Origin of the sequence: Vagococcus allomyrinae (assembly GCF_017829975.1) — a bacterium.
Lineage (GTDB): Bacteria > Bacillota > Bacilli > Lactobacillales > Vagococcaceae > Vagococcus_D > Vagococcus_D allomyrinae.
This window is the reverse complement of the sequence record NZ_JAEEGA010000012.1, coordinates 1-57,671: the sequence shown is the minus strand read 5'-3', so window position 1 is coordinate 57,671 and position 57,671 is coordinate 1. Positions and strand designations below refer to the sequence as shown.

Below are 57,671 nucleotides of genomic sequence, written 5' to 3'. Positions count from 1 at the left end.
AGGGAAATGTCGTTACTGTTCTTCAAAAATAGGTGTAATCTCACCTATTTTTGAGTGTTTAACAGGGGTGCTATTTGTGATGTCAGTTGCGTTAATGCAACTGACACCAGAGATAATAGTGAGTATTACGTTGATATCATTGCTATTGATAGTTAGTGTCTCTGACATTAAGTATCAAATTATTCCGAATAAAGTTTTAGGACCTTTTATGTTATTGGGAATTATTGAACGCTTTTTCATTCCCCAAAATGAATACTGGTGGTATCCAATAGCCGGCCTTTTAGTTGGCTTTCTCCCACTGTTTATATTAACAGAAATAAAGGAAAAGGCCATGGGGGGAGGCGACATCAAATTATTTGCAATTATTGGGATATTTATTGGGCCATTTCAAGTAGTTGCTGTTTTGTTTGTGGCATCTGTTGTGGCTCTCATTTATTATTTAGGAATGATCTTGATGAGGCGACAAAGCTCAAAATTTATTCCGTTTGGTCCCTTTATCGGAATAGGGACTTTGTTAGTTTACCAATATTCAACTGGGCAATATGAGACCTTGATTGAATTATTATTTAGATGAGATAAAGGTAGGAGTAGTGATGATGAAAAAAAGAAGGCGTCGGGGCATCGGCATTGATATTGAAAAGAACGTGATTCGTTATTGCGTACAGAAAAATTCCAAATGGACCTATGGCGAGATCGTGAATAATGGTTCTTTTTTCAAAGGTGATAAGTTGAGAAATTCAGAGCAATTTGTGAATTGCTTAAAAGAAATCTATCGTAAAACGCATATGAAAAATGCTGAGATGATCATTGCGACACCAAATTCCAAGCTATTGATTAGACAGGTGCCTGTTCAACAGATGAAATCAGAAAAAGAAGTCCGTGAGTTTCTATTTTTTGAATTAGGTGAATCAATTCCTTTGCCTTTTGATCAGCCAATTTTTGACTTATTAGTTTACGATCATGGTGATACAAAAAAGTCAAAAAAGAAAAAGAAGCGCTCGCCGGATAAAGTGAAAAACATCTTAGTAAAAAAAAATCAAATGTTAATAGATGGTAATGTTTCTGTCGTGGTAACATCTGAACCTTTTTTGGAGAAGATTGGGGATACGATTAAAAAGAGTGGTGGTCAATTAATTGGTGTTGATGCTAGCTCACTGGCCTATGCGCGAGTGTTTCAAAAGCGCATCAACTGGTCACAAAACTTTACACTTGTAGAACTGAATGCAGGGACAGCGACCATCACTATTTTTGAAAAGTTTGTACCTGTTTATGTTCAGTACGAAAATTATAATCAAGTTAACTGGAAATATATTGAAAAGAATGAGTCTTCTAAAATGGAGTTTTCTAAGTCAGTCGAGTTAGAAGCGTTGGATGGGTTAGGGCTGACGATTCAACATGTTTCTGATTATTTTACAACGGAAATCTCTTCTGGTAAAACACTTTCGCAAATTTATTTAGTTGGCGGCCATCCTTTTTTGACTAAGGAGGCTGAGATTATCATCCAAGAGCGGAACGAGCTACCAGTTAAAGCCTTAGGGTCTCCCCTAAAAAATGGTCAAGAAGATATTCCTGAGCGTTATCTATTAGCAGCAGGACTATCTATGAAAGAGGTTTAGCATGAATATTAATTTGTTACCAGATAAATTTGTAAAAAATAAGGCATTTGACATTATTTTGATCGGGTCAGGGTTTACAGCAATTATGGTTGTTCTCATGTTGATATTTCTGTTTTTATTTTATCAATTAAATGTGACGAAATACACGAATCAAGTCAATAGTCAACTGATGGAAAAGGCGCTACTTGGGAAAAAAGTTAAAGAATTGCAACAATCTCAATTAGTTGATCTTCAAGGGGCGGTCTCTAATTTGAAACAGGAACAGAAGCTGGCCGCATCTGTAATGGCTAATTTTAGTGAGGTAGCTAAGAGTGTTGACGTGATTATGTTGTCTTATGAGTTGTTATTAGACGAGCCAGCTGAGCAAAACACTCAAGACGTATTGGCTGGTGATGGCTCGAAGTTACTTCCTAGTTTAACGATACGTGTTAGAGGCGATTTTTATACCGGTGGTGTCAGATTTAAGGAAGCTATAGAAAAGATTGAATGGGTGTACGATTGTAAGCCGGTATCGATTACGAAAGAAGCTGACTTCTCGGAGTCGGATTACATCGTACGTCTGAAAAAAGAGGAAGTTCCTATGATATCCAGAATGGAGAAGGCCCAAGATGACTAAAATTTCATTTTCCAAAAAACATATAATAATGTCTACTCTACTGGCCTTAGCAATAGTTGGTTTAACGTTGATTGTCTGGGGAATTTTGATTCAGCCTAAAGCGGCAAACGTTAATGAGTTAAAAAAACAAGTGGATATCCTCGGGAAGGACATTCATGGTGAACAGGAAAAGATAGTGAAATTGAAGGATTTGCCGGCTTTGTTGGAAACAACTATGGTAGCGGAAAGGCCAAAATTACCAAATGGCATGTCATTGGCTGAGTATTTTCAAGGGTTGGCTCAAAAAAATACGGTATCTCTTCAACATATGACTTTTGAGGATACCACTTTTTTTCCTGTAGATGAGGGAGCAGTTGATGATGAGAATCAGATTAGGTGCCTGACGATGAGTTTTGATGTTATTAGTGACTCTGAGCCTGGTTTATTGAGTTTTGTGGAACACTTAGAGAATGATGAGCGTTTTACAAAAGTCACACAGGTAACATACCGTCATAATCCGGATTCGGTTGGTGAAGGCAGTTTTGCTTATTCGGCCACGGTTAATCTGAATATGTACTATTTATCTAGCTATGAGACAGGGACTCCTTTGGCGGCTAACAATCAAGATGAGAACAAATAAATTGCAGGGAAAGTGGTGATCGAAATGAGTAGGAGAAGGCCTAGAAATGAGCGACATCAGGTTAATAGGCTAAAGCTTTTTGGGGGAATTGTCGGACTAGTTGCTGTAGTGATCATTGGCGTGACAATCTATCAAACGTTTTTTAGTAAGCTTGAGGCTTCGACTGTAATCAAAAAGGGAGATTTTCGTCTAACTGTAGATAATAGGTGGGATACATCGGCAAAAAAGAACTACGCTGATTTAAAGTGGGACGATGTACCTAACTTGAGCCAAGGAGGGTATCAGCTTTACCAATCTGAAGATCAAGGCGTGACATGGGAGAATCGATCGGTTAATTTTGGGAAGGAGGTACAAGTTTTAAATATTTATCCAGATAGTGATGCTTCCAATACCTTAAAAGGTTGGATGACTAATCCAAGTATTGGGCTCGGTTTGATCAAGGTCACCTCAATGTCTATGGCAACCTACAATAGTAATGTTAGAGGAGCATTGATTGATGGAAAAGGGGATTATAAGTATGATGTGCTGATGTTCGGAACTTGGGATTCAAATAACAGTCGAGATTTGAATGCCACAAGTCGTGAGGAAACGAAAAAATTTATGGATTCGGGTCGTGGTGTTTTATTCGGTCATGATACGATTTGGGCAAATCTCAAAAATTTTGATACGTTCAAAACCTATCTGGGAATTACAACCTATTCAACGGGGACTAACAATCCCTGGAAAAAGGAATTACGGATGGGAAGTAATAAGGTTAAAGTTACCAATAATGGTTATCTAATGAAATACCCCCATGAATTGGCTAATAGTTTGGAGTTATCTATACCTTATGCACATTCTGCCGCACAAATGTCTGGAGTTAATACTAATACAAAATGGTTGGAGTTTAAGGCACCTTTCGGGGTTACGAGTGTTGGCTCTGGTGGTAATTTAGTGAATGATGCTACTTATGGTACTAATAATCATTATTTGTTAACAAAAGACAATTTAGGGTTGATTCAAACAGGTCATTCAAACGGTCAGTCAACATCTGATGAAATGAAAATATTAGTAAATTCATTATACAATCTTGCTCAAGTTTCTTTGGATACATTTGCCAGTGATCAGACAGTTAAGGATGATAAAGGACCAGAAAAGCCAAAAACACCTGTTATTAGAGCTGGAAAAGACGGTTCATTAACTATTAAAACTGATGCAGTTGATCGAGGGAAAGTCTATCAATGGTATGTGGATGCAGATACCAAAAATAATGGTGTGAAAAAATCTGATACAGTACAGGAAACTATTCTTAGTAATATTGCTGGCTATTTTTATGAAATCACAGATTCACCTACTACTAATCTGAAGATGACTGTCGAAGGCTATAAAGATGAATTTGGTCGAATTGATCAATCTAAATTTGATGCTTATGTTGCGCCTGATGATGAGTCGCTGACATACACGACAGAAGTAAATTTTACCGTTCCTGGACAGAAGGGAGCGGATAAGTATTTACATCTTTTAGCTGTGGATCGTGCCAACAATGTTGGAGAGATTGACAGCCAGCCAATTGATGATCTGGTTCAATATGTTGATTTTGATATTGAGCGAACAAAGGATGAGGCGAAGATTGTTAACCTGACATTAGATCACTATATTGACAATAAAATGAAATCTTTGGAAGTTCATGTTCCTAAGCATGCTGAAATTAAATCTTTTAGTAGTTTATCGTTACCAACAGGTTGGTATTCATTTGAGAACAGTGAAACTGATACATCCCGTTCTTTTACATTTGCTATGGAAGGGTCAAATAACTTAGCCACGATTGAATCGTTTATCAAGGATTTAAGAGTAACGTTGAAAGAACCTGTAAATGAAGTAGGCAGCATAAGACTAATTTTCCACGAAAAAGTGTATACATCGTGGTCAGACGAAGAGGGAGTTCCTCATTACTACACCTTTCTTAATAAAACGTTGACTTGGCCTCAAGCTTATAATGAAGCGAAAAAATTGTCTTACAAAAATTTGACTGGTTATCTGGCAACTGTTACAACTCCTGAAGAACATGATTTTATTTACAATAATATTGCGAAAAAACCGGGGTGGTTAGGTGGCACTAGATTGACTAAAACATCAGATGCTAACTCTTTAGTGAATGATGAAAAGAGTATTCCAGAAACTCTTTATGATAGTAGTAAGGGGCATTGGTATTGGTCAAATGGTCCTGAGTCTGGAATTATGTATCTTAATAAAGCAACTTATGATGGCGGTGGGCGAGCGCCAGCTGGTATCTATGATGGTTGGGTCAGAAAAACTAATAGTGGGACAGCTAGTTCCAATGAACCAAACAATGTTGGAAATGCTGAAAACGCCATGATATTTGCATTTAAAAACAAGTGGTTTAACGATATTCCATTTAATCATGCTGGTAGTAGTAATCAAGGATATTATGTGGAGTTTTCGCAATATGGTAATCAAGTGGAGAAAGAAGAGTTAACGGATCTATCGTGGGAAGCAGCTATTCCGCAGAAAATTTCTTTGAAGGCCTATGATGAAAAAGGGGCACCGCTAGAAGCTGGCAATTTGATCTATGACCAAGTTTTAAGAATTGGCAATCAACAACGGGTGGAACCTAAGACGATTGCATTATATGAATTTGTTAAGGCGACTAACATAGATGGTTCCGATCGAGGGTTGGAATACATAATTGGTGAAACCTATCAGGAAGGTAAGTTAATTTATCGAAGGCGAGCGACTGCTCTTCATGTGAGGCAAATTATTTTGGAGCCAACGGCTAAAGTGGAGGTGCCAAAACAAGGGACGGTTCGAATTGAAAGTAGTCCAGCAAATAAAGTGACGAATAAAATTACCTCTGGTATTGATAGTGCAACTCTTAGTTACACGCCGGTAGAATTATTGCTTGAAGTAGAAGGGGAAGTTTTCAAAGTTATTCCATTAAATCTTGGGTTTTATGAAGTAGCTGGTTATGTTTTAACTACAAAGGAAGAACCACATCAGGAGAATGAAAGGAAACAGACAGTTCTCATAGATAGCAGTCTTAGTACGGAGTTTTGGCTGACAATTTATCTTAAGCCTAAGTTGGATAATGCTATTTATCTTTCAATGGTAAATGATCAGCTTCATGTTTATTATGCGAATGTGGAAGGCTTTACTGTATATATTGATGGTGAGAAGTATGAAGCTTTTAAGGTGAAAAACAGTCCTGTTGTGGAGACGACCATTTTGGATATTCCATTAAATCAGGCCCGTAATAAAATAACAGTAACCTATCAGGATGATAAAGGAAATACGAAAGAGGCCATTTGGAATAATAAACAAGGGTGGGATGTCGTGAAACCTGATCAAAATGAATAGCTTGATGGGAAAGAGTGAGTCTATAAGTGACCAAATCCTTAAGAGATAACATCTTGAGGCTTTGGTCACGCATAATGGCAAATTGAGTGACTAAAAAGGAGTATATCTATGTTGAATATTAATGATATTACGTTTAATGATCATATGATTTTGAAGGGTGGTAAGTTTATTTTGGTTCAATTATTACCTGCTTATAGTGATGTTGCCGGTGTAGGTAATGAAAGTGTCAGAATAGGCTCTAAAATGACTGTGGCTTTAACTGCTCATCAGTTAAAAAAAATTGAAGTGATAATTGAAGATATCGTAGTGTGTTCGCCATTTAATGATCTTCAGTTAGCAGAAGTCGTCTTCAGTGATTTCGAAGGGTCTTTTAAATTTGATAAGGATTCAAAAGAATACGTACTTCATGCAACGGCGAGTCGTTTTAAGTTAGTAAATGAGAGTCATTTATAAAATAGGATAAATGAAAGGTGGAAAGGTGTTATGAATAGAATTGGATATACTGCGAAAATAGGCTCAGTGGAAGAATTGTCGCTTCTTTACGGCGTTGGTAAATGTGAAGAGGTGATCCAATTAAGGGATTCTGAAAATGAATTTCGTGATTTCGAACGATTTTTAAAGGAATACAGGAGAAAACAAATTGTTTTGGTAAATTTTTCAAGTATGGGGCTTCAATTAACTCAAGTAACACAACTGCTCGAGTTAATTAAGGAGGAACAGATTAAGGTTCATTTTCTTCAAAAGGAGTTAGATTCTGATGAGCAATATTTATCTCTTTTGTATGAGTTGTCTATGAATGAGAAAGAAGTTGTAAGTCGGCGAACTCGCCGCGGCTTACGTGTTGCTCATGAAAAAGGTATTGTCGGTGGTCGACCAACCATTACTAAAAAAACAATTGAGAAAATTCAGTATATTCATTTGTCTCAAAAGAAAACAATTCGGGAAATTTCAAATGAGTGCGGTGTCTCCTTGGGGACTGTTCACAAGTATATCAATCAAATTGAACAGTAGTCAGGAGACCTAACAGAAAGGTGAGGTTAGAGGACAGACTAATTATGAAGATGAAGACACTTTCTTATGAAGAATTTAAACACATGAAGCAGGCAGTCATGGAGTTAAGCTGGGTATGGCGACGTTATCAGCAGAATGAACCTGATGGCTGGTATGAATTTAAATATCAACACGTTGTACGGGATTTTTTAAAAGTGGATGGAGAAGAAAAGTTATTGTCTCAAGCTAATCATAAACGTTTGACGAGGCGTGTGAAATTGCCTATTGGCACTTATCTAACGCTAAAAGAATTAGCAGATATTAGTTTGGAGTTGCAGGATGTTTTAGAACATCCTCCTTATGGCTCTATTATGGTGGAAAAAGACAAGAAGGATTTCCGTTCAAGCGGACAAGTGAAAAAGTAAAGGAATTTGATGGGAAATGGGATGACAATACAAGGGGGAATTAAATTATGACTAAATATGGGTATGTAAGAAAAGGATTTCCAACCAGTGAAAAAGATCAATTGACAGGTATTTTGTCTTATGGTTGTGATGAAGTGTTTCTGGAAGCTCATTCATTAATGGAATTTCGTGAATTAGATATATTGTTAAGCGTTCTAAAAATGGGCGACGTGTTAGTAGTAACTAATCTAAAAGTTTTTGGAAAAAAATTTCAAGGGTTGCGATCCCTAATAGATTTGTGTCGTGATAAACAAGTCCAATTAATCAGCCTCGAGGATCAATTGGATAGTAATAAAGCGTATGATTTTTTTGATTTACTTGATTTATTAGGCAGAATTGATTTTGCATGTAGGAGTGAACGGACGAAGCAACAAATTCAATTATCACGAGAAATTGGGCAAACGATTGGGCGTCCAGCTATCGACAAAAAGAAAATCGAACGAATTTATTATCTGTATCATGATAAAAAATGGGCAATGCGAAAAATAGCGACTGAGTGTGATGTTTCATTGGGAAGTGTGTATAAGTATATTCATCAAGAGGCGCCTTGTCAGAAAAAAGAATCGGTGGGATGACTAGACGATTATGGTGAAGGGGTGAGTCTGTGACCGTATACGGCTATATGAAAAGAGAAGTGCCATTTTCAACGGCTGAACAATTAAAGATTATGGGGGATTACAACTGTCAGGAGATTTTTATTGAAAAGTATGAATCGAGTATTCAAGATGAATTGGAGGCGCTTATTAACATATTAAGGGCGTCGGATGTGGTTGTAATAGTAAGTTTGAGTGCATTAGGTGAGGAAGTATCAGATATCATTCATATTTTTGAGCGGTTACGAGAGAAACGAGTTCAAATAGTTAGTTGGACTTCCCATTTACACTTGAATTATTATAGGCGATTGACAGGATTACTTTAGGAAAGAGGGGATGAAAATGTCTGAGATCGAGGTAAAAGCGATTGAGGAGTTGGACCAAATTATGACAGAGATGGTTACTCTATTTCAACGTGAGATTTCTGAAAAAAATCAAGCTTTGTTGGAGGCTGAAAAAAATTTATATCATCAGCAGTGGTTAACTATGGAAGCGAATGAGTATATTCAGCGATTGGAGAAACAGCTCGCTTAGAGAACTTGGTTTAATGCTATTGTTGTCAGATTAACAGGCGATTATTTAGTGGTGTTGAGCTAAACTTGCTGATGGAGAAGATTTTAATTATCAAATAAGAGGTTGAGATGTTAGCCTCAACCTCTACAATATTGTGAAGTAAAAAAGTGATTCTAATTCGATGTCTATTTTAATCTAATTATCACATCGGCTAGATAACTGTGACATTAATGGTAACAGAGACTGTGTTCCCATCAGAATCTGTAACAGTGTAAATAACAGGGTATGTTCCGTTACGATTTTCGTTTAAATCAGAGTAATCAACGTTAACTAATGAGGTAATGTCTCCATCTTCATGATCGATGGCTTTAACGCCTTCTAATTTGATTGGTTCAAAATCTTCTCCTTTGTTAATCGTCCGATTAGTAACTGTAAGTTCTGGTGCCCATGATTTAAGAACTTTTGTTGAGGTTTCATTAGATAGTAAGCTAAGAGCTGACAGGAAGTTAACGTTTGTTAAAGCGTTAATCGATGAATCTAGGCTAACATTAACAGCAGCTTTCGCTTTAACGAAACTGTCAATCTCTGCATCACGTTTAACGACAGCGTCATAGCTCAAAATTAACGTATCTAATGCTAAGGTTGTTGATGATGGATCAAGTTGACCCGTAATGCTAGTGCCATTATTGCTGACTGTGCCGACAGCCTTTCCTGATTTATCAGTTAGTTTAAGGTTGGTGATGTTTTCCAGGTTTCCATCTATGTTTTGATCAATTGTAAATGATTGATAGGCGACAGTTACTCCCGTGTAATTTTTGAATAGGTCGCTTGGTGTTAGTTGTAACTGGTAGGCTACTTTTCTCCCTTGGACAATTTCACCTTTATCAATTGAGGTTCCTTTGGCATCGACAGCCGTCAATTTAGCGCCAAAAAGCTCTTCAGATTTTGCGTAAGTAAAGGTGACTTCGTTAGTTTCGCCATAGTCGTAGTTGCCCGTAACTTTACCATCAACACCAATCAACGTGTACCCGTTGTCTTTAAGTGTCTTAGCCGCATCTTGACTTGGTGAAATGGTGTAATCTGCTTCAATTTCACCAATATTATCTTCACTTTCAACTAGTGTATTGCCAGCGGTGTCTACGTAGTGGGCAGGGACATTCTCAAGGCCAGGCATTCTTGACATTGACAATGCTTGTTGAGAATATTGCTCTCCTGTACTACCAGTGAATCCCCAGTGTACTTTTAGAGTGTCGTTAGCATCTTTGTAGCCAAAAGTTTTAGCCACTTCGTCCATATTGTTAAATGTGTAAGAGCTCTTGTAATGGTTTTTTGAGCCAGTGTCTAAGACAATATTTCCTTTGGCATCTTTTTTCACATCGTCTATTTCAAAAGATAAGGTCAGCGTGTCGACATTCCAATCTACTTCGAATTTTTTCCATTTGCCATTACTTAAAAATTCATTTGCTAAGACTGGTTTCAAACTTTGTTTGTTATCAACCAACTTACCAGTTACTGGATCTTTAATTTTTGTATCGTTATTAATTGGATAGACATCGGGTTTACCAAAGGCCATATGCCCCCAATTGTTGTTACTGGCATTTCTTCTAAGTGACTGGGCTAGAACGCCTACTTCTAAATCCATGGTTTGGGCTTGGTTTGGTTTATAGTTGTAATAAGTGTCAAATTCAATACTAAAGGCATTTTTCACATATTGTGAGCCACCGATTTGATTTCCCTCTCTATCTCCGGAATAAACGCCTAATCCTTGACCGACTTTTCCCATAACAGTTTTCCGTTCAGTATCATCAGCCATTCTTGGGTCATTTTGCAAAGTAAAGGTCATGCCATCGGCTGCTCTTGCTCCAGAGTTACCTAAGTATAGATAGGAGCCTAAATCAAAACTGTATTTCAAATTTAGTTTGTTTTTACTCCAGATCATCCCTGAATGTTTTTGCTTGGTAGGGGTTATTTGCAGTGTGTGGTTATCATCAAGATAAGCTACTCCATTTTGAGTATTGGAAACTGCTTCATGGAAGATCTCCGTTAGGTCAAGTCCTAATTCGGGAACTCCAGAGTTATTTTTTGTCGCTTGTGAAAGTAAGGGGCTAGCTTCGTCATTTTTAGCTAGCGCCATTGGTGCAGAGGCTAAAAACAAGGTAGACGCTGAAGCTAAAAACAACCATCTTTTTGTGGTCTTTTTCATAAATCAATTCTCCTCTTCTAGTTGTTTCTTTTGTATGATGGTTCTCTTGTATATGCTTTCTGCTTTTTATGACGTAATAATCAAACGACTTCGGGGTTAATTTATCTTAGAAAAAATAGAATTCATTTAAAAATATAAATGATCGATAAATGAACAATTGGTAAAATTATTTTATTAATGATTGAGGCGAAACTGTTATGGTTAGGTACAGAATCCCTCTGATTTGGGATGTTTTTTAAGGTTATTAGCTAGTGATTGTTTGATTAAAGTAGTTCTTCTGTTTTATTATTATTGTTTTATGAACAGAAGTTACTGAATAATGAGACCTCCTTTCGTCAGTTACTACCACAGATAAGCATAATACCCTTACAGTATAGCCGATTTTTTGTTATTATTAAAGCACTAAAAGTAGCAGTAGTATGGGAGAAATAGTTACTTTCATTATATTGTACATTATTTTATTATTTGTATTTTTATTAGCTTTTTATCAGTTGTTTATGAACTGGATAATTTCATTTGGGTTTTAGTTGAGTTTTGTTGATCATTTAATAACGAACTATATAGAAAAATAAGTTTGAAATACCTTTAAAGCTTCACGAAATGAGTCAGCAAAAATATCATTTCATGTTAAATATTTCCTTAATTATCAAATAAGTTTAACATTACAAAGGTTATTACTACTATTATTTCGAATAATATTGTATAATTTCGTTGTTAAATAAAATAACGTAAGGGGTATTTTCAATGAAATATGCAAAGATTGTGACATTAGCAGCTACTTTATTAGTTGTGGGAGGCGGTTTAGCCGCATGTAGTCCAGATAAAGGAACATCTGAAAGTTCGAGTGCTTCTTCATCAGAAGTAACTAATGCAAGTTCATCTACTACAGAAGCTGTAACTGGGGCATCTATTAGTGATAAGGCAGATGTCATTGAGAAAGCTCTAAGTGCAGATGGAAATTGGATTGTGGCAGTAACAGCAGATGTTACATTTGATAATGACTTAACAGTTGCTGGGGAGTTTCATAATAAAGGGGAAGACTCAGAAGATATCTACCGCAAATTAGCTTTATATGCTCAAGATGATAAGCGTGTTGTGACTGACGAGTATACCTTAACAGCACCAAAAGTGATTGTTGAATCAGAAAACTTTAACATTGTTCACGGAACTGTTAAAGGAGATATTGAAGTAAAAGCAAATGGTTTTGTTTTAGACGCTGCGAAAGTAGAAGGCAATATCGTGTTTGAAAAAGAAGAATACAAAACATCCGCTGTTCTTGATAAAGAAGGTGCCTCTGTTACTGGTGAAGTAACGGTTGCTGAATAGCTAACAAAAAAGGAGATCACTTGTTGATCTCTTTTTTCGTGAGATTGACTTAGTTTGACTATCTTGATAAATTAGTATTGTATCGTTTTCCCGGCATTGTCACTAAGTAAAATCTTCGACTTCCAATCATTCTAAAGCCTAAAGGACTAGCTTTTTTGATGATGCGGCATGGTTAATGGAGATAGAGGTAAAAAGAGTGACTTATGTAAGAAAGGAGGCAGTATGACTGATTGGTCTAACACAGCTATACCGGATTTATCTGGGAAAATAATTATTGTAACGGGAGCTAGTAGTGGGATTGGTTATGAAACGGCGCTGGCATTGGCAGAAAAAGGAGCCCACGTTATTCTTGCTGTTCGTAATATGGAGAAGGGGCAAAGGGCGGTTTCTGCCATTTATCAGGCTGTTCCAAGGGCATCTTTAGCGTTGATGATGTTGGATTTAAGCGATTTGGCCAGCATTAGAACCTTTGCTGAGCAAGTAAATCGTCAGTACGATCATTTGGATATTTTAATCAATAACGCAGGAATTATGATTCCGCCTCTTCAATTCACCAAAGATGGCTTTGAGTCTCAGTTTGGCTGCAATCATTTGGGACATTTTGCTTTGACTGGGTTGCTTTTGGATCGTTTAAAAGCCGCTCCCAGTTCTAGAGTGGTAACGGTCAGTAGTTTGGCAGCACATCATGGGAGGATTGATTTTGATAATTTGGATGGAAAAAGAGGATATAAAGCGATTGACTTTTATGGTCAAAGCAAACTGGCCAATATGCTATTTGCTCGTGAGTTAAATCAGAAACTGGCTGCGGATTACTGTGATACGATAAGTGTTACTTGCCATCCTGGATTTGCTCAATCTAATTTATTTTCTCGGGGCTCAGGTGGCAAAGCCAATCCACTGCTGCGATTTTTACAAAATAGGGTCAGCCAGCCTGCTAGCATGGGGGCTTTGCCAACTCTTTTTGCGGCGACTGAACCAGGTTTAAAGGGCGGTCAGTACATTGGCCCAGATGGTCCAAAGAAACGCAAAGGCTATCCAAAAGAAGATGACATTATTAATGAAATTTATGATGAAAAAGTTGCTGCAAAACTTTGGCAAATCTCTGAAGAATTAACCGGTGTCTCTTATTTAAGTTAACGTTTCTTAATCAAAACAAGTTAAGAGCATAGGGATAAGGGCGTCAACTGAGGTCGTTTGATCGCTAGAAAACTGAGAATAAACCATGACTAACGCCTTAGTACAGGCGTTTTTTTGCTGAGATTATGGTATACTAACTAAGAAATCCTTTTAAGTTAAGGATGCTGTGGGATGGAAAATGCAACGAGGAGTGTAAGAAAATGAGTATCGTAATTTTGGCTGAAAAACCTAGTCAGGCTTTGGCTTATGCGGGAGCTTTTCAAAGCTCGGTGAAAAAAGATGGGTATTTTGCCATAAAGGATGATCTGTTTCCAGAAGAAACCTTTATTACTTTTGGGTTTGGTCATTTAGTTGAGTTGGCTCCTCCTGGACATTATGAAGATAAGTGGGGCAAGTGGAATTTGGCAAATCTGCCTGTTTTTCCAGCTAAATATGACTTCGTTGTGCCAAAGGATAAGAAAAAGCAGTTTCGCATTGTGGCGGATTTATTAAAAGTAGCCACGACAATTATTGTTGCAACCGATAGTGATCGAGAAGGTGAAAATATTGCTTGGTCGATTATCATTAAAGCGAATGCGTATAAAAAAAATAAAAGCTATAAACGCCTTTGGATTAATAGTTTAGAGAAAGAGTCTATTCGTCAAGGGTTTGCTGAGTTAAAAGAGGGCTTGGATTATATTCCCTATTATCAAGAAGCCCGGGCTCGGCAAATTAGTGATTGGCTGATTGGCATGAATGGCAGTCCGCTTTATAGTTTGGCTTTACAGAAAAAAGGAATCCAAGGCGTTTTTTCATTGGGGCGGGTGCAAACCCCAACGCTTTATTTGATTTACAAACGTCAATTGGAAATAGAAAACTTTAAAAAGACTCCCTATTTTGAAGTTGAGAGTGATTTTAAAGCGGTTGAAGGGATTTATAAAGGACAACTGTCGCCTGCCAATAAGTTTAAAGACAGTGGCGAAGTGCTGAGTTTTTTAGCGAAAAATCAAGCAATTGTTGGTGTTCAGAATGGGCAGATTGTCAAGGTCGATAAAAGAGAAAAAAAGACTAATAGTCCTATGCTGTATTCCTTAAGTAGTTTGCAAAGTAAGGTCAATCAGCTTTATAAGGCTAGTGCCAGCAATACGTTAAAGGCGGTTCAAAGCTTGTATGAAGCTAAGCTGTTGACTTACCCGCGGACGGATACACCTTATATTACCAACAATGAATTTACTTATTTAAAAGATAAATTGCCGATGTACAAAACGTTTTTAGGGATTGACGATGAGACACCGCAAACTCAGCCTCGCAGACGTTATGTGGATGATAAAAAGGTTCAAGAACATCACGCGATTATTTTAACAAAACAAGTTCCTAGCAAAGAACGCTTTAACAAACTGCCTACTTTGCAGCAACAAATTTATCTGCTGATAGCCAAGACCACTGTGGCGATGTTTTTACCTGATTATCAATATTTGGAGACTGTGATTGAGACGAAGGTGGCTGGGCTTTTATTTAAGAGTAAGGGCCAAGTGCCAATTGTTCAAGGGTGGAAAGGGTTGTTTAGTAAAGAGGATAAGAAAGAGAAAAGCGTCTTACTGCCTCAGGTGGCAGTTGGTGAAGAGGTGTTGGCTAATATTAGGGTGGAGGAAAAAGAGACACAGCCACCTAAACCTTTTACTGAAGGAACTTTGATTACGGCCATGAAAACAGCTGGTAAGACGGTTGATGATGAAAAGGCCCAAGAGCTTCTGAAAGAGATTGAGGGAATTGGCACTGAGGCGACGAGAGCTTCGATCATCGAGACGATTAAAAATCGAGGTTATGTTGAGGCGCAAAAAAACAACTTACTTGTGACTGAAAAAGGTAAGGTGTTGTGTGTGGCCATCGAAAGTGAACCTTTGTTAGCAAGTGCTGAGATGACGGCCAAATGGGAAACCTATTTGAAAAAAATTGGTCGTAAAGAAGGCGATGCCGATGTTTTTCTGGCGAATATTCAAAAATTTATTAGCCACTTAATTGAGGCTGTTCCCAATCAGATTGACCAAGTCGATTTTTCTGCTTATGAGGTGAAGGAAGAGTATAAATCGAGAAAGTCGAAACGAACGGTTGTTGGTAAGTGTCCCAAATGTGGTGGTGGGATGGTGTCTAAAGGTGAGTTTTATGGTTGTAGCAGTTATCCTAAGTGCAAGTATACCTTAACGAATAATTTCCGCAAGAAAAAGCTGACGAAGAAAAATATCAAAGAGTTATTGGAAGGAAAGGAGACCTTAGTGACTGGGGTTAAGAAACCTGATAAATCGACTTATAACGCCATGGTTAAGGTGAATGATAAGGGCTACCTCGATGCCGTTTCTTTTTCGACTAATGTGGTGACAGCTGACTAATTAAATCAAGTGAATGAACCGTAAGGGGAGTTGCCAGTGGGGCGCTATCTTTAAGTTTTTTGGAATGGGAAGTCTTGTATGGTTATGCTTATTTATTTGTCGTGGTAGGTTACTTATTGTAATGAGTTTTTACCGGTCGTAAAAAAGCACAAGCTAACGTTGGTTAGTTGCTTGTGCTTTTTTTTGTGACATTAATCAGTCGACAGGTGTCTGATATCTTTTTCTAAGAATTCAATCGCTTTTTTTAATCGTGTTAAACCGTCTAATAATTTTGTGTGGGCACAGCCTAGATTTAAGCGTAAAAAGTGTTCGCCTGTTGTACCGTAGGTTGCTCCGGGCATAATGGCTACTTTGCCAATGGAAATCAAAGCTTGTTGGAGTTGGTCACTTGTATAGGGTAATTGACTGACATCTAACCATGCTAGGTAAGTGGCCTCACTATGCGTCAAGCTGATCGCTGGTAGCTGTTCTTTTAAGTAGTTTTCGACCAAGTTGAAACTGGTGTCGATATACTCGTTTAAGTCATCTACCCAATGGTGACACTCCGTGTAGGCGGCAACTGTGGCGTACATCCCGAAAATGCTGCTTGATGACAGACCATCTTTTTCTTTTAATTGCTGTAAGAATGTTTCCCTGACAGTTGGGTCGGGGATGATAACATACGAAAAGATTAGGCCTGGAATGTTGAAGGTCTTGCTGGCAGATGTGCAAATAGCTAGTTTAGTGGTACTTAGGTTGGTTAAAGGGATGTGCTGTTGCTCTTGGCGTAAGACATCCATGTGAATATCGTCTGAAATAAGGAAGACTTGATGTTTCTGGCACAGATCAATGATCTGTCGTAATTCTTCTTTACGCCACACTCGCCCAGTTGGATTATGGGGGCTGCAAAGTAGAAAGATGGTCGTTGTTGGAACAGCCAATTGAGTATCTAGTAGGTCAAAGTCAATTTCGTAGCGTCCATTTTCATAACGGAGTGGATTTTCAATCAGTTGTCGTTGATTGGCTTTGATTGTTTTAAAAAAAGCATCGTAAGCGGGCGTTTGAATTAAAACGCCGTCACCTTTTTGAGATTGGCTGTTGATCAGTTGGCTAATAGAATAAATAACTGATGGACTATAGACGAGCCAGTCACTGTTTAATTGGCTGTTAAAGCGGCTGTCATACCAATGCAGAACGGCGTTTTTAAAGGTTGGGTGATTCCAGCGGGTGTAACCAAAAATGTCATGCTCTAGGCGTTTTTTTAGACTGGTCGTAATTTCTTCTGGGACCCTAAAATCGGTATCGGAGACGGAAAAGGGTAAAAGCTCTTTTTCGCCAAAACGATCTTCGATGTAATCCCACTGGGTACAAAAGGTACCCAGTCGGTTAGTGATAGTATCAAAATTTGTTTTCAAGCTAATCCCTCCTTTATTCCATCATTCGTTCAATGGCATTTTTAACACTGGCTACTTGGCTGCCGATAATGACTTGAAGGTTGTGGTCATCGAGTTTTACCACACCTAAAGCCCCTAGTTGTTTAAGTTCGGCTTCTTGAATCAGACTCATATCGGAGACAACTAAGCGGAGGCGCGTGATGCAGTTGTCTAAGGAATCGATATTTGTTTTGCCACCAAGGGCGACTAAAATGGCTTCATTATCGTACTTGCCTTTTTTCTTAAAGTTAGCTTCATCGTCACTGACTTGGATGTCTTGTTTTTCACGTCCAGGTGTTTTGATGTTGAATTTTTTAATAGCAAAGGTAAAGACGCTGTAATAGATAGCAAACCAGATAGCACCGACAATTAGGACGAGATACCACTTGGTATCGGTACCTTGGAGGACCCCAAAAATAATAAAGTCCAGAATGCCCCCGTCTGTGTTCCCGATAGTGACTCCTAGTAAGGCCATAACCATAAAGCCGAGTCCTGTCATGATAGCGTGGAAGGCGTATAACAGTGGTGCAGCAAACAGGAATAAAAATTCAATAGGTTCTGTAATACCTGTTACAAACGTGGCGAAAACGCCTGATAATAATAAGCCTTTGATCATACGGCGATTTTCTGGACGTGCTGTGCGATACATGGCCAGTGCGGCAGCTGGTAAACCAAACATAAAGGTTGGCATCTTACCTTGTGATAAGAAAGCTGTAGCAGCGGGGCTAATCGGTTCGCCGCTTGATAGTTGGGCGTAAAAGATATTAAGAGCACCTGAGACTGTTTCGCCATCAACAATTTGGGTGCCACCTGCTTCAGTAAAGCGAATCATGGCCACGAGGATATGATGAAGGCCGAAAGGTAATAGAATGCGTTCGCCAGTTCCGAAAAGCATGGGACCAAAGACGCCTGATTTTTGAATCAATTGACCAATGCCGGTAATCGCAATGGCAAAGATTGGCCAGATTAAGGGAATAACCAAACCGGTAACGCCTAAAGTAATGGCGGAGATGATTGGCACAAAACGGGAGCCGCCAAAGAAAGCAAAGGCGTCAGGTAAAACGATGTCGTAAAACTTATTGTGAAGCAAGTAGACGATGATGCCGACAATAATGCCACCGAGAACCCCCATTTCAATGGTTTGAATCCCCATAACAAAACTTTGGCCGACTTCTTTTACTTGATCAGCGTCAACGATTCGATTGTTAAGGGTTAAATAAAAATTAATGGATAAGTTCATCACCACAAAGCCGACAAACCCCGAGAAAGCTGCGACTCCTTTTTCATAGCGGACAAGCCCTAGTGGAATTGCCATGGCGAACATGATTGGGAGATAGGTAAACGCGAAGCCACCGATGGTTGACATAAACTGGAAGGTTACTTGTAACCATTCCTGATTTAAAAAGGGTAAAACGTCAAGGGTTGTTGGTGAGGTAAAGGCACTGCCGATTCCTAAAAATAACCCCATGCAGGCTAATAATGCAATCGGTAACATAAACGTTTTGCCTAAGCCTTGAAAAAATTCCCAAAAAGACTGTTTCTTTTTCATTTTATTCCTCCAATTTTCTAGGAAAGTGTTTTCCTAAGTTGATACCCCAAGTGTACTCCTCTGATTTCGCTTTCACAATGAGGAGGAGGGATTAAGAATGAGGATACATTTTCTGTATGAGTTTACAAGGAATGGTTTTCAATGATGTAGGCATGGACGATGTATTCAAGTCCCAGACTTAAAGGCACCCGTGAGCTGAGATCAAGGTTATCTAGGTAACGAGTTTCGATGGTAACAGGGCAATTTAAGGTGGCACGTTGGGCCAAAGTGTTATGATTGTCACCGGTGATGGCTAGGATAGGCACTTGATTGTTGCTTAAAATGGTGGTGTATTCCATGATGTGGAGGGTTTCACCACTGTAGGATACGACGACGGCTAAGTCTTCAGGTGTCATGGCCTGGGCGACTGCTCGTAGTTCATCCCAATCTTCGCGAGCATTGCTAGGACGTCCGGCAAAGGTCAGTTTGCGAGCAGCTTCAACACAGTTGGTGTAGGAAGCACCAACGCCGATAAACTCAATGTTGCGGCTGTTTTGAATGAGTGTTAAGGCTTGGTTTAAGTCAAAGTGAGCCAATTGTTCAAGTGTTCCGCTAACTTCCCGCATCACGCGTTGGCTAGTTGAGTTAAGTGGGGGATCGACTGAAATCGCCACATTTGATTGGGCAGGTTTCTTTAACACGTACTGGGTCAACACGATTCGTAATTCTTGATAACCTGAATAACCCAGTGCTTTACACGTGCGACTGATGGTTGCGGTTGAGGCATAGATTTTTTTTGAGAGCTCGTCTAAGGTAGAGTCGACGACGTCAGTTGGATGCTCCATCATATATTCTAAGACTTGATTTTCTAAGCGGCTTAGTTGCTCTTTGCGTTGAATGAGTCGTTTGAAAAATAGTTCCATTGAGAATGCCTCCTGAATTATTATGGGATTATTGTTGAAAGAATGGGGGACCTTGAGAGCTGATTGAGTACTTTGTAATGATCAGGCTCTAGGTCGTCGTCTTCTTATAGTTTACCATAGTCTTAGGAAGGATTTGCCAAGAGTTTAGATATGTAAGTGAAGCTGGAGAGCAGAAAAAAACTAACCCGCTTTCAATATTCGAGCGGGTTAGTTAGGTGGCTGTGGCTTAGATAAAAACCTGTTTGAGAAAGTCAAGGGTTAATTCGGCGGTTGAGTCAACGCGACTGTCTGCTAGTTTCATGGAAGTTGCTTCGCCTACTCCAACGGAAAACATATTAGCGGCATTAATACTCTGAATGCCGGCTTCAGAATCTTCAATCCCGATTAATTCATTGGGAGTGAGGCCGAGAACTTGCGCAGATTGGCTAAAAATTTCTGGATCAGGCTTTCCTGAAGTTAAACTGTCGGGGTCAATGATTGCGTCAAAATAGTCCTGAATGCCTAGGCCTGCCAAGATGGTTGGAGCGTTTTTACTGGCAGAAGCAATGACCATTTGAATGTTTGCTTCTTTGAGTTCATTCAGCAAACTGCTAATGCCTGGTAAAATGTCAGCAGGCGAAATGGTTTTAATGAGTGTTAGATAGTGGGTATTTTTTTTGGCCGCCAAGGCTAGTTTTTGTTCATTAGAAAAGTCGGCAGTTCTTTTGCCTAGCTCGAGTATTTTTTCTAGGGAAGCCATTCGTGAGATTCCCTTGAGTTGTTCGTTAAACTGACGATCAAAGGGGATTCCTAAGTCGTCTCCTAAGGCTTTCCAAGCGAGATAATGGTAGTTGGCAGTGTCAGTGATAACACCGTCTAAGTCAAAGGCGATTGCTTTAAACATGATGATAATTCCTCCTAAAACGTTTTTGATAAGTTGAATCATACCTGATAAAAATTCATTTTACAAGTGATAAAAATAAAAAAAAGATTGATTTTGAATTTAAACGTGCTATAATTTGACTCAGATACCGAAAAGGTTTTCGCTAAAAGGAGTTGAATGAGGTGGCATGGTCTAAATTTATCTTACGAACCTTTAGTTTTTTGATCGATCTGGTGATTGTCTATCTGCCAATCCTGTTAATTTGTGTCTTGCTTTTAGATATCCCTTTTAAGCTCAGTGAGATATATGGGCAGGTAATCTTGATTGCTTATAGCGTCCTTGCTTCAGATATCTTTAATGGGAGAACGTTAGGCAAGAAGCTCGCCAGAATGATAACGGTTTATCAGGATGGGGTTAAGGCGCCTTTAGTTAAAAAAGGAATGAGGGAAGTGACAAAGCTGTTATACTTTTTACCTTATGCTGGGCCGATTTTTGTGATGATCAGTTTATGTCTACTGAAGGTCACTGGCAAGGCTCTGCACGATTATCTAGGTGAATCAGAGGTCATTTTGGAAAATGCAGCACTGGAGGGAGAGTTAAGATGAGGTTTATGGTATTGGCAATCGATCCACTGGCGCAGAATGGCTTGGCAACATTGAATACAACCACTTTAATCTTGGCTTTGGTTATTACGTTGCTAGCTAGTTATGGGATAGCTAGCAACGAGATCACTATCACGCCAAAGGAATGTTAAGGGAATACGGGCTGTTCAGTGTTATTTTCGTGATTGGCAGTTTAGTTTGTCAGATAAAGATTGTTCTGATTGTTGGCCTGTTACTAGCAGGGTTGATTGTGACGGCGCTACGATCTAATCACTATTTTTATCAAAAATAATTTTTTTTAGCTTTTGCAAAAACGTTTTAGTTAGGAGAGTAACTTTATGAAAACAAGTATTAAGCTACCTGAGGAGACATCTTGGATAATCGAAGAATCTTTTTTTAACCCTGAGTGGTTAGGCAAATATGAGTCAATTATGTGTCTTGGGAATGGGTATATGGGACAACGTGCCACAACAGAAGAGCAATATTTAAATGAGGTAAGAGATACTTTTGTCGCTGGGACATTTAATAAATTTGACGCCAAGGAAGTGACAGAGTTGCCCAACCTACCTGATCTGGTTCAAATGAAGATTAAAGTGAACCAAGAATCGTTGGATTTGACTCAAGGTGTTATTAGTGATTACTCACGCCAGTTAAATCTTAAAACCGGTGAATTAAGTCGTTCGTTTAATTGGCAGACTCCTGGAGGCGCTGATCTGTCATTTCATTTTAGTCGGTTTGTTTCAATGGATCAGCTCCATGTTATGGGACAAAAAGTGACCGTTAAATCTCTAAGTGGCAAAATTGATGTGGAAATTGTTTCGGGAATCGATGGTCAGCAAACAAATAGTGGTTCCCAACATTTTTCAGAAGGTGAGAAACACCTGTTTGAAAGTCGCTTTATGCAGATGACGTCCCAAACGACTCAATCGGCTATTGATGTGGTTCAAACGACGGTTCATCAATTTTCGATTCCTGTCGAACGAATAAAATCACGAATAGAGATGCGCCGCCGTCAAATTTACACCAATTATTGGTTAACTTTGGATGAAGGTGAGGAGCTACGGATTGAGAAGCTTTCGACGATTCATACTAGTCGTGACTTGGAGCATGAAGGTCGCGCGTTAAAAGTAATTGAAGCCACTGCCTTAAGTGAGTTGAAAGGGGCAGAGAAAAAAGGGTTTGATCAATTATTGAGAGCATCTGCCGCGGCTTGGGAACGAAAGGTCTGGCGAATTGCTCCGATTATCATTACGTCGAGTAACCCTCAAGATCAGGTTGCGCTAAATTTTGCCAAATACCATTTGCATGTCATGACACCGGCTCATGATAATCGGATGAATATTGGTGCTAAGGGATTGTCTGGTGAGGGCTACAAGGGGCATACGTTTTGGGACACAGAGATCTTTATGCTGCCATATTTTACCTATACCCATCCTGAAATTGCCAGAGGTTTACTGGAATTTCGTTATCATGGTTTGCACGGCGCCCATCGTAAAGCAGAAGGAAACGGCTACGAAGGGGCACAATTTCCATGGGAGTCTGCTTGGATAGAAGACGGTGAAACAACGCCTGTTTGGGGAGCCGCTGATATTGTGACAGGAAAGGCCACTAAAATTTGGTCTGGTTTTATCGAGCAACATATTACCAGCGATGTGGCTTATGGGGTGAATCAGTATGTGGAAGCGGTTGGAGACCAACACTTTTTGGAGACCAAAGGCTATGAGATTATTCTGGATACAGCTAAGTTTTGGGCTAGTCGTCTGGAGTGGGATGATGAAACTCAGAAATACCACATCAATGAAGTGATTGGCCCTGATGAGTATAAAGAACATGTGGATAACAATGCCTTTACTAATTATACGGCTAAGTGGAACATTCAAAAAGCGATTGGTATTTATGAAGAACTTGAAGTCTCACAACCTGCGTTATTGGCTCAGTTATCTCAGAAGCTTGATTTAGAACGAGTTTACCCTGAGTGGTTAGATAAGGTGGCTAAATTGTTTATTCCCCAACCTAATCAGGAGCTGGTCATTCCACAAGATGATACCTATTTAAGTAAAAAAATTATTCCTTTGACCTCGTATAAGCAAGATGAACAAGTAGGGACGTTGTTTCATGATTACAATTTGGAACAAGTCAATAATATGCAGATAACCAAGCAGGCGGATGTTTTATTGCTTATTTACTTGTTTGAGAATCTTTTTTCGGAAGAGGTTAAACGGGCGAATTGGCAATATTATGAGCCTAAGACGATGCATGATTCTTCCTTATCGCTGTCGACTCACAGTGCGTTAGCCGCAGACTTAGGTGAAATTGAGTTATCTTATGATTTGTTTAAAGAAGCGACTAATATTGATATGGGGCCATCAATGACTTCGTCTGATGAGGGGATTCATGCAGCGTCCTTAGGGGGAATTTGGTTGATGACGGTTTTTGGGTTTGGTGGAGTTCGTGCCTTAGATGGCCAACTGCGAATTAACCCTCATTTGCCTAAGGCTTGGCAAGAGTTGCGTTACAGTATTTTTTGGCATCAAAATGAACTAGAAATGTTGGTGACGGCTGATCAGTTAATTGTGACAAATAAAAATCAGGTAAGTCCCGTTACGTTTACATCTCGTGGGATGGAATACACGGTTGTGGATTCTGTCACTGTTTCACTTAATTAAGAGCTTGCTGGTTTCCGATTTTCTGAAAGGTCGGAAACCAGAGGAGTAATAAAATGATTAGTAGGAGGAATGTTCGATGAAGAGGAAGTTAAAAGCGTTAGGAATGGGTTTACTGTTAGCTGCGACGGTTATTGGTTTGGCAGCTTGTGGGGACAAGAATCAAAAAAGTGGGGCAGAGAAGACAGATTTTTCTGGCGACACCTTAAAAATTGGGGTCTGGGGTGGTAATGAGTCAGAGGAGCAATCTTTAAGTAAGCTGATTAGTCAATTTGAAAAGGACACAGGTGCCAAAATTGAGAAAAAGGTTTACACCGAATACAATACGCAAATTCAAGCAGATTTAATTGGTAAGACGGCACCAGATGCTTTTTATGTAGACGCTTCAATGTATCCGTTTTTCTCAGAAAATGGGGCGTTGATGGAACTGGACAAAGAGAAGATGGCCAGCGACAAGTTTTACGATAAGTTAGTCGACATCTTCTCAACAGATGATAAATTATATGCCATACCAAAAGACTTATCGACGCTGGCATTGTATTTTAATACGGATGTTTTTGAAAAGACTGGGGTGTCGATTGATGATGTGCCAACATCTTTTGAAGAATTAGTGTCTTGGTTACCTGATTTCCAACATAAAATTGATGAGGCCTACGGTAAAGGAAAAGTATTTGCCATGAGTTATAATCCTGAAATGGCTCGTAATCTGCATCTTGCGCAACGGGGCGATGTGTCAATTGAAACTAAAGATGGTTTGGCAGATTTGGCTAATGCTAAAATTGTTGACAATTTATCAATTCTCAAGGATTTGGTGGATACGAAAGCTTTTGTCACTCCTCAGGACATTGGCATGGGCTGGAATGGTGAAGCATTTGGCGCTGGCAAATTGGCTATTATGGATGAAGGTAACTGGGTATACCAGACGTTGAAGGATGAATACCAAAAAATAAATTTCACTGTTGGAGAAATGCCTACTTATAAAGAGGATAAAGGTTCGATGATGTTCTCGGTTGGCTGGGGAAAATATGCGGGAACTAAGAACAGTGATTTAGCGGATAAGTGGATTCAATATGTAACGGGAACAGATGGTATGGCTCTTTGGGTCGAAGGAACGGGGACACTGCCAAGCCGCCAAGATGTGGCAGAAGCGACTAAAATAACGGATAATGCTGATTTAAATGTCCATTTGGAAGCCTGGGAATATGCGACACCATGGCAAAAAGGGGTGAGCTTAACGACGATTGACACGGCGTATAAAAACTTTGTACCCAAAGCTCTAGACGGCTCCTTATCCTTTAAAGAAGCGATGACAAAAGCCGATGAGCAAGCTAATACCGATATTGAAGCGAGCAATTAAGGAACATGGGTCGATGGGCTGGGAGTGAGTCTCAGCCTTTTCATTAAGGTGAGTGACTACCTGATCTATGAGGAAGAGGAGGTATATGATGGAAAAACGTTCGGTCAAACGTAGGAAAACCAAGCGAGAATGGCAAGAAATTTTTCAGGCCTATTTGTTTTTGTCACCTGCGATCTTGGTTGCAGTGATATTTTTTGTGCTATCGGTCCTATTTGCGATTTATTTGTCATTTAATGATGTTAATTTGTTTTCAAATTCCTTTTCGTTTAAAGGGTTTGATAATTATGTGAGGATGTTTCATGATAAGCGTGCGCTAATTGCCTTAAAAAATACCGCTAGTTTTGCGATGATTGTGGTCCCTTTACAGACGTTTTTTGCTTTGGTAATTGCCTATATCTTAAGCAGTGATGGAGTCAAGGGGAAGAAGGTCTTTCGGTTAGTTTACTTCTTGCCAACGTTGACCTCTAGTTCTGCTTTAACGATTATTTTTATGTTTATTTTTAATATTTATGGTCCGATCAATGAGTTTTTTATGTCGCTGGGATTTTATGATGAGGCGATTAACTTTTTGGAAAATCCCGCTTATTCGTTGAAAGTGATCATGGTCATGAATATTTGGTCAACGGTACCTGTGTATATGACGATTTATCTAGCTTCTTTAGTTGATTTGCCAAAAGCACTTTATGAGGCGGCAGAAATTGATGGAGCATCGGCTTTGGATAAGTTGCGTTTTGTGACGATCCCGTATTTACGGCCGATTACGACCTATGCCTTGTTAACGGGGATCATTGGGACCTTTCAGATGTTTGATCAAGCTTATATTTTTTCAGGTGGATCTGGTGGCCCTAGCAACTCAACGTTGACGATTGCCTTGATGATTTACCAGTATGCTTTTGGTCAAATGAACTCCATGGGGTATGCGGCGTCACTGGCGATTGTTTTAGCGATTATTATTTTTACCGTGTCGATTCTGGCGGAAAAATTGAATGCTGGAAAGGAAGGTTAGAGGAATGAAAAAAGGTCACACACTAAAAATTCTATTGTATGTGGTGTTAATTATTTATGCTTGTGCCACTCTTTATCCTTTCTTGTGGGCGGTCGCGGCATCTTTTAAAACGTCCGAAGAGATTGTTGGCGGGGATTTAAGTTTATTGCCTAAGCAGTTTACCTTGGCTAACTATGACTATATTTTTGGTCGTTCTTCTTTGTTTATTAAGTGGTTTATCAACTCGGTGATTGTGGCAAGTATTGGAACGGTGATTAATATTTTTCTTAATACAATGGCCGGCTATTCCTTGGCTCGCTTGTCATTTCCTGGGCGACAACGCATTTACTATGGTTTTCTGTCCTTGATGATGGTACCGGCTCAAGTCTTGTTAATTCCTAACTACTTAATTTTGATGAATCTCGGAATGCTTGATACTTTTGGGGCGTTGATTATTCCAGCGGCGATTAATATCGGCAATATTTTTATGATGCGCCAGTTCTTCTTATCTTTTCCAAAAGATGTCGAAGAGGCGGCTGCCATTGATGGCCTAGGGCGTTTTCAAGTTTTTTTTAGAATCGTCATGCCTTTAGCTAAACCCTCAATTGCGACTCAAGCCGTGTTTGTTTTTATGGGGTTTTGGAATGAATTTATGAAGCCGATGTTGTATATTTCAACACCGAGCAAGTATACCCTAACTTTAGGGCTGCAAACATTTCAAGGGCAAAATGGTGGTGTTCGTTGGGACCACACGATGGCAGCTAGTGTTATTACCATTTTACCAATCATCTTGATTTACATTATTTTTAATAAGTATTTCTTGCAAGGCGTTCGGATGGACGGTGAAAAATAACGACTAGATACATCCTGTTAACTAATCAAACAGATGGTTCCCTTGGATCATTCCCATAATCATCCGCCAAGAGTGGTACTTTCAGCTTTTTTCTGGCTGAAAGTTTAACGGTAAAGGATGATTATTTAATGGAACTGTATAGTAGTAGATTTTAACAGCTAGAATAAGGTCCAAATTCGACGATTACTCGAGAGGTCTAACAGGGAAATACCCTTTCGAAATCGCGATCGCTTGGGCGAAAAATTGCCCGTCTCTAACCTATTTGTGATAAAATAGTGAGTATCAGTCACTATCTACATCATGTTAAATAATCAGACAGATAATTCCACTGGGGAATTCGCAGAATCAGACCTCAAGAGTGGTACTTTCAGCTTTTTTCTAGCTGAAAGTTTAACGCTAAAGGAGGATTATTTAATGGGAACTATCTAGCTAGAGAGGTCGGAATCTAACCATGAGTCTGCTGAATGGTTAGGTGTACAAATGAGTTGATTGAAAAGGGAGGCTATGGGATATGAGAGTGACAATTAAAGACGTTGCCAAAGAAGCAGGTGTCTCAATTGCAACAGTATCACGGGTCTTTAATGGTTATACGGATATTAGCGAGGCGACCAAAAACCGCATTATGAAGATCGCGAAAGAGATGGATTATTTGCCAAATGCTGCAGCAAGATCACTGGCTTCGAAAACTCAGGTCACCATTGCGTTGATTTTAAATGATTTTGAAATGAATCGTAAAAATACCATGGCTATGGAAGTGTTATCTGGTGTCTATGCTTACACTGAGGAGCATCAGATTGAATTTGTTTTTTTTGCCACCTCTCGAATTAAGCAGGGGAGCAAGAGTTTTCGTGAGTTTTGTAATGAAAAAGCCATTACTGGCGCTGTTGTGCAAGGGCTAAAGGTTAATGATCCTTATTACAAAGAAATTTTGGAAAGTCAGTTGCCAGTTGCGTTAATCGATATGTGGGCAGATAAAGAGAGCATCTGCAGTATTTCTATTGATAATGTCAAAGCTTCAACGGAGGCTGTCGATTATTTAATTACTCAAGGTCACCGCCACATTGGCATGATTAATGGCCGACGGGAAGCGGCTGTCAGTATTGATCGTGAGACTGGTTATGTCAATGCCTTAAAGAAAAATAACCTGCCGTTAATGGAGTACTATGTCCAGTATGCTAATTTTAATGAAAAAATTGCGGTAGAAATTGCGCGGGATCTTTTGCTAAGTCAGCCACAGCTAACGGCTCTTTTTTGTGCTAGCGATTTAATGGCCATAGGAGCCATGAAGGCCGTAAGTGAAATGGGGTTGTCCATTCCAGAAGATATTTCAATTGTTGGTTTTGATGATATTATTTTAAATGACTATTTGACACCAAAATTATCAAGTGTTTCCCAGAATATGGAAAAGATTGGCTATGAAGCAGCAAAAAATGTCTACAAATTAATCAAAAAGGAACCAGCTGAAAGGCAGGTTTATATTGAACACGGCTTGATCATCAGGGAATCAGTTGGTCCAGCTAGGGTTGGCTCTTAAGTTGTGATGGTTAAGAGCAAAAAAGGAAAGGGTCAGTTAAGCTGACTCTTTCCTTTTTCATTTGAATTGGTTTGCTATCGCTCTTTTTGGACAACGACAGCTTGACTCCCCATTTGTGTCCAAGCCGCTTCAAAATCAGCTCGGTCAACTTGTTTATTTTTTTCACCGTAAGGATCATTGACGTAAATTGAATCGGAATCAAAACCGGTGACTAAGACACTGTGAACATTCCAGCTGATTGAAATGGTGCCATTTTTGGTTTGCCATTCTTCCATGTCATTAGTAGGTGCCATTGGAACGGTTGTGATGACCCAAACGGGGTTTCCAGCTGCGACTTGTTCGGTGATTTTGCTAAAATCTTTGCCGGTTAAATCGCTGACCGTTTCCTCGTTAGTGTAGTTTTTGGCAAGCTCATAGATTGGCGAGTGATAAACGCTGTAGCCGATCGAAACGCCATAGATATCGCCGACGAATCCGTCATTAGGATCGCCGTAGTTTCCATTCGCATCAAGGTAATCAACTGTCGGAAAGGCTTCAGCTAATTCGTTTTTTGTCACGGAGATATCAGCGTAATTTAACATCATGGCGAGGCTGGTTATTTCACAGCCGTTAAATAGACTAGGTTCTTCCATTTGTTCGATTAGAGGAACATCTAATTGAGTGGCATTTATGACGACTGTATCGGCTGTTGGTTTAGTTGCCGTTTTTTGAGATTCTGGGGCGACTATTTCTTTGCCAGTGATCGTTTGCCAGAGACGAGAAGTTCCGAAACCAACGGTTAGCAAGAGAACACTGGTTGCGATTAAACGATTGCGTTTTCCTCTTGGTGACACGTTTTTTTTCATTTTAAGCTTTCCTTTCATTCCTCTGAATATATACATCCTGTTAACTAATCAAACAGATAGTTCCATTGGATAATTCGCATAATCATCCGCCAAGAGCGGTACTTTCTGCTTTTTTCTGGCTGAAAGTTTAACGGGAAAGGATGATTATTTAATGGGAACTATATAGCTCAAAGATTGTTTTATCTTTTGGCAGTTGATTGGGATAAACCAGTGTTAAGGTCTAGCTGATTATTTAACGAGAACGCGCTATTAGATCGTTGAGCGGTAACTGGTTTAGTCTAAAGATTGGGGAGGATGTTTGATCACTAGGCGGAAGCAACCGATAAGTGTGCCAACTAAAATGAACAACCAGCCACTGTAGTCATAGTAAGGAATATAAACGGAATTTGTGCCAGCTATTTCAACAATACCAGTTAGAAGGTGACCGCTGACAATGGTTGCCACACCGCAGTTAATCATCAAGGCTGCTAGGCGAATTTGCTTTTTTAGCTGATTGTGGCTTAACAAGCTCATTGCGCCTGATAAAATTGCCATAATGATGGTGTAATGCCACATACCACTCATGGCGTCAGAACTGACACCATGGCTAAAGAGGCTATAGATGTAGTTAAACATAAAGAGTCCTAAGCTGGCAAGTAAATAGATTAGACTTTGTTTTTTTAGATTCATAAGAAGCTCCTTTTGGGTTAATAGCCAATGTAAATAATGTCACTGACAGATCTTTCTTTGATTTGACGACCATCCGTTGGTTGGTTTATGACTTGGCCGTTAAACCAGAGGGTTGAGGAACCGCCACCATCGAGGTTGTAAGCGATGGAAGCTCCTCGGCTTGCAAATTCTTCAGCCAGTTGGTAAAGGGAAAGGCCTTCACTTTCATCGGTTCGACCGTCTGAGACAATCATCACGTAATGACGATCATCAATTTGTCCAATGGCTGTTCGGGGATTGCTACTTTTTGATTGGGATACTTCGGTATTCGTTGAAATGACGATTTGACTGTCTTGAATCAAAGTTGGGCCAAATGACAACACTTGTTGGGCGTTTTGAGCGGTCAGGATATCTGCTAAGCTGTTATCGTCTTCACTGTATGTTGAGAAATTGCCAGCACTATCAATGACTAAAGCATCGGTCCCTTCCCAAGGTGTATCGCGATAGGTTTCACCGTTACGCAGGACGTAGCCAGTATCGCGGAACCCGTAATAATCACCGTTAATGGCTAAGATGGCTTGCTGCTCTTTTGCAATTGTTGAGGTGGTCTCTTTAATGTTACGTCCATAGCTGCCTTGTGCAAAGGCCGTTTTTAAGTAGTCGGCACTGCTGAGTTGAATATCGACGACGTAAAAGGTGGTATCATTAGCCCGTTCAGTGGCAATGGCGATCGAGATGTTCTCGTCTTGGTAGCTCGTGTCCGTTATGGTGGCTGCAGTGGTTGTGGCGGATTCCTTGGTCGTAGTTTGGTTTGGGTCAAGGCTTTGGGTATTGGCATCATTGCTGGCTAGTTCTTTAGGAATCACAAAAGTGTCTAAGAGCACATAGCCAACGGTTAAGGTTAAGCAAAGGCTATAAATAATGCCTAGGCGAAAAGGTTTTTTTAACCAATTAAATAGTTGTTTCATAGGGGACCTCCAGTTAGTTTAGCGAAAGACAAGTCGTCTTTGAATCATGAAGCTTAGGCAAAAAAGTGAAAAATCTATGGCGATTTTTAAGGGAATCAACTTGTTAGAGAATTGGGAGAAGCCCTGTAACAACAGCCAGCTCAATAGTAATTGACAACCAAAAAGCAGGAGGTATTTACCCGCTTCTTGATGGAGTTTTCCTTGACTTTTGAAGACGACGTGTCGGTTGAGAAAAAAATTAAAGCAGCCAGATAGAAGTCGAGCAAAGGTTGTTGCTAAGAGTAAGGAGGTCCAACTGTGATTGGTAAAAAATAGTTTTATCAACAAGGTAAAGAGAATAATATCAAGGCCTGCTGAACTTAGAGAGGACAAGATATAGCTGAGAATTGGTTGATAAATTCGTAAAGAATCACGGACGACTCGAAAGTGACTGCCGGAATTATTATCTAAATAGATGGTGGCGATTGGCATTTCGTGAATCACGATGTGATACTTGGTTAAGTTGAGCAAGACATTCATTTCGTATTCGAAGCGAGTTCCTGGGATCTCTAACATATCTGGAATAATTTCTTGTGGTAAACCGCGCAATCCTGTTTGAGTGTCATGGCAACTGATGCCAGTGGTGCCATAGAAAATGACAGAGGTCAGGCGATTCCCCCAGTAGCTTTTAAATGGTGTCTGTTGCCGAGTGAAATGGCGGGAGCCTAAAACGAGCACTCGCTCATTAGGTCGTATCAGTCGTGTCAAAGCGACAATGTCTGCTGGATGGTGCTGACCATCTGAATCTGCTGTGACAATTCCAGCAGAATGGGGGAAGTGCTCTAAATGATAAGCGAAACCAGTCTTAAGAGCCGCTCCTTTCCCCAGGTTGGTCTGATGGTAGAGGACAGTGGTATTTTTTATTTTGGCTAATTCTAAGAAGACCGACTGATAGGCTGGGCCGCTACCGTCGTCTACGATGAGAATGGGATCATCCGTTAGCTGGCGCAATTCCGCTAGCAAACGGGGAAAATTGGCGGTTGGTTCTAATGAAGGAATTAAGATGGTGGTTGACATTGGGTTACCTCCTGATTCAAATATGTTATCTAATTAACTCTACTTTATAAGGTGGAACTTAAAGGAAGCTTAAAGAGGCCGTCAACGCTTGGCAAAAAATACAAATAATATTCAAACTAGACCAAATCACTCTAAAGCTTTATACTCAATAAGTAGACTATATTTGGAGGTGTCAGGATGATAATAAGTATTATGACAACAATATACGTGATTAATGCTGTTGTTGCGGTCATTACGATTTTAATGAAGCCGCGAGATGTAGCTGCTATTTGGGCTTGGTTGTTGGTTTTGATCAGTTTACCCGTTATTGGATTTGTTATTTATTTGTTTTTCGGACGTGGTTTGGGAGACAAACGAATGTTTCAGTTACAAAAAAATGATTTTGATGAATTGGAAAAATTTAAGGCGTTTCAAGAGTCAGGTACACGGCTTTATGAGCATGAGCATTCTGAGGAAGTCGATGTCAATTTTCTGGCCTTTTTTTCTTCCTTAAATAAGATGCCCATTACTCGCCAAAATAAAGTGGAGATCATCACAGATGGTGCTGAGAAGTTTGAGCGCATGCGAGAGGACATCCGAGCTGCCACTCATTCCATTCATATTGAGTATTATGCTTTTGTGACCGATGAGGTTGGCATGAGTATTCTGAAACTATTAGAGGAAAAAGCTAGTCAAGGCGTGGAAGTGCGGCTATTGTACGATGCTTATGGGTCTCTTGGGACTAAAAATAAACATTTTGATCAGTTGCGCCGTCATGGTGGCAAGGTCCAGACTTTTATTACCTCTCAGCGAGCGCTTTTAAAGTTGCGTCTCAATTATCATGATCACCGTAAAATTGTGGTGATTGATGGCAAGATCAGCTACACAGGTGGGTTTAATGTGGCCAATCAATACGCTGGTGTCACCAAAAAGTTTGGCTATTGGCGGGATACCCATTTGCGGATGCATGGTCCTGTAGCATCTCTGTTACAAATCCGCTTTTTAATGGACTGGAATGTGTCTGCGCCTCCTGTTGATCAGTTGGAGTATAAAGAGGCTTATTTCTTTGATGCTAAAGATTTAATGGATGAAGGGGAGACGCCGATTCAAATTATCGCCAGTGGCCCAAATAATGAACATGAGCAGATTAAGTTGGCGTTTATCAAGTTAATCACGACGGCTAAGAAACGGGTTTGGATCCAAACCCCGTATCTGGTGCCTGACGACAGTGTCTTGGCGGCTCTCAAAATAGCGGCCCGTTCAGGGGTGGATGTCAAAGTCATGATTCCGGATAAGCCGGACCATCCCTTTATCTACCGCGCGACTCAGTACTATGCCCGTCAGCTAATCAAGGAAAATATCGAAATTCAAGTCTATGAGGGCGGGTTTATGCATGCTAAAACCTTGATAATGGATGATGATACGTGTATTGTGGGATCTGCTAATCAGGATATTCGCAGTTATAAGTTGAATTTTGAGGCGAGCGCTGTTTTGCATGATGAGAAGATTGTGGCAGAATTGGCGGCTATTTTTGAAAAAGATATGAGTGTCTCAACGGAAATGACGACAGAAACTGTTAAAGAAATGTCAGCCTGGTTGATTTTTAAACAACAGATTTCCAGATTGTTTTCACCTATTTTGTAAGGCTCAACGGATGAGCTTTAAGAGAAACCGCAGCTAACTGATATCTTCAGTTGGCTGCGGTCTTTTTACTGATTAACTTGGTTGCGATATTCTTTAGGTGAAATGGCGATTTTCTTTTTAAATAAATAACTAAAATAATTAGGGTCATTATAGCCAATAGCAAAGGCGATCGTGCTTAAACGATCGTCAGTTTCTTTTAATAACTTTTTGGCATGATTCAGACGAGCGTTTGTCAGATAGTCGATAAAGGTGATCTCCATTGCCTGAGAAAAGATGGTGCTAAAGTGAGCGGGGCTTAAGGTTACTTCATCGGCAACGGTATTTAAAGAGATATCTGGGTCGGTAAAATGTTGATTAATGAAAGTCAGTGCTTTTTGAATGACGCTTTGATACTTGACCATTTTAGCATTGATCTTATGATTACTTAAATAGGTAATCAGTGGCGTTGCTACCAGTTGAAATTGTTCGAGGGTGTTAGCAACGGCAGCCAAATATTCGATGTTGCTTAATTGTTCTAAACTCAGTTCAGCTGTCTCAATTTCTTTTTTTTGAACTAAATTGACTAATTCGATTAAGACGAAAAAGCGATAGAGGCGATTTCGTTCTTCTTTGTCATGGGGCGTTCCACTTAACTCATGAACCAACTCATCGATTTTAGTTGGGTCAAGTCTGGCGATTTTATCTGCGATGTCGAGTTTAAACGGATTGGTTGGGGAGACTTCGCCGTCTAAAATGTCGTCTTCGTAACTGATGATTTTTTCGGTCCTTAAATTGCCATAAGTTTGAATCAAATGTTCGGTGATTTGAAAAGCATTTTTTATTTCACTTATTCGTTCAACCACATTTCCAAAGGCGACGACGATATCATAGGTATCATCTTGTTCCAGTTCATGAATCAGGGTGTTGGCAATTTGGTAACATTTTTCAAGCAGCCGTTGTTTATCTGGTTGAAAGACTAAAAATTTAATGTATTCAGAGGAGATACTGGAAAAAATAATGGCCGGATCGTCACCGAAAAGCAGTGTTAAGTATTCGGAAAAACGATTGTAATCGGCAAAGTCAGCATCGTATTTATTAGTGGCGAGTAAAACGGTAAATTTATTGCCTAATAAGTGACGATTAAATTGCTGAGATTCGCTGATCACGTCTTCCACGGCTAACTCGCCTTTGTATAGCCCGTTTAAAAAGTGATTTTTTTGAAGTTCAAAAATGAACGTGTTTGGTTGAGCGGCACTAGGAGCTGTTAGTTCTTTTTGGGTATCTAGTTTTGCAATAACGTTAGTTAAGGTATCTTGTAATTCCATCTCTTTAATCGGTTTTAATAAATACTCCTCGACCCCAAGTTGGATGGCTGATTTTGCGTAGTCAAAGTCATCGTAACCGCTGATTAAAATAATTTTAATCCAAGGCAAGATTTTTTTTGCTTCTTTGGCAAGGGTTAGTCCGTCCATAAATGGCATGCGAATATCAGTGATCAGGATGTCGGGTTTAACATCCAACATGGCGGCTAATCCCAGCTCACCGTCGGCTGCTTCTCCCGCAAAGCTGATCGGGTAATTTTCGCTGTATGAAAGCAATAATTTTCTTAGGCTTTCACGGATTAGGTGTTCGTCTTCTACTATAAATACTTTATACATGCTGTCAACTTCCTTCTATGAGTTCCTTACTAATTTTGGGTACTTTGATGGTCATAATAGTGCCTTGTCGATACTGACTTTCAACGGATAAATGTGCTGAACTTCCGTAATAAAGTAAGATGCGTTTGTTGACATTATATAAGCCGTAGCCTTCCTCAAAGTCTGTGTCGATTCCTTTTGCCAGTTCCGCTTTTACTTCTGATAACTTGTCAGCACTCATGCCGATGCCATTGTCTTTTATTTGAAAATAGAGAAAATCAGGGTCGTCATAGCCGGTTAATTCGACGATGCCTTGGCGTCGCACAAATTTCGTGCCGTGATAGACGGCATTTTCAACAAGTGGTTGAAGAATCATTTTTAGCACATCGTATTCGTAAAGAGTATCAGGGATGTTGATGACTGGTAGTAAACTTTCGCCGTAGCGAGTTTTCAAAATGGTTAAATAATCGCTGACATGCCGAGCTTCTTTTTCAACACTGATCCAATCTTTTCCACGACTAAGTGAGATTCTGAAAAAATCAGACAGGGCATAGATGGTTTGTTTAACCCGTTGCATGTCGCCTTGTTCTGTCAGAGCAATGATTGCGTCTAAGGTGTTATAAATAAAATGAGGGGTGATCTGGGCTTGAAGGACTCTTAGTTCACTTTGAGCCAGATGGTATTGTTTTTCGGCATTATCGGTTATCAGGCGATCCAGCTCACCGGCCATTCGATTCATACTGCTCGTCAGGACGTTTAACTCGGCTACTTCAGCGGAAGAAACGCGATAAGTTAAGTCTCCTTTGGATAAATTATTGGCCATGCTGACCAAGGTATCAATCGGTTGTTGAACGTATTTAGTTAATGAATATTTGGTCCAGCCAATAAAGAAGAGAATAATAATAAAAATGGCGGCTTGAACTTTCAGCAAGATCGTAACGGAATTGGCGATTTGTTCGTTTTTTTGACTGGCAAGTTCAATTTCGACTTTGACAAAGTCTTGTAAGACGTCGTCGAGCAGCTGATTAACAGAATCAATTTGTGCGAGGGTAGTTTCATTTTTTGCGACGGGTTCTTCTGTTTGCAGGTTATGAATCATCTCATCCAAGTACGTTTGAATCGTGTCCAATGTGCGATAGGTGACTTCTAAAATACTGGTTTCGTGGCGGGTGGTCGTATTTTTTTCAATTTGTTGAATGTCTTTGCGAACGTTGATTAAAATATTTTTGGCTTCTGGACTGTTAGCGTTTGTCTGACCATAGGCGAGATCTCGCATTTTAACGGGTATCTCATCTTTAACAATTGAAGAAATCTCGTTGGCTGCATTAATGTTTTCGACTACTTTCTGGTACATATAGAGTTGTTTGGTGTAAAAGAAAGTATTGAAAATCAAGGGGAGGATCGCCACAATTAGAATCAAGGTACTTTGTCGTTGGAAAATTTGACGAATACTTTTAGAGGTAAACATGGCAAGTTCCTTTCTTAATAGTTTCGTGTGGGGATCATATCAAGGTCACCTTGATCGGAAAAAACCGTTTCGGGCATATAGATTTCATGAGGAATTTGTTTATGGTCGCTGTCTAAGCGGCGTTCAATCGCTCGAGCCACATAATACCCAGCTTGGGGATTGCATTCAACTACGCAATTAACATTGCCAGCCCGTAGCTCTTTAATGATGTTTTCCTGTCCATCGATGGTGACGATGATTAGGTCTTTTCCTGGTTGAATATCCGTGTCTTTTAAGGCATCTAAAGCGCCTAAGGTCATCTCGTCGTTATGACTGTACAAGACGTCGATCGTTGCTAGTTGATTGTTAGTGATTAATTCGCGAATGACTTCTTTGCCTTTATTGCGAGTGTAGTCGCCATAGACGGTTTGGCTAATGGTGATGTTTTGTTCGCGCCCAATGGCTTCGCGAAAGCCATCGCTCCGTAAGGTTGTCGGAGAAGCGTTTGTTAGTCCACTTAGTTCCAAGACGTTAATTTCTCGGTCAGGTTGTTCTTTAAAGTAGTTGTTGACATAAATACCAGCACGATTTCCTTCGGCTTTAAAACTAGGCCCGATATGCGAGAGGTAAAGGTCACTGCTAGCTGAGGCGATATCCCGATCGACTAGCATAACGTCAATCCCCGCTCGTTGGGCTTCTTTTAGGACAGGCTCCCAGCCATCTTCAGTCAGTGGGGTAAAGACGATCAGATCAACCCGATAGGCAATAAAGGAACGAATGTCTTGAATTTGCCTTTCCTGATCCATTAAGCCGTTTCGGTAGATAACTTGATAGTTGTTTTTTTTCAAACTGTCTAAAATAGACTTAGTGTGAGCTTTTCGCCAGGAACTCTCTGTCCCAGATTGGGAAAAGCCGATCACGATGTTATTTTGGCTCGTGACTTCTTTAGGGGAACAGCCGCTGAGAGTGGTTAGAAACCAGCAGATGAGTAATAGCCATATTTTATTTTTCTTCATTGGGTCACATCCTTTATGATGATAAATCGGTGTTTGAGTAGGGAAACATTCGGGACAGCTTCATTGTAACAAAAACATGGCACATTAAAAACCGCTTTCACAATGAATTGATTGATTCGAAAGAATATCAAGATTTTCAAAAAAAAGTCAAGATTTTTTTGGAGAATGAAACCGTTTGATAAATAATTCAAGCTATTTCGAAATAAACTCTATGGAAACGGTTGCTAATACTTGTTATTCTAAGGGTGTTAATAAGATAGACGATGTAAAAAAACTAATAGTTGACGGGGGAATGAAAGATGAGCAATCGATTTAAACGAGGTCTGGCTTTAGTGTTGACCTTAGGGCTAGGACTGGTACTAACTGCCTGTAGTGGCGGAGGTGGTGGCAGTAAAGGCGATTCAAAGGGTTATATCGGCATTGCCATGCCAACGAAATCTGCTGAGCGCTGGATTGGTGATGGCAATAATATGGTAGAAGAGTTAGAGAAACTCGGGTATAAAACCGACTTACAATACGGTGAGGATAAAGTAGAAAATCAGGTGGCGCAAATTGAAAATATGATTACCAAGGGAGTGGATATTATTGTCATTGCTTCAATTGATGGCTCAGCCCTTACGGATGTCTTAGATAAGGCCCACAAAGAAGATATCAAGATCATTGCATACGATCGTTTATTGATGAATTCGCCTTATGTTGATTATTATTCAACCTTTGATAATTTTGGTGTTGGGGTTTTACAGGCGTCTTATATTGAAGAGAAGCTGGATTTGAAAGGTGGCAAAGGGCCGTTTAATATTGAACTATTTGGCGGTTCACCTGATGATAATAACGCATTGATTAATTACAATGGGGTCATGTCAGTGTTCCAACCTTATATTGACAGCAAGCAGCTGGTGATTCCGTCAGGGCAAACAAATTTTAACCAGATTGCCACGTTACGCTGGGATGGTTCAACAGCCCAAGCGCGGATGGATAACTTATTGAGCGCCAATTATTCGGATAAGAAGCTGGATGCCGTTTTGTCTCCTTATGACCCAATTAGTTTAGGGATTATTTCGTCTCTTAAAGGCGTTGGATATGGTTCTGACGACAAACCGTTACCAGTGACTACTGGTCAAGATGCGACGGTGGCAGGCATTAAATCGATCATCGCTGGGGAGCAGACCCAAACAATTTTTAAAGATACCCGTGTCTTGGCAAAAAATACGATTGAGATGATTGAAGCGATACTCAATGAAAAAGAAGTCCCTGTCAACGACACTGAAACTTATGATAACGGTGAAAAAGTTGTGCCAACTAATTTAGCTAATCCTGTTTCAGTGGATAAGGAGAATTATCAAGCAGAGCTAATTGAAACAGATTATTATTCTGAAGCGGACTTAGCAAAATAAGGTGATTAAAAAGGGGCTGCGAACGCAATGGCGATCCAGCCCTTTCAAATAGGAGGATTTGAACCTCAGAAGTATTGGACCATTAAGTAAAAGGAGAGCCTTAACTCTAGCATTAAAAAAAATGCGTAAAGGACTCTCCACTGCGTTACGATCTCATCAATTTCTAAAATACTAAAGTATTAAGAATTGAAGGTCGGACCATTAAGTAAAAGGAGAGGAATATGGCTGATTATATTTTAGAGATGAAGCAGATTGTGAAAGAATTTTCAGGCGTACGGGCGTTAAATGATGTTAATTTACAAATCAAACGTGGGGAAGTTCATGCTCTGTGTGGTGAAAATGGTGCTGGTAAGTCAACGTTGATGAATGTTTTAAGCGGGCTGTATGCTTATGATCAGTATCAAGGGCAAATACGTTACAATGGTGAGGTTTGTCAATTTAAGGATATTCGCGATAGCGAAGCCAAGGGGATTGTGATTATTCATCAGGAGTTAGCCTTAAGTCCTTATCTGTCCGTCAAAGAAAATATTTTTTTAGGAAATGAACAAGCAACCCGTGGTGTCATCGATTGGAATTTGACGGAAAAGAAGACGGAGAATTTATTGAAAACAGTTGGCTTGAAGGTTAATCCGAATTTGCTGGTTTCGCAAATTGGGGTTGGGCAGCAGCAACTGGTGGAAATCGCCAAAGCTTTTTCTAAATCGGTTCAGTTGCTGATTCTTGATGAACCAACTGCGGCACTAAATGAGGAAGAAAGTGCCAATCTACTCGGTCTAATCGAGGAGTTTAAACGTCAGGGGATTACGTCGATCATTATTTCTCACAAATTGAATGAGATTGTCAGTGTGGCCGATCGGATCACAATTTTACGGGATGGGCAGACGATCGAGACGCTGGAAAATAAGGGGCTATCTGAAGAACGGATCATTCGTGGAATGGTCGGTCGTGAGCTTACCAATCGGTATCCAGAACGTTTTCCAGCAATCGGTGAGACCTACTTTGAAGTGAAGGATTGGACTGTTCATCACCCGATTGATCATTCGCGATTGGTTAACAGTCAGATTAATTTTTCGATTCGTCGAGGAGAAATTGTGGGCATTGCCGGTTTGATGGGGGCGGGGCGAACTGAGTTTGCCATGAGCTTATTTGGTCACTCTTATGGCAGTAATATTTCGGGGCAAGTCTTTAAAGCAGGGCAAGAGATTTCAGTTAAAGATGTGCCGCAAGCAATCGAAAATGGCCTGGCTTATGTCTCTGAGGATCGTAAAGCTCTCGGCTTAAATTTGTTAATGGATATTCGTGAGAATACCACTCTAGCTAGTCTTAGCAAAATTAGCCAAAATGGGGTGTTAGACAAGGAAAAGGAAGTGACTGTGGCAGAGGAGTATCGAAAACGCATGCGAACTAAAACGAATTCGGTTTTTCAAAATGTCGGCAGTTTAAGCGGTGGTAATCAGCAAAAAGTTGTTTTGGCGAAATGGTTAATGACTGAGCCTGATATTTTATTTTTAGATGAGCCAACTCGAGGGATCGACGTTGGGGCTAAATATGAGATATACACGATCATTGAAGAAATGGCGGCTGCCGGCAAGGCGGTTTGTATTATTTCCTCGGAGTTGCCAGAAATTATTGGGATGTGTGATCGGATTTATGCCATGAATGAAGGACAAATGACAGGGGAAGTTCTGCGAGCAGATGCGAATCAAGAGACGTTGATGAGCATGATGACAGCTGAAAAGGAAGGTGCTAAATAAATGGAGCAAATACAGGAGAAGAAACGAACGAAAATTAATCTTAAAGAGAAGGCTGTGGAACTTTTTAGTAAGTACAGCATGGTCATTATATTGGTATTTTTATTAGTGGCGTTTCAATTATTGACCGATGGTATTTTTTGGCGACCCTTAAATATCACAAACTTAGTTCTTCAAAATAGTCATATATTGGTTTTGTCAGCAGGCATGTTGCTCGTGGTGTTGTTAGGTCATGTTGATTTGTCTGTTGGCTCAGTGATGGCTTTTGTCGGTGCGATAGCAGGCTTTTTAATGGTCAACTACCACATGAGCCCGTTGCTTGCCGTGCCGATCTGTCTATTGATGGGTGGCGTAATTGGCGCTTGGCAAGGCTTTTGGGTTGCTTATGTGGGAATTCCGGCCTTTATTGTGTCGTTAGCCGGCTTGTTAATGTTTCGTGGGCTGACACAAGTCGTCTTAGGGGGACAATCCTTGGCGCCGTTTCCGACGGCTTTTCAAAAGATTTCAACCGGCTATTTACCTGATATTGTCGGAGGGGATCATCTTCATTATTTGACGATGATTCTGGGAGCACTTTTAGCGGCTGTTATGATTATTGGTCAGTGGCGGGTTCGTGATAAGCGTCAGAAAAATCTTTTTGAGGTTGAGTCCCTGAATGGGTTTATTTTCAAGGCTGTTTTTACGGCGTTAGTCGTCTTGGTCGTGACGTATATTTTTGCGTCTTATCAAGGTTACCCGATCATTTTGATTCTCCTTGGCCTAATTGTGGCGGTTTATGGCTTTTTAACTAATAAAACGGTTCCGGGACGTCAAATTTATGCAACTGGTGGCAATCGCAAGGCGGCTGAACTATCTGGAATTAAGACGAAAAAAATAACCTTTTTAGTGTTTGTCAATATGGGAGTTATGGCGGCTTTAGCTGGCTTAATTTTAGCTGCGCGCTTAAATGCGGCCACACCTCAAGCGGGCGTCTCGATGGAACTAGATGCGATGGCTGCTGTTTATTTTGGTGGGGCGTCAACGTCTGGTGGTATTGGAACTATCATGGGGGCGATTGTTGGAGGATTAGTAATGGGTGTGTTGAATAATGGTATGTCCATTCTCGGGATTGGGGTTGATTGGCAACAAGCGATAAAAGGGCTAATTCTTCTACTAGCAGTAGTGTTAGATATTTACAATAAAAAGAAAAAAATCTCATAATGTGAGGTGGAAAAATGGTTAAACCCGAAGATAAAACTGTGTTGTTGATTTGTACGGCGGGAATTACAACTGGGTTACTGGTTAAAAACATGCAAATGCTGGCAGATGAACAAGAATTAAACCTTCATATTTATTCAGCGCCGGCCATTATTGCGGAACAGATTATTCAGAATCAAGTGTTGGATGCTTTGTTGATCGGGCCGCAATCTCAGTTTGAAGTGGCACGCTTAAAAGATTACCTGACGGTCAAATCCGTGCCCTATAAATTGATTGCCAAAGCGGATTACGAGACCCTAAATGGTGAAGCGGTCTTACAGGAGGTTCTTGAGTTACTGGAGAAATAAGGCGATTAGGTGACTAGTATCTCAGCGAGGTTGGATTATTCGGAATACAAGTGAATCGTGGACAAAAACCCTTAGGCTAAAGAGTTAGTCTAAGGGTTTTTGTGTTGAAAAATGGCTTAAAATTTCTTTGAGCTTGCAGAGGTTGTATAAGTGAATTTTTTGTAGTGATTGCGGACAATGGTGTATTCAAAAGGTATACCTGTATCGGTAAAGACAATTTCTTCTGTCACCGTGACAGGTTGGTTGCTAGTTAAGCCTAATTCCCGCTGGTCTTCCTCAGTCGAGGGTTCAGAAAAAATCGATATGTAGGAATTAGCGAGAGAGATGCCCATTTCTTCTGAGGCGTACTGATAAATGGATTCATTGACGATGTCTTTGGAAAGGGCTGGAAACAGTTGAATCGGAATATAGCCTGTTTCAATGGAGACCGGAACATCGTCTATTATTCGCACCCGCTTAAAATGAAAAGTAAAGTCAGTCTCAGATAGTAGCAATGAGTGTCTGACATCCTCAGGTGGTAAAATCGCTTCGAACGACAAAATGTGAGAATCTATTTTTTGGCTTCGATCTGAAAATGATCGTGTTAATCCGATGGGACCTTCTTTTTGATGGCTGTAGTCAGCGAAATTTTTCTTGAATAGGCGATTGACAAACGTACCAGAGCGGGCTTTTCTGAAAAGCAGTCCATCTTCCACCAAAGAGTCAATCGCTTTTTTCATAGTGCTACGACTTACTTTAAATTCCTCACTTAATTCCCGTTCATTGGGCAGTTTTCCCTCGGGATAGTGATTCGTTAATATGTTGTGTTGTAATTTTTGGGTGATATTTTCGTGTAATGTAAGAGCACTCATCGTTGTCTCCTTCGCAATGTTTTAGTTGCTTGCTTGTTAAGTATATCGTAAAAGTTGTTTGATTTCAAATTCTGGAACGTACCAATTTAATTTTTGGTTGATTCCAAATGGTAAATGTGTTTTAATATAGATGAAAGTGCTTTCGACTAAACTGAAGGAGAATGATCATGGAAAAAATCACTGCGTTTTTAGAGAAATACCTATTGCCCTTTGCAGATGTCTTTAGCAAAAATAAGTATCTTGTTGCGATCAAGGATGCCTTTTTAATCTCGTTGCCATTTACGATTTTTAGTTCAATCTTTACCGCTATTGCGAATCTTCCTTTCTTACCAAATATGTTTGGAGAGGCGAAGATAGCTCAGTTTCAACAGTTTGTATCGCCGACATTTAGTTTAACGATGGGAGTTATCTCGTTTATTGTGGCAGCCGGGATTGGCTATAGTTTGTCTAATCATTACAAAGTGAATCCTATCTATGGGGCGTTGGTTGGCTTACTATCATTTATTATGATCACACCAACCTCGACCCTAACTGATTCTGGGGAGACTGTCTTAAATGTTTTACCTTTGTCCGAAATTGGCGCCATCGGCATGTTCTCAGCGATTCTTGTTTCGATCTTAGGGACGGAAATTTATCGCTATGCGATTCAACATAATTGGACAATAAAGATGCCCAGCAGTGTGCCAAAGTTAGTCTCGGATTCCTTCTTTTCCTTTGTTCCGATTGCTGTTGCCTTGTTAGTGGCTTTTGTTATCCGCATGATTTTCCAAGGGACTAGTTTTGAAACGGTTAATAATCTGATCTATCAAATGTTGCAAAAACCCCTTACGTCATTAGGAACCTCTCTTCCAGCGACGATTATTGTTGGCGTACTGGTCAATTTGTTTTGGTTTTTCGGTTTACATGGTCATGTGATTGTTGGTAGTGTGATGGTACCGATCTGGAATACTCAGTCTTTTGCGAATCTGCAGGCATTCCAAGCAGGGGAGTCCTTGCCTCATATTGTAACGGGACAATTTACTGATTTTTTTGTTTTGAATGGCGGTTATCTGTCACTGCCTGTATTGATTTCTTTATTGTTCTTTTTCAAGAATCGATCCGATTGGCGGGATCTAGGAAAAATAGCGTTAGCACCGGGGATTTTTGGTGTCTATGAACCCTTGATTTTCGGATTGCCAATTATGCTAAACCCGATTATGTTTATTCCCTTAATTGCTACGCCGATTATCACGACGGTAATTTCTTATTTTAGTATGGCTTGGGGGCTAGTCCCTTTGACAACAGGCGTGGCCTTGCCCTATACAATGCCATTGGTGGTTAGTGGCGCGATCGTCACTAATTCGATTCGAGGCGCACTGCTACAATTCGTGTTATTGGTTATCTTGACAGCTATGTGGTATCTCTTTTTAAATGTGATGGATCAACAAAATAAACTAAAAGTGAGCTGAGAATAAATGAAAAAAGACAAAATATTAGGGGCCTTATATGGCGCGGCGATTGGTGATGCTTTAGGAGCGCCAACTGAATTGCGGAGTACTGAGCAGATTATTGCCACTTTCGATGGGCTGGTTAAAGATTATCGAAAGGCTCCTCAAGACACGTTTGCCCGTGATTATCCTGCTGGTACGGTTACTGATGATTTCAGCATGTCGTATTATTTGATGGAAGCGATTGTTGCTAGCAACGGTGAATTTAATGAAACAATTGCTAGAGAAGCGATCATGGCTTGGGGAGAGGATCCTTATTATTTTGACAAGTTTGCCGGACCAACCACTCGTGGGGCAATCGAGAACATGAAGCAAGGATTGCCGACAGATGTGGACCCTTTTGGTCTGATTAATTATAATAGCTTGGCAACAAATGGCGGCGCCATGAAAACTATTCCTTTGGCACTCTTGGCTAGGGGCGATCGTCAGAAAGCCTTGGCCTATACAATTGCGATGTGTAAACCAACTCATTTTAACAGTAACGCACTATCAGCAGCGGCAGCTATTTGTTGTGGGGCAACGGAAGCCCAATTAGAGACGGCGACTTTAGAATCAGTGGTAGAAGCTGCGATCTGGGGAGCTAAAGAGGGACGATTATACGGGGAAGCAAAAGAGCATATTTCGGTTGGGCCGGATATTGCTTTTAAGATTAAGCAAGCTGAACTAATTGGTCGTAATGCCCAAGGATTTGAAGAGTTGTTGAGCGTAACTGCTAATCAAATTGGCACTAATTTTTATGTCCAGGAGTCAATTCCAGCTGTCTTTAGTCTTTTAATGGGAACGAAGGGCGCGACGATGGCTGGGATCTTTGCAGCAGTTAACGTTGGCGGCGACACGGATACGATCGCTTCGATGCTAGGGGGAATTGCAGGAGGGCTTAATGGGCAAGACGCCATTCCTGATTACTTTATTGAAGTTCTAGAGGAAGTCAACCCCCGTTTAAAGATCGCTAAAGTCATCAGTCAATTTTCAGCTATTTGTCTTAAAGAGTCCTAATGTTATGTATGATCAAAACGTGTGAAGTCTAACAAACGACTTCACACGTTTTTTGTTTGATTAGAAAGGTAAACCTTTTCCGTGACAATCTTCGTATTTTTTCCCACTTCCACAAAAGCACAGATTGTGTTGCTTGGAATCCTTTGTGAGAGGTATGACATTATTGCGTTTTTGAGGAGTGTTTGGCAACGTGTTTTCATCAATAAAGCCATCCAACAGGTCAAACTCCCCGCCGAATAGTTCGTCTATTTCCTCATCTAAAAAATCGATAAATTCTTTAATTTCCGCTCTTTTTTGAGGACTCCAAAAGGCCTCATCTTCTGATCGAGCTAACATTAATGGACTGGCTTTTGCAACAGTCATCAATAAAGAAGAGGCATTGCTGATGGCTTGTTTCTCGTCCAAGAAGACGATAAACGAATTAAGCGTGACTAAAAAGAGGGGAACTTCAAAAGTGGGTAAGTCAGCGTGCTTAGGTAACCAGTGCGTTAACACCTTGGTTGTGCTTTTGCTATCCCATTTTTTTAAGGATTTTTTTTCGACGTCGGACAGGACGTTGGTGAACATCGTTAAATATTCGATGATTGTTTCTCCAGGAAGACTTTCTACCTCGGTAAAATCTTCTAGTTGGCTTAGCAATTTAAATGAGTCTGTTTTAGTATAGGCTTTGATTTCAGCAGCAAAGGAATTGGTCATGGTTTTTTCTCCTTTTCTTTTTTTCTTTTATTATAACGGAGTTTTGCTGAGAAGATAAGAGTGAATCCCAATAAATTGCAAGTTGGACTAAAAATGAAGGGATAATTTTAGTTTAAGTTGGTCCCTCAATTAGTTGTTTAATCACATAACTGAGAGAGATAAAATAGTAATTATCACATCTGCAATTTATTGCGTTTATCAATTTTATTTATTTTTAAAAATGCTTTTTATTGCAAAGGGAGAAATCTCGTGATATGATGATTTTAGGAGTTGATAGATTGTTAATAGAAGAAAGACTTGCGAAGATAACTCAAATAATTGAGACGAAAAATCAGGCCACGATTGATTATTTAGCTCAAGAGTTGAAGGTGTCCAAGGACACCATTCGTCGTGATTTGATCAAATTGGAAAATAAAGAGATCATCAAACGGATTCATGGTGGCGCTATGTTAGCGACGCGTGAGGCGTTGATTTTTGACTATTCCCATCGCTCAACGTCGCTTCAAGAAGTCAAAGAAAAATTGGCTCGAGCGGCGGAGACGCTTATTGAGAATGACGCGACAGTGATTTTTGATTCCTCGACGACAGTAGAGGCAATCATTCCTTTAGTAAAGGCTAAAAACATTCAGCCAATCACTAATTCTTTAACCCATGCGTTGCTGTTTTCACAACAGCAGAATAAACGGGTCAAAGTCGTTGGGGGTCATCTACACGATGAGCAATTATTCCTTTATGGGTCTGAAACAATTGAGAAATTATCTCAATATCGAGCGGATATTACCCTATTAGGTATTTTTGCTATTTCGGCGAAAGGTGTGTTTATTCATACGGAAGAAGAGGGCTTTGTTAAACGGACCATGGTTAAACAGGGACGGAAAGTTGTCGCATTGGCAGATCATACTAAAATGGATACAAAGGGATTTTTTAAAATATGTGGGCTAGAAGAAATTGACGTGTTGATCACGGATAGACAACCAGATAGCCATTTTTGTAAGGCGCTGGCGAATAATAATGTGGATTTAATCATTAGTGAGGAGAGATAATATGAAAGTTGAAATGTCTTTAGTACCAGAGCCACAGGTGTTTTCTAATGTGGATCAGGTAGCCTTGTCAGATGAGACAATGGCTAAACGGTTGAAAAAAGTGTTAAAGGGGATGGCTGACAATCAATTGGAGCTGATTGTTGTTTATGCGGATAAGGAGCATGGTGCTAACTTTGAGTATTTAACGGGCTTTATTCCTCGTTTTGAAGAAGCGTTGCTAGTCTTAAAAGCAGATGGTCAAGCCTATCTATTATTAGGGAATGAAAATGTTAAGATGGCTGGTCATGCCCGTTTGGCAAATACTGTGATTCACGTGCCGTATTTTTCGTTACCAAATCAACCGATGGAGGGAGAACGACTGCTAGAAGAGGTTTTTAAAGAAGTCGGAATGGCGCAGGCGTCCAAAGTTGGTGTTGTTGGCTGGAAATTGTTTAAAAGTTCGTTACAGAGCAATCAGCAAATGTTTGACTTGCCTCATTATGTGGTCAGGGCTTTGGAAAAAACCGTTTCTGGGGAAGGGGTCCTCGTCAACGGAACAGAGGTATTTATTGGTGAGGATATCGGTGCACGAACAGTGGCCAATTCAAATGAATTGGCTCATTATGAGTATGGTGCTAATCTGGCTTCAACTTGCATGTTAGAGACGTTAAATGCTGTTCAAGTTGGTAAAAGGGAAACAGAGTTGGGAGCGTTGCTTTCGGCTGAAGGTCAAATTCACACGGTTGTGACAATTGCTGCCACTGGTCAGCGTTTTGAAAAGGCTAATCTCTATCCGACCCATAAACAGTTACAGTTAGGTGATAAAGTATCCTTAACAACGGCCTTTAAAGGTGGGCTATCCAGTCGAGCTGGTTATGTGGCTAAACATCAAACTGATTTGCCAGAGGGGGAACAGGATTATTTGGAAAGGGTAGTTTTTCCTTATACTCAAGCGGTGGTCACTTGGTTGGAAACAGCTAAAGTGGGTGTATCTGGCGGACAATTGTACGATGCAATCGAAGGGGTATTGCCTAAGAGTCGCTATGGTTGGACGTTAAATCCAGGTCATTTTGTAGCGGACGAAGAGTGGTTGGGAAGTCCGATTTACCCAGCGTCTCAGATTTTATTAAAAAGCGGTATGCTATTCCAAGTTGATATCATCCCAAGTGTTCCTGGGTATGCTGGCGCTAGTATGGAAGAATGTGTGGCTATCGGTGATCAGGAGTTAAGGGATGAATTAGCGACAAGCTATCCAGAGGTCTGGGAAAGAATAAAAATAAGAAGGGATTATGTGATTAACGTTCTTGGCATTAGTTTAAGCGATGATCTCTTGCCCTTATCTAATACCGTTGGTTATTTACGTCCTTATTTGTTGAATAAACAAGTTGTGACGGTTGTCAAATAAACGCAAGGAGACTTTCAAAGTGCCATTTTTGAAAGTCTCTTTTGTCTGTGGTATCACAGGTGTCTCAGAAGAGCAGAAAGCTTCCAAGGGAGTGTTGTTTGTTGTTTTAAGTGAATGAGCAACAGGCAAGCCAGGTGGGTGCTTAAGAGTGTTAAACCAAAGCGCAGAAGTCCCTGACTGTCCCAAAGTTGTTGGCAGTCAATTAGCTGAGCTAACGATGGTATTAGGACCAGGAAAAAAGCGTGAGTGAAATAATAATATTTAGCATAGTCACGCAGTCGATTGGAATTAAAGGTAAATCCAATGAGTGTTTCTTTTAAAAAGATAAAGAGGAAAAAGGACAAAGGAACCAGACTAAGTAAAAAGTTCATGTCTAATCGTGTTTTATCGAAAATAAAGCATGCTTCGATCATGAGTAAGCCAATTGAAACGACTAATCCTTTTGTATAGGGGATTTTTTGCAGTTTATCTTGGTAGTCCCATAAAAAGAAACCGATTGCTACGAAGATTGATCCGTAAAATAAACCATTTCGAGTGGTGATAAAGAGTGCCATATAGCGGTTGACGATAGCTAATAAGGTTGGGTTAGTAATAAGCCCATAATAGGTTTCCAGAGAACCGAATCCGTAAAGGAGGATGGCAGCTGCAAATAGTGTCGGATAGTTGGTCTTTTTTAATAGCCAATGGACGATTAATATCGCGATGATCAGCGCGGGAATGTACCAAAGGTGGTAATAGGTACCGACGTAGAATAGGCCGACGATTAAAGCGACAGGATATAGATAGAAAGGTAAGTCGTAATTGTCTGCAATCCAATTAATGCCGACAGGTAAATAGAGGACGCTCCAGATTAAGTAACCTTTGAGAAGTGACAGTAAGTAGTGTTGCAAATAGTTGGTTTTGTGTTCAATTCCCCGCTTGAGAAAATAGGCAGATGTGATGAAAAAGAAAGGAACGGCAATACGTGCTAAGACATTAGCAAAGGCAAAATTGAGTAGCTGGCTAAACGGCATAAACAGTTTGGTATGGACGCCAATCACCATCAATGCGGCTATATATTTCATTAGATCAATTGATTGGTAGTTTCTTTGAGAGGCAGGCATCGCCTGCTCTTTTTTTCGTTTTGAGATGAGGTAAATTGATTGCGAGCCATGAGTGGATGCCATTGTAGTTCCTCCTTTGGTGACAAATGAAATTGTTTTTTTGCTATTCTTAGTTATTAACTATAGACAATAATGGACGGTCTGTCCTCAGTCTTAAGTCGTGTTTAGAAGAAGTAGAAAAGTGATGAGATATTAAAACATCGTTCGTGTTTATTAGTATTTTATTCTTTTTTTTTATGGATTATTTGAAAGGGACAGTCAAAGACAAATGAAGGTGGTGCTTAGTTGGCTATTGTTAGTGAATTTAGTTGTGTATCAGAAACGAATATGGTACATTATTTTTAATGGAACCAGATTTCATATCGTTATTTTGAGTGGGAGAGATTCTTTAGGGAATTTTCATTAAGTCAGATTTTTGTTATTAAATATTGTTTCTGGGGAGAATAATCCTGATATTTCTGAAATCTTTCAAGAATAATTCACTAGAAGTGAAGATTTGGTGATAAAGTTGTGATACAATGATTAGAAAAAAGATGGAGGTCGTTATGAAAGCAATTTTAACAGTAATTGGAAAAGATAAAGTGGGCATTATCGCTCATGTGAGCCAGGAATTAATGGCAGAGAATATCAATATTTTAGACGTTTCGCAAACGATTATGGGGACTAATTTCACCATGATGATGATGATTGATTTAGCAGGTGTCTCGTCAAGTTTTAGTGAGGTTCAAGAAAAGCTTAACGGGTTAGGGGAAAAACTAGCCGTTAAAATAAGTGTTCAACGAGAAGAGATTTTTAACACTATGCATAAATTATAAGTCGAGGAGCGCTGATAGGAAATGGAAGTCAATCAAATATTAGAAACAATTCGCATGATTGAAGAAGAGAAACTGGATATTCGCACAATTACGATGGGAATTTCTCTCTTGGATTGTATTGATGGCGATGGTGAAAAAACACGACAGAATATTTACCGTAAAATCACGACAAAAGCAGCTAATTTAGTGGCAGTAGCTGAAGACATTGAAAAGGAATACGGCATTCCGATCATTAACAAGCGTATTTCAGTGACGCCGATTGCCATGGTGGCGGCTGCATCAGGTGAAAGCAATTATGTGGCTTATGCTAAGACCTTGGATGAAGCGGCTAAAGCGGTTGGCGTGAATTTTATTGGTGGGTTTTCAGCCTTAGTCCAAAAGGGCTATTCTGCTGGCGATGATGTGTTGATGAACTCAATCCCTCAAGCATTAGCGGAAACAGAACGTGTTTGTGCTTCAGTCAATATTGGTTGTACCAAGTCTGGCATTAACATGGATGCAGTCCGTCAGATGGGGTATGTGATCAAGGAAACGGCTGCTTTGTCAGATTTAGGATGTGCCAAATTAGTGGTTTTTGCCAATGCAGTTGAGGATAATCCTTTTATGGCCGGAGCCTTTCATGGCGTTGGTGAAGGGGATTGTGTCATAAATGTTGGGGTTAGTGGCCCTGGGGTGGTTAAGCGTGCTTTGGAGAAAGTCCGTGGAGAAAGTTTTGACGAAGTGGCTGAGACGATTAAGAAAACAGCTTTCAAAATTACCCGTACTGGCCAACTAGTGGGGCAACTGGCTTCTAAAGCGTTGGATGTTCCGTTTGGCATTGTTGATTTATCTTTAGCTCCTACACCGGCTGTAGGTGATTCCGTTGCTCATATACTGGAAGAAATGGGTCTGGAATCAGTTGGGACTCACGGCACAACGGCTGCGTTAGCTCTATTAAATGACGCCGTCAAAAAGGGTGGGGTTATGGCATGTGGTCATGTTGGTGGTTTGTCGGGAGCCTTTATCCCGGTATCGGAAGACATTGGCATGATCGAGGCGGTTAATAATGGCGCTTTGAATCTGGAAAAATTGGAGGCGATGACAGCAATCTGCTCAGTTGGCTTGGATATGATTGCTGTCCCTGGGGAAACCAGTGCTGAGACGATTGCTGCGATGATTGCTGATGAGGCAGCCATCGGTGTCATAAATAATAAGACCACAGCCGTTCGATTGATTCCAGCAGCGGGTAAAAAAGTGGGTGAGATGGTCGAGTTTGGCGGGTTACTTGGTCGAGCGCCAGTCATGGCAGTTAATAAGTATGGTTCTACTGATTTTATTTTACGAGGTGGCCGTATCCCAGCCCCGATTCATTCATTTAAAAATTAGCCAAAGAACCTCTCTACATGGGTAGAGAGGTTCTTTTTTGAGTGGAGCTAGAATGACGCGCCAAGCGCAGCGGCACTATCTAAAGCAGTTTGTAAAATTTCTTCGCCACGTTCTGGGTGATGATCAACGCCTTCAATAAATAGCTGATGATAATCTTGAACCCCTACGAAATTCATAATGCCTTTAACGTATTGAGAAGCAAAGTCATTGCCATTATATTCTCCGCCATTCGACTGGATGTGCAAAACTTTCTTTCCTTCCGTTAATGGAACGGGACCTGTTTCAGTGTACTTAAATGTTTTCCCTGCGACGTTAACGGTATCAATCCAAGCTTTCAGACGTGTCGGCACACTTAAGTTCCATAAAGCATTTGCGATAACGATTTTGTCAGCGGCTAAGAATTGGTCAGTCAGATCATTAAAACGAGAGACGGATGATTGCTGCCCTTCAGATAAGTCAGCAAAGTCAGTTCCTGTCCGCAATAAGCCCCATGCTGATAAAAGCGTATTATCAATTTCAGGAATATCCGATTCAAATACGTCTAATATTTCAACAGTGTCTTCACCGTTATTTTTTTCATAGGCAATAATAAATTGTTCAAGAGCTTTCATTGAGTTTGATTCTCTTGGCGTTAATGGATGTGCTTTAATAGCTAAAAGTTTTGTCATTGTTTTCCTCACATTCTGGTTGTTTGAACCAGTTTTATTTTACTAAAAAATAGTAAGTAAGTCCAGTTAATTTTGACATATTAAAGGAAAGTTGGCTTGTGTCAAATAATGCATATCATTGTGAAAATATTGAGAAAAAATAACGAAAGCCCTCTATAAAAGGTCATTCGTTTATTTAAAGTCCCATATTTTCAGATATTACATAATCATATGCAAAGAGTGGCATAGTATTTCCCATTGCCTTACCGCTATACTAGGTAATGTAGTAAGGGGAATTAAAACGTCTGTTTTTAAAAAACGTTAACTTAATAAAATGCAGGGGGAATTTATGATGGAAATTATTGGATATGCTTATACAAGTGAGGATAAAGGCTATTTATCATCTCAATTAGAGGGACTGGGGAAATACGGTTGCGACCGGATTGTTTTAGAAACAGATGGTCAACAAAACGTGGCGCACCCTCATGTTGAATTAGAAAAAGCTGTTGAAGAAATGTCTTCAGGGGATCAATTGATTGTCTTTGAGTTAGTCTGTCTTGGCAAATCAATTATTCAATTAGCCGATTTTATTGCAACGCTAGTTGAAAAAGGCATTGAGCTAATTGTCTTAGAAAAAGATGAGGCGCTAGCAGGGTTGGATAATGCTGTATTCACTTCGATGATCACTAGTTTAGCTCAAATGGAAAAAGCGATTATTCGCCAAAGAACATCTCGAGGTTTGGAAGAGGCTCGTCGTAATGGCCGTATTGGTGGCCGTCCGAGAATTTCTGAAGAAACCATCGAACGGATTCAATTTTTATATAATAACAATAAGTATACATTGAGACAAATTGCTGAGGAATGTAACATCTCCTTAGGAACGGCTTACAAATATACGCAAGAGAGATAAGAAAAAAAGGAAGCTGCTTAGCAGCTTCCTTTTTGGGTCAGACCTGCTTAGCAGATCCATCAGTGTCAACACCCCCTGTGAACAGCTAGGGAAAAAAGGGCTGACAGTTTGTGCCGTTTTTCGACAGACGTTCAAGTAAGGTTATGCTTCAGCTGGTTGGTTAGTGACACTATAGGTGACAACTAATTGCTTTTTCCCACTATTTTTAGCGCGATAGAGGGCCTCGTCTGCTTCTTGAAAGGCTTGTTCCATGTTAAAGTTCTGATCGATTTGAAAGTGGGTTAAGCCAGCCGATATCTCTAAATGAATCGGGGTATCTTCGAACATGAAAGGAGACTGCTCTAGATTTTTGAAAATTTGCCTGAAAAAAGCTTCTGCTTCTTGAGGGGGTTCGTTGTGAATAATGGCAAATTCATCGCCCCCTATGCGACAAATATAATGGCGATACTGGATTTGTTCTTGGCTCAATATTTTGGCAATATGTTTAAGGGCTAAGTCTCCTACGGGGTGCCCAAAATTATCGTTTACTTGCTTAAAATTGTCCACATCAATCACTGCTAAGGAAAGATTTCCAGCTTCCTTCTTGGTGATGTTATTGGCAACATAGTCGAGAAAGAAATGAAAGGATTCCTTGTTGTAAACGCCAGTTAACCCATCGTAGATCGCGGCTGTTCGATAGACATGAACTGATTGGGAAGCCGAGACTGCTGCGTTGATGATGAACGTCGTCGCAATAAAAATAATCGAGTACAAGATCAAGTAGACCGCAAATTCAGTGAGTTTGCGCAATTGGAAAAAAGGTGCGAAATAAAAGGAAAACAGGAATAGCCGCAGTGACATAAAAACAAAAAGGAACAGAAAATTTGCTGGCCAGATGGGTATTTTTTTATGACGCATAAAAATACAAAGGGCTAATAGCAGCACAGTAAATACTAAGTTATTGAAGTATTCATTGAACGTTATGGCTGGCATGGCATTGACGTAGCTAAAGTATTTTAAGGCAATCAGCGTGACGGACGTAATAATACCTAGAACATCCGATCCGTAAATAACCGCAAAGAATATCATAACATAACGCATGTCTACGCCGTTGCTCTCACCAAATAAAGGGATGCGGTTGATGGATAGTACAAAGCTAATGACACCGAGAGCAAGACCAGTCACTAAGTTGGTTCCAATTGTTTGTCTAGAAAAAAAGACGCCAGAGACAAAGGAGAGGTTTGTCCGATTTTTTTTGGTTTCTAAATGCAAGGAAACAAAATAGTAAGACAATATTGTGCTAATAATAACAGAGATATTGATCAAAATGGCATTTACAAAGGTTAGCTCCTTTGGTAGTAGTTGCAAGAGAACAGCTCCTTCTCCAGACTAGGTGTTAGCTTTTAAGTAATCTAAGACTGCTGGGTCAATTTTATTTATTTTGTTTATCGCGCGACGGATTTTAGCCCAATCTTGATCAGATGGAATGGCATCAACGACAATAATCTTATCAGCGGGGATAATCTCCTCAAAAAAAGTTGTGACATAATAGTCATATCCGTCTAATTGACTACGGTCTTCGTCTTCCAAGAAAATAATGGAGCCTTGATAAACACTGATCTTAACTTTTGTTCCGAAGTTTTTGATGATCATCTCAGCTAACAGGTTGGCGTGTTCTTCACCTAAATCGCTAAAGACCATTAAGTTGGCTTTTTCTTTTTTGTTTTCAAGAATGGTTGGTAATCTTTTCCACTTGACCATAATCCAGTAAATGACTTTGTTTTTAAAGCGACTTAACCAAGGGAAGTTCATTTCTTCTTCCATGTCTTTTAAGCCCTTTTCCACGACTTTAGTAAAGGCGGGAAAATTATTGCGGATCGCTGTCCCATTAAATTCGTAACGATCGAATAAGATAAAATCATCAAAGGGGTAGGTCAGATGTTCCAAATAGGTAAAGGTTAAGACGTTTTTTATATTCAAGCGACTATGATCATCGATTTCTAAATCAAGAGCATCTTTGATCAATTCTAAAAATTGAGCAAGCTTATCTTTTAACGAGTGGATGTCAATTTGATCAATCATTAAGGCTTTGATGAAATAGATTGAATTAATTAAATCATCCAGTACTTGGTCATTAAGGGTTAAATCAAGGACGGTGATTATCTCATTGATTTGATCTTCGGCCAAGTAAAAGGGTGCTCTGTGCCGTTCTGTAATGCGTTCAGGATGCGTGATGGTTGTATAAAAACCTTGGCTAATTCGTTCTAAACTGACAGCTAAGACGTAAGCCAGATTAAGATGCATGGTTTCGTCAACTTGATACCCGGATTTTTCAAAAATATCTTTGGCCATAAAGACTGTTTTACGGCGATCGACAGCGAAAGGCCAATCATGAATTCCATAAACTTCTGAAAAGAAGGTAGTGTAGAAATAACGAACATACAATTCATTTTCGTTGGCAACGCGGCATGGTCTTTTTTGTAGCACTAAATCATAATGTGACAGTGAGTTTGTCAATTGATTCGAGATACGGTATAGAGAGGACTCGCTGATGAACATTTCTTCTTCCCAGTCCTCAATGTTAATATCTGGATTGAAAAATATCTTTTCAAGTAACTGAAATGCTTCTGAATTTTCAATTACATTGTTATATACCACTGAGGCATGACTACTCGGTGGGGTACTTAAACGAACGCCGTTTTTCTTTGACGTTTCGATAATTAGATGGGGAAACCAATTTTCTTTTAAGAAATGAACATCACTGTTGATCGTTCGCAGAGATGCTTTATTGGTATTTGCAAGTTCATTTGAGCTAATCCAATCAGATGAACGATTAAGTTGCTCTAAGATTTCCAGTCGTCTTTTTGTTGATGAGTCAAGTAATTCTCTCATGGTATCCTCCTTGGAATTGTATGCTATCCTGTTATTTAATTAAAAATAGACTCAGGAAGTGAGTGTTCTCAGGTAAAATATTTAGGTGAAAAGAATGGAATGGAACAGTTCTTTTTCACCAGAGACTGAGGTTAATTAGCACGTACTTTTTAAGTATAACATTATTTAAGGGGGAAATGTTAATATTAATCTTTAAATGAACGACAATTTATCTTAGTTCTTTCGTTTAAAAAGAGTGTATAACGAACGATTTTCAGTGACTTTTTAAGCTGACAGACGCTATTTTGTACAATATTTTTTTATGCTATTAAAGGTTTTGTTATATAACTAGATTTGAAAGAGCCATGTTATACAAAAAAGGTTTTATTACGGTGTTTTTTTATTTTTTATTCTCGCCCTTGTTTTTTTGAGAATAGCGGCTCCAGGAAAAAAGATAGCGGTAATTGATGATGAAATAAAGGCATCTTTTTTAGAGGGAAAATGAAAAAAAATATTATTTTACGGAAGGATTTTGCATTTTTACGATAATATGATACGCTATCTCTAGTAAAAATGAATTATGAATAGGAGCAAAAAAAATGTCAATACCAAATTGTCCTAAATGTCAATCAAGCTATGCGTATGAAGATCGAGGTTTGTATATCTGTCCAGAGTGTGCTTACGAATGGTCTGGTGAAGAACCTGCGGAAGAAGAGGTTGGCTTGATTGTCAAGGATGTCAATGGCAATGTTCTGGCAGATGGCGATACGATTACGGTCGTAAAGGATTTAAAAGTTAAAGGAAGTTCAACAGCTATTAAACAAGGGACAACAGTAAAAAATATTCGCTTGATTGATCCACAAGATAATGCGGATCATAATATTGAGTGTCGTATTGGTAGTTTTGGTTTAATGAAATTAAAATCTGAATTTGTGAAAAAAATTTAAAGCGGAGAACCTTTTACAAGGTTCTTTTTATGTGTGCGCCAGGCATGGCGACTAACTAGGTGGTGAAAGTCCACTGCGAGGGTACACATCGACCAATCGCTAGAGAAACGCAAGGTGGCATTCGCGAGAATGTAGCTGAAGGAAGCGTGTATC

52 protein-coding genes (1 of these 52 running past the window's edge) are annotated in these 57,671 nt (G+C 39.8%); 34 read left to right on the top strand and 18 right to left on the bottom strand.

Going from position 1 to position 57,671, the window contains the following annotated elements:
• From I6N95_RS17280 to I6N95_RS17230, 11 genes are all read left to right on the top strand, one after another.
• Window positions 1-574: the 3' portion of a prepilin peptidase gene (locus I6N95_RS17280; protein ID WP_209530292.1), read on the top strand. It extends 206 nt beyond the left edge of the window; the window shows 574 of its 780 coding nt (coding positions 207-780); its start codon lies off the left edge, out of view; its stop codon occupies window positions 572-574.
• 22 nt (window positions 575-596) lie between these two features.
• The gene (gene pilM / locus I6N95_RS17275) at window positions 597-1,616 is read left to right on the top strand and encodes a type IV pilus biogenesis protein PilM (RefSeq protein ID WP_245249629.1); all 1,020 of its coding nucleotides are present in this window, start codon (window positions 597-599) and stop codon (window positions 1,614-1,616) included.
• A 1-nt stretch (window position 1,617) separates the two neighbouring features.
• A complete protein-coding gene (locus I6N95_RS17270) occupies window positions 1,618-2,232 on the top strand; it encodes a hypothetical protein (protein WP_209530288.1) in 615 nt (204 codons plus the stop codon).
• Complete coding sequence (locus tag I6N95_RS17265) at window positions 2,225-2,851, top strand: hypothetical protein (protein ID WP_209530286.1); 627 nt, start codon at window positions 2,225-2,227, stop codon at window positions 2,849-2,851. Before I6N95_RS17270 ends, I6N95_RS17265 begins: the two co-directional genes overlap by 8 nt.
• A gap of 24 nt (window positions 2,852-2,875) precedes the next feature.
• Window positions 2,876-6,205: a C-type lectin-like domain-containing protein gene (locus tag I6N95_RS17260; protein ID WP_209530284.1), complete on the top strand. Its 3,330-nt coding sequence runs from the start codon at window positions 2,876-2,878 to the stop codon at window positions 6,203-6,205.
• A gap of 108 nt (window positions 6,206-6,313) precedes the next feature.
• Window positions 6,314-6,658, top strand: a complete 345-nt coding sequence (locus I6N95_RS17255) for a hypothetical protein (protein WP_209530282.1) — start codon at window positions 6,314-6,316, stop codon at window positions 6,656-6,658.
• A gap of 30 nt (window positions 6,659-6,688) precedes the next feature.
• Window positions 6,689-7,216, top strand: coding sequence for a serine integrase family protein (locus I6N95_RS17250; protein WP_209530280.1), 528 nt, complete (start codon window positions 6,689-6,691; stop codon window positions 7,214-7,216).
• A gap of 44 nt (window positions 7,217-7,260) precedes the next feature.
• Entirely contained in the window at window positions 7,261-7,620 is a 360-nt protein-coding gene (locus tag I6N95_RS17245) for a hypothetical protein (RefSeq protein WP_209530279.1), read from the top strand.
• A gap of 47 nt (window positions 7,621-7,667) precedes the next feature.
• Window positions 7,668-8,234: a recombinase family protein gene (locus I6N95_RS17240; RefSeq protein ID WP_209530277.1), complete on the top strand. Its 567-nt coding sequence runs from the start codon at window positions 7,668-7,670 to the stop codon at window positions 8,232-8,234.
• 29 nt (window positions 8,235-8,263) lie between these two features.
• A complete protein-coding gene (locus I6N95_RS17235) occupies window positions 8,264-8,578 on the top strand; it encodes a recombinase family protein (protein ID WP_209530275.1) in 315 nt (104 codons plus the stop codon).
• A 16-nt stretch (window positions 8,579-8,594) separates the two neighbouring features.
• The gene (locus I6N95_RS17230; RefSeq protein ID WP_209530255.1) at window positions 8,595-8,786 is read left to right on the top strand and encodes a hypothetical protein; all 192 of its coding nucleotides are present in this window, start codon (window positions 8,595-8,597) and stop codon (window positions 8,784-8,786) included.
• A 190-nt stretch (window positions 8,787-8,976) separates the two neighbouring features.
• On the opposite strand, the gene I6N95_RS17225 is transcribed toward I6N95_RS17230, so the two are convergent.
• On the bottom strand, window positions 8,977-10,968 hold the full coding sequence (locus I6N95_RS17225; RefSeq protein WP_209530253.1) for a lectin-like domain-containing protein: 1,992 nt from the start codon (window positions 10,966-10,968) through the stop codon (window positions 8,977-8,979).
• A 744-nt stretch (window positions 10,969-11,712) separates the two neighbouring features.
• Here I6N95_RS17225 and I6N95_RS17220 point away from each other — a divergent pair.
• The 3 genes from I6N95_RS17220 to I6N95_RS17210 all read left to right on the top strand — a co-directional run bounded on the left by I6N95_RS17220 (window position 11,713) and on the right by I6N95_RS17210 (window position 15,797).
• Window positions 11,713-12,294, top strand: coding sequence for a polymer-forming cytoskeletal protein (locus tag I6N95_RS17220; RefSeq protein WP_209530250.1), 582 nt, complete (start codon window positions 11,713-11,715; stop codon window positions 12,292-12,294).
• Window positions 12,295-12,516: 222 nt separating this feature from the next.
• The gene (locus tag I6N95_RS17215; RefSeq protein ID WP_209530248.1) at window positions 12,517-13,431 is read left to right on the top strand and encodes an oxidoreductase; all 915 of its coding nucleotides are present in this window, start codon (window positions 12,517-12,519) and stop codon (window positions 13,429-13,431) included.
• Window positions 13,432-13,631: 200 nt separating this feature from the next.
• Window positions 13,632-15,797: a DNA topoisomerase 3 gene (locus I6N95_RS17210; protein WP_209530246.1), complete on the top strand. Its 2,166-nt coding sequence runs from the start codon at window positions 13,632-13,634 to the stop codon at window positions 15,795-15,797.
• A gap of 191 nt (window positions 15,798-15,988) precedes the next feature.
• Here I6N95_RS17210 and I6N95_RS17205 read toward each other — a convergent pair whose 3' ends face one another.
• The 4 genes from I6N95_RS17205 to pgmB all read right to left on the bottom strand — a co-directional run bounded on the left by I6N95_RS17205 (window position 15,989) and on the right by pgmB (window position 20,543).
• On the bottom strand, window positions 15,989-17,191 hold the full coding sequence (locus I6N95_RS17205; protein WP_209530244.1) for a MalY/PatB family protein: 1,203 nt from the start codon (window positions 17,189-17,191) through the stop codon (window positions 15,989-15,991).
• A gap of 13 nt (window positions 17,192-17,204) precedes the next feature.
• Entirely contained in the window at window positions 17,205-18,758 is a 1,554-nt protein-coding gene (gene malX / locus I6N95_RS17200; protein ID WP_209530242.1) for a maltose/glucose-specific PTS transporter subunit IIBC, read from the bottom strand.
• 122 nt (window positions 18,759-18,880) lie between these two features.
• Window positions 18,881-19,660, bottom strand: coding sequence for a MurR/RpiR family transcriptional regulator (locus tag I6N95_RS17195; protein WP_209530240.1), 780 nt, complete (start codon window positions 19,658-19,660; stop codon window positions 18,881-18,883).
• Between the two features lie 226 nt (window positions 19,661-19,886).
• Window positions 19,887-20,543: a beta-phosphoglucomutase gene (pgmB, locus tag I6N95_RS17190; protein WP_209530238.1), complete on the bottom strand. Its 657-nt coding sequence runs from the start codon at window positions 20,541-20,543 to the stop codon at window positions 19,887-19,889.
• A gap of 161 nt (window positions 20,544-20,704) precedes the next feature.
• On the opposite strand from pgmB, the gene I6N95_RS17185 reads away from it, so the two are divergent.
• From I6N95_RS17185 to I6N95_RS17155, 7 genes are all read left to right on the top strand, one after another.
• Window positions 20,705-21,127, top strand: a complete 423-nt coding sequence (locus I6N95_RS17185; RefSeq protein ID WP_209530236.1) for an RDD family protein — start codon at window positions 20,705-20,707, stop codon at window positions 21,125-21,127.
• Window positions 21,124-21,276, top strand: coding sequence for a hypothetical protein (locus tag I6N95_RS17180; protein ID WP_209530234.1), 153 nt, complete (start codon window positions 21,124-21,126; stop codon window positions 21,274-21,276). Before I6N95_RS17185 ends, I6N95_RS17180 begins: the two co-directional genes overlap by 4 nt.
• A gap of 186 nt (window positions 21,277-21,462) precedes the next feature.
• Window positions 21,463-23,790, top strand: coding sequence for a glycoside hydrolase family 65 protein (locus tag I6N95_RS17175; protein WP_209530232.1), 2,328 nt, complete (start codon window positions 21,463-21,465; stop codon window positions 23,788-23,790).
• 76 nt (window positions 23,791-23,866) lie between these two features.
• Window positions 23,867-25,144, top strand: coding sequence for a sugar ABC transporter substrate-binding protein (locus I6N95_RS17170; protein WP_209530230.1), 1,278 nt, complete (start codon window positions 23,867-23,869; stop codon window positions 25,142-25,144).
• A gap of 88 nt (window positions 25,145-25,232) precedes the next feature.
• The gene (locus I6N95_RS17165) at window positions 25,233-26,150 is read left to right on the top strand and encodes a carbohydrate ABC transporter permease (protein ID WP_209530228.1); all 918 of its coding nucleotides are present in this window, start codon (window positions 25,233-25,235) and stop codon (window positions 26,148-26,150) included.
• A 4-nt stretch (window positions 26,151-26,154) separates the two neighbouring features.
• Window positions 26,155-26,982: a carbohydrate ABC transporter permease gene (locus I6N95_RS17160; protein ID WP_209530226.1), complete on the top strand. Its 828-nt coding sequence runs from the start codon at window positions 26,155-26,157 to the stop codon at window positions 26,980-26,982.
• Window positions 26,983-27,493: 511 nt separating this feature from the next.
• Window positions 27,494-28,516: a LacI family DNA-binding transcriptional regulator gene (locus I6N95_RS17155; RefSeq protein WP_209530224.1), complete on the top strand. Its 1,023-nt coding sequence runs from the start codon at window positions 27,494-27,496 to the stop codon at window positions 28,514-28,516.
• Window positions 28,517-28,590: 74 nt separating this feature from the next.
• Here the strand turns inward: I6N95_RS17155 and I6N95_RS17150 are convergent, their stop codons facing one another.
• The 4 genes from I6N95_RS17150 to I6N95_RS17135 form a co-directional block, all read right to left on the bottom strand.
• Window positions 28,591-29,361, bottom strand: a complete 771-nt coding sequence (locus tag I6N95_RS17150; RefSeq protein WP_209530222.1) for a C39 family peptidase — start codon at window positions 29,359-29,361, stop codon at window positions 28,591-28,593.
• Between the two features lie 273 nt (window positions 29,362-29,634).
• Entirely contained in the window at window positions 29,635-30,030 is a 396-nt protein-coding gene (locus I6N95_RS17145; protein ID WP_209530220.1) for a hypothetical protein, read from the bottom strand.
• Window positions 30,031-30,047: 17 nt separating this feature from the next.
• Window positions 30,048-30,977: a phosphodiester glycosidase family protein gene (locus I6N95_RS17140; RefSeq protein ID WP_209530219.1), complete on the bottom strand. Its 930-nt coding sequence runs from the start codon at window positions 30,975-30,977 to the stop codon at window positions 30,048-30,050.
• A gap of 18 nt (window positions 30,978-30,995) precedes the next feature.
• Window positions 30,996-32,033 carry a GtrA family protein gene (locus I6N95_RS17135; protein ID WP_209530217.1) on the bottom strand — a complete coding sequence of 346 codons (1,038 nt, stop codon included), beginning with the start codon at window positions 32,031-32,033 and terminating at the stop codon, window positions 30,996-30,998.
• Between the two features lie 177 nt (window positions 32,034-32,210).
• On the opposite strand from I6N95_RS17135, the gene cls reads away from it, so the two are divergent.
• Window positions 32,211-33,656 carry a cardiolipin synthase gene (cls, locus tag I6N95_RS17130; RefSeq protein WP_209530215.1) on the top strand — a complete coding sequence of 482 codons (1,446 nt, stop codon included), beginning with the start codon at window positions 32,211-32,213 and terminating at the stop codon, window positions 33,654-33,656.
• 65 nt (window positions 33,657-33,721) lie between these two features.
• Here the strand turns inward: cls and I6N95_RS17125 are convergent, their stop codons facing one another.
• Genes I6N95_RS17125 through I6N95_RS17115 form a run of 3 tightly spaced genes read right to left on the bottom strand, consistent with a single transcriptional unit; the run spans window position 33,722 to window position 37,735 of the window.
• A complete protein-coding gene (locus I6N95_RS17125) occupies window positions 33,722-35,293 on the bottom strand; it encodes a response regulator (RefSeq protein ID WP_209530213.1) in 1,572 nt (523 codons plus the stop codon).
• Window positions 35,294-35,297: 4 nt separating this feature from the next.
• Window positions 35,298-36,740, bottom strand: a complete 1,443-nt coding sequence (locus I6N95_RS17120) for a sensor histidine kinase (protein WP_209530211.1) — start codon at window positions 36,738-36,740, stop codon at window positions 35,298-35,300.
• A 14-nt stretch (window positions 36,741-36,754) separates the two neighbouring features.
• A complete protein-coding gene (locus I6N95_RS17115; protein ID WP_209530209.1) occupies window positions 36,755-37,735 on the bottom strand; it encodes an ABC transporter substrate-binding protein in 981 nt (326 codons plus the stop codon).
• Between the two features lie 299 nt (window positions 37,736-38,034).
• Between I6N95_RS17115 and chvE the strand changes: the two genes are divergently transcribed.
• The 4 genes from chvE (at window position 38,035) to I6N95_RS17095 (ending at window position 42,424) form a co-directional block, all read left to right on the top strand.
• The gene (gene chvE / locus I6N95_RS17110) at window positions 38,035-39,129 is read left to right on the top strand and encodes a multiple monosaccharide ABC transporter substrate-binding protein (RefSeq protein WP_209530207.1); all 1,095 of its coding nucleotides are present in this window, start codon (window positions 38,035-38,037) and stop codon (window positions 39,127-39,129) included.
• Window positions 39,130-39,350: 221 nt separating this feature from the next.
• Window positions 39,351-40,883 carry a multiple monosaccharide ABC transporter ATP-binding protein gene (gene mmsA, locus I6N95_RS17105; RefSeq protein WP_209530205.1) on the top strand — a complete coding sequence of 511 codons (1,533 nt, stop codon included), beginning with the start codon at window positions 39,351-39,353 and terminating at the stop codon, window positions 40,881-40,883.
• A complete protein-coding gene (gene mmsB / locus I6N95_RS17100; RefSeq protein ID WP_209530203.1) occupies window positions 40,884-42,080 on the top strand; it encodes a multiple monosaccharide ABC transporter permease in 1,197 nt (398 codons plus the stop codon).
• A 14-nt stretch (window positions 42,081-42,094) separates the two neighbouring features.
• Window positions 42,095-42,424 (top strand): PTS sugar transporter subunit IIB, encoded by a 330-nt coding sequence (locus tag I6N95_RS17095; RefSeq protein ID WP_209530201.1) that lies wholly within the window; start codon window positions 42,095-42,097, stop codon window positions 42,422-42,424.
• Between the two features lie 116 nt (window positions 42,425-42,540).
• Here the strand turns inward: I6N95_RS17095 and I6N95_RS17090 are convergent, their stop codons facing one another.
• Complete coding sequence (locus I6N95_RS17090) at window positions 42,541-43,275, bottom strand: GntR family transcriptional regulator (RefSeq protein ID WP_209530199.1); 735 nt, start codon at window positions 43,273-43,275, stop codon at window positions 42,541-42,543.
• Between the two features lie 167 nt (window positions 43,276-43,442).
• On the opposite strand from I6N95_RS17090, the gene I6N95_RS17085 reads away from it, so the two are divergent.
• Window positions 43,443-44,723, top strand: a complete 1,281-nt coding sequence (locus I6N95_RS17085) for a PTS sugar transporter subunit IIC (protein ID WP_209530197.1) — start codon at window positions 43,443-43,445, stop codon at window positions 44,721-44,723.
• 6 nt (window positions 44,724-44,729) lie between these two features.
• Window positions 44,730-45,758, top strand: a complete 1,029-nt coding sequence (locus I6N95_RS17080; protein ID WP_209530194.1) for an ADP-ribosylglycohydrolase family protein — start codon at window positions 44,730-44,732, stop codon at window positions 45,756-45,758.
• A gap of 60 nt (window positions 45,759-45,818) precedes the next feature.
• On the opposite strand, the gene I6N95_RS17075 is transcribed toward I6N95_RS17080, so the two are convergent.
• Window positions 45,819-46,454: an SEC-C domain-containing protein gene (locus I6N95_RS17075; protein WP_209530192.1), complete on the bottom strand. Its 636-nt coding sequence runs from the start codon at window positions 46,452-46,454 to the stop codon at window positions 45,819-45,821.
• Window positions 46,455-46,732: 278 nt separating this feature from the next.
• Here I6N95_RS17075 and I6N95_RS17070 point away from each other — a divergent pair, with 278 nt between their 5' ends.
• The gene (locus I6N95_RS17070; protein WP_209530191.1) at window positions 46,733-47,497 is read left to right on the top strand and encodes a DeoR/GlpR family DNA-binding transcription regulator; all 765 of its coding nucleotides are present in this window, start codon (window positions 46,733-46,735) and stop codon (window positions 47,495-47,497) included.
• Between the two features lies 1 nt (window position 47,498).
• Window positions 47,499-48,881, top strand: a complete 1,383-nt coding sequence (locus tag I6N95_RS17065) for a M24 family metallopeptidase (RefSeq protein ID WP_209530189.1) — start codon at window positions 47,499-47,501, stop codon at window positions 48,879-48,881.
• A 53-nt stretch (window positions 48,882-48,934) separates the two neighbouring features.
• On the opposite strand, the gene I6N95_RS17060 is transcribed toward I6N95_RS17065, so the two are convergent.
• Complete coding sequence (locus I6N95_RS17060; protein WP_209530187.1) at window positions 48,935-50,047, bottom strand: acyltransferase family protein; 1,113 nt, start codon at window positions 50,045-50,047, stop codon at window positions 48,935-48,937.
• 482 nt (window positions 50,048-50,529) lie between these two features.
• On the opposite strand from I6N95_RS17060, the gene I6N95_RS17055 reads away from it, so the two are divergent.
• Both I6N95_RS17055 and I6N95_RS17050 read left to right on the top strand, forming a co-directional pair.
• Complete coding sequence (locus I6N95_RS17055) at window positions 50,530-50,799, top strand: ACT domain-containing protein (RefSeq protein WP_209530185.1); 270 nt, start codon at window positions 50,530-50,532, stop codon at window positions 50,797-50,799.
• 21 nt (window positions 50,800-50,820) lie between these two features.
• Window positions 50,821-52,164: a PFL family protein gene (locus I6N95_RS17050; RefSeq protein ID WP_209530183.1), complete on the top strand. Its 1,344-nt coding sequence runs from the start codon at window positions 50,821-50,823 to the stop codon at window positions 52,162-52,164.
• 47 nt (window positions 52,165-52,211) lie between these two features.
• On the opposite strand, the gene I6N95_RS17045 is transcribed toward I6N95_RS17050, so the two are convergent.
• The gene (locus tag I6N95_RS17045; protein WP_209530181.1) at window positions 52,212-52,832 is read right to left on the bottom strand and encodes an FMN-dependent NADH-azoreductase; all 621 of its coding nucleotides are present in this window, start codon (window positions 52,830-52,832) and stop codon (window positions 52,212-52,214) included.
• 331 nt (window positions 52,833-53,163) lie between these two features.
• Between I6N95_RS17045 and I6N95_RS17040 the strand changes: the two genes are divergently transcribed.
• Window positions 53,164-53,721, top strand: coding sequence for a recombinase family protein (locus I6N95_RS17040; protein WP_209530179.1), 558 nt, complete (start codon window positions 53,164-53,166; stop codon window positions 53,719-53,721).
• Between the two features lie 141 nt (window positions 53,722-53,862).
• Here I6N95_RS17040 and I6N95_RS17035 read toward each other — a convergent pair whose 3' ends face one another.
• Both I6N95_RS17035 and I6N95_RS17030 read right to left on the bottom strand, forming a co-directional pair.
• Window positions 53,863-55,068 (bottom strand): GGDEF domain-containing protein, encoded by a 1,206-nt coding sequence (locus I6N95_RS17035; RefSeq protein WP_209530177.1) that lies wholly within the window; start codon window positions 55,066-55,068, stop codon window positions 53,863-53,865.
• Window positions 55,069-55,089: 21 nt separating this feature from the next.
• Window positions 55,090-56,592, bottom strand: a complete 1,503-nt coding sequence (locus tag I6N95_RS17030; RefSeq protein ID WP_209530175.1) for an AcpB/EbpR/MafR family transcriptional regulator — start codon at window positions 56,590-56,592, stop codon at window positions 55,090-55,092.
• Between the two features lie 578 nt (window positions 56,593-57,170).
• Here I6N95_RS17030 and I6N95_RS17025 point away from each other — a divergent pair.
• Window positions 57,171-57,518, top strand: a complete 348-nt coding sequence (locus I6N95_RS17025; protein ID WP_209530173.1) for a zinc ribbon domain-containing protein YjdM — start codon at window positions 57,171-57,173, stop codon at window positions 57,516-57,518.
• Window positions 57,519-57,671: the final 153 nt, after the last annotated feature.

Excerpts from the sequence above, each read along its gene's own strand:
- pilM (WP_245249629.1), top strand. The coding sequence starts at position 597 with ATGAAAAAAAGAAGGCGTCGGGGCATCGGCATTGATATTGAAAAGAAC.
- I6N95_RS17270 (WP_209530288.1), top strand. The coding sequence starts at position 1,618 with ATGAATATTAATTTGTTACCAGATAAATTTGTAAAAAATAAGGCATTT.
- I6N95_RS17265 (WP_209530286.1), top strand. The coding sequence starts at position 2,225 with ATGACTAAAATTTCATTTTCCAAAAAACATATAATAATGTCTACTCTA.
- I6N95_RS17260 (WP_209530284.1), top strand. The coding sequence starts at position 2,876 with ATGAGTAGGAGAAGGCCTAGAAATGAGCGACATCAGGTTAATAGGCTA.
- I6N95_RS17255 (WP_209530282.1), top strand. The coding sequence starts at position 6,314 with ATGTTGAATATTAATGATATTACGTTTAATGATCATATGATTTTGAAG.
- I6N95_RS17250 (WP_209530280.1), top strand. The coding sequence starts at position 6,689 with ATGAATAGAATTGGATATACTGCGAAAATAGGCTCAGTGGAAGAATTG.
- I6N95_RS17245 (WP_209530279.1), top strand. The coding sequence starts at position 7,261 with ATGAAGATGAAGACACTTTCTTATGAAGAATTTAAACACATGAAGCAG.
- I6N95_RS17240 (WP_209530277.1), top strand. The coding sequence starts at position 7,668 with ATGACTAAATATGGGTATGTAAGAAAAGGATTTCCAACCAGTGAAAAA.
- I6N95_RS17230 (WP_209530255.1), top strand. The coding sequence starts at position 8,595 with ATGTCTGAGATCGAGGTAAAAGCGATTGAGGAGTTGGACCAAATTATG.
- I6N95_RS17225 (WP_209530253.1), bottom strand. The coding sequence starts at position 10,968 with ATGAAAAAGACCACAAAAAGATGGTTGTTTTTAGCTTCAGCGTCTACC.
- I6N95_RS17220 (WP_209530250.1), top strand. The coding sequence starts at position 11,713 with ATGAAATATGCAAAGATTGTGACATTAGCAGCTACTTTATTAGTTGTG.
- I6N95_RS17215 (WP_209530248.1), top strand. The coding sequence starts at position 12,517 with ATGACTGATTGGTCTAACACAGCTATACCGGATTTATCTGGGAAAATA.
- I6N95_RS17210 (WP_209530246.1), top strand. The coding sequence starts at position 13,632 with ATGAGTATCGTAATTTTGGCTGAAAAACCTAGTCAGGCTTTGGCTTAT.
- malX (WP_209530242.1), bottom strand. The coding sequence starts at position 18,758 with ATGAAAAAGAAACAGTCTTTTTGGGAATTTTTTCAAGGCTTAGGCAAA.
- I6N95_RS17195 (WP_209530240.1), bottom strand. The coding sequence starts at position 19,660 with ATGGAACTATTTTTCAAACGACTCATTCAACGCAAAGAGCAACTAAGC.
- pgmB (WP_209530238.1), bottom strand. The coding sequence starts at position 20,543 with ATGTTTAAAGCAATCGCCTTTGACTTAGACGGTGTTATCACTGACACT.
- I6N95_RS17180 (WP_209530234.1), top strand. The coding sequence starts at position 21,124 with ATGAGGTTTATGGTATTGGCAATCGATCCACTGGCGCAGAATGGCTTG.
- I6N95_RS17175 (WP_209530232.1), top strand. The coding sequence starts at position 21,463 with ATGAAAACAAGTATTAAGCTACCTGAGGAGACATCTTGGATAATCGAA.
- I6N95_RS17170 (WP_209530230.1), top strand. The coding sequence starts at position 23,867 with ATGAAGAGGAAGTTAAAAGCGTTAGGAATGGGTTTACTGTTAGCTGCG.
- I6N95_RS17165 (WP_209530228.1), top strand. The coding sequence starts at position 25,233 with ATGGAAAAACGTTCGGTCAAACGTAGGAAAACCAAGCGAGAATGGCAA.
- I6N95_RS17160 (WP_209530226.1), top strand. The coding sequence starts at position 26,155 with ATGAAAAAAGGTCACACACTAAAAATTCTATTGTATGTGGTGTTAATT.
- I6N95_RS17155 (WP_209530224.1), top strand. The coding sequence starts at position 27,494 with ATGAGAGTGACAATTAAAGACGTTGCCAAAGAAGCAGGTGTCTCAATT.
- I6N95_RS17150 (WP_209530222.1), bottom strand. The coding sequence starts at position 29,361 with ATGAAAAAAAACGTGTCACCAAGAGGAAAACGCAATCGTTTAATCGCA.
- I6N95_RS17145 (WP_209530220.1), bottom strand. The coding sequence starts at position 30,030 with ATGAATCTAAAAAAACAAAGTCTAATCTATTTACTTGCCAGCTTAGGA.
- I6N95_RS17140 (WP_209530219.1), bottom strand. The coding sequence starts at position 30,977 with ATGAAACAACTATTTAATTGGTTAAAAAAACCTTTTCGCCTAGGCATT.
- I6N95_RS17135 (WP_209530217.1), bottom strand. The coding sequence starts at position 32,033 with ATGTCAACCACCATCTTAATTCCTTCATTAGAACCAACCGCCAATTTT.
- cls (WP_209530215.1), top strand. The coding sequence starts at position 32,211 with ATGATAATAAGTATTATGACAACAATATACGTGATTAATGCTGTTGTT.
- I6N95_RS17125 (WP_209530213.1), bottom strand. The coding sequence starts at position 35,293 with ATGTATAAAGTATTTATAGTAGAAGACGAACACCTAATCCGTGAAAGC.
- I6N95_RS17120 (WP_209530211.1), bottom strand. The coding sequence starts at position 36,740 with ATGTTTACCTCTAAAAGTATTCGTCAAATTTTCCAACGACAAAGTACC.
- I6N95_RS17115 (WP_209530209.1), bottom strand. The coding sequence starts at position 37,735 with ATGAAGAAAAATAAAATATGGCTATTACTCATCTGCTGGTTTCTAACC.
- chvE (WP_209530207.1), top strand. The coding sequence starts at position 38,035 with ATGAGCAATCGATTTAAACGAGGTCTGGCTTTAGTGTTGACCTTAGGG.
- mmsA (WP_209530205.1), top strand. The coding sequence starts at position 39,351 with ATGGCTGATTATATTTTAGAGATGAAGCAGATTGTGAAAGAATTTTCA.
- mmsB (WP_209530203.1), top strand. The coding sequence starts at position 40,884 with ATGGAGCAAATACAGGAGAAGAAACGAACGAAAATTAATCTTAAAGAG.
- I6N95_RS17095 (WP_209530201.1), top strand. The coding sequence starts at position 42,095 with ATGGTTAAACCCGAAGATAAAACTGTGTTGTTGATTTGTACGGCGGGA.
- I6N95_RS17090 (WP_209530199.1), bottom strand. The coding sequence starts at position 43,275 with ATGAGTGCTCTTACATTACACGAAAATATCACCCAAAAATTACAACAC.
- I6N95_RS17085 (WP_209530197.1), top strand. The coding sequence starts at position 43,443 with ATGGAAAAAATCACTGCGTTTTTAGAGAAATACCTATTGCCCTTTGCA.
- I6N95_RS17080 (WP_209530194.1), top strand. The coding sequence starts at position 44,730 with ATGAAAAAAGACAAAATATTAGGGGCCTTATATGGCGCGGCGATTGGT.
- I6N95_RS17075 (WP_209530192.1), bottom strand. The coding sequence starts at position 46,454 with ATGACCAATTCCTTTGCTGCTGAAATCAAAGCCTATACTAAAACAGAC.
- I6N95_RS17065 (WP_209530189.1), top strand. The coding sequence starts at position 47,499 with ATGAAAGTTGAAATGTCTTTAGTACCAGAGCCACAGGTGTTTTCTAAT.
- I6N95_RS17060 (WP_209530187.1), bottom strand. The coding sequence starts at position 50,047 with ATGGCATCCACTCATGGCTCGCAATCAATTTACCTCATCTCAAAACGA.
- I6N95_RS17055 (WP_209530185.1), top strand. The coding sequence starts at position 50,530 with ATGAAAGCAATTTTAACAGTAATTGGAAAAGATAAAGTGGGCATTATC.
- I6N95_RS17050 (WP_209530183.1), top strand. The coding sequence starts at position 50,821 with ATGGAAGTCAATCAAATATTAGAAACAATTCGCATGATTGAAGAAGAG.
- I6N95_RS17045 (WP_209530181.1), bottom strand. The coding sequence starts at position 52,832 with ATGACAAAACTTTTAGCTATTAAAGCACATCCATTAACGCCAAGAGAA.
- I6N95_RS17040 (WP_209530179.1), top strand. The coding sequence starts at position 53,164 with ATGGAAATTATTGGATATGCTTATACAAGTGAGGATAAAGGCTATTTA.
- I6N95_RS17030 (WP_209530175.1), bottom strand. The coding sequence starts at position 56,592 with ATGAGAGAATTACTTGACTCATCAACAAAAAGACGACTGGAAATCTTA.
- I6N95_RS17025 (WP_209530173.1), top strand. The coding sequence starts at position 57,171 with ATGTCAATACCAAATTGTCCTAAATGTCAATCAAGCTATGCGTATGAA.